The 55573-nt window shown below is 73.1% G+C and carries 55 protein-coding genes and 1 pseudogene (1 of these 56 cut by a window edge); 29 read left to right on the forward strand and 27 right to left on the reverse strand.

Annotated elements, in window-relative coordinates; all coding sequences use genetic code 11:
- Positions 1-275 precede the first annotated feature (275 nt).
- Entirely contained in the window at positions 276-641 is a 366-nt protein-coding gene (locus tag AB0K92_RS18020; protein ID WP_365923941.1) for a cupin domain-containing protein, read from the forward strand.
- A gap of 13 nt (positions 642-654) precedes the next feature.
- On the opposite strand, the gene AB0K92_RS18025 is transcribed toward AB0K92_RS18020, so the two are convergent.
- From AB0K92_RS18025 to AB0K92_RS18035, 3 genes are read right to left on the reverse strand one after another with little or no spacing between them, the layout of a single operon-like run.
- On the reverse strand, positions 655-2040 hold the full coding sequence (locus tag AB0K92_RS18025) for a VWA domain-containing protein (RefSeq protein WP_365923943.1): 1386 nt from the start codon (positions 2038-2040) through the stop codon (positions 655-657).
- Complete coding sequence (locus tag AB0K92_RS18030) at positions 2037-2894, reverse strand: MoxR family ATPase (protein ID WP_365923945.1); 858 nt, start codon at positions 2892-2894, stop codon at positions 2037-2039. The genes AB0K92_RS18025 and AB0K92_RS18030 overlap by 4 nt, the downstream gene beginning before the upstream one ends.
- A 29-nt stretch (positions 2895-2923) precedes the next feature.
- Entirely contained in the window at positions 2924-3823 is a 900-nt protein-coding gene (locus AB0K92_RS18035) for a DUF72 domain-containing protein (protein WP_365923947.1), read from the reverse strand.
- Between the two features lie 87 nt (positions 3824-3910).
- On the opposite strand from AB0K92_RS18035, the gene AB0K92_RS18040 reads away from it, so the two are divergent.
- The gene (locus tag AB0K92_RS18040; protein ID WP_365923949.1) at positions 3911-4480 is read left to right on the forward strand and encodes a hypothetical protein; all 570 of its coding nucleotides are present in this window, start codon (positions 3911-3913) and stop codon (positions 4478-4480) included.
- A 7-nt stretch (positions 4481-4487) separates the two neighbouring features.
- Here the strand turns inward: AB0K92_RS18040 and AB0K92_RS18045 are convergent, their stop codons facing one another.
- The 6 genes from AB0K92_RS18045 to rhaI all read right to left on the reverse strand — a co-directional run bounded on the left by AB0K92_RS18045 (position 4488) and on the right by rhaI (position 12289).
- Positions 4488-5204 carry an LUD domain-containing protein gene (locus AB0K92_RS18045; protein WP_365923951.1) on the reverse strand — a complete coding sequence of 239 codons (717 nt, stop codon included), beginning with the start codon at positions 5202-5204 and terminating at the stop codon, positions 4488-4490.
- A complete protein-coding gene (locus AB0K92_RS18050) occupies positions 5201-6679 on the reverse strand; it encodes a LutB/LldF family L-lactate oxidation iron-sulfur protein (RefSeq protein WP_365923953.1) in 1479 nt (492 codons plus the stop codon). The genes AB0K92_RS18045 and AB0K92_RS18050 overlap by 4 nt, the downstream gene beginning before the upstream one ends.
- Complete coding sequence (locus AB0K92_RS18055) at positions 6676-7431, reverse strand: (Fe-S)-binding protein (RefSeq protein ID WP_365923955.1); 756 nt, start codon at positions 7429-7431, stop codon at positions 6676-6678. The genes AB0K92_RS18050 and AB0K92_RS18055 overlap by 4 nt, the downstream gene beginning before the upstream one ends.
- A gap of 104 nt (positions 7432-7535) precedes the next feature.
- Positions 7536-8972 carry a rhamnulokinase family protein gene (locus AB0K92_RS18060; RefSeq protein WP_365924121.1) on the reverse strand — a complete coding sequence of 479 codons (1437 nt, stop codon included), beginning with the start codon at positions 8970-8972 and terminating at the stop codon, positions 7536-7538.
- A gap of 8 nt (positions 8973-8980) precedes the next feature.
- Positions 8981-11020, reverse strand: a complete 2040-nt coding sequence (locus tag AB0K92_RS18065) for a bifunctional aldolase/short-chain dehydrogenase (protein ID WP_365923957.1) — start codon at positions 11018-11020, stop codon at positions 8981-8983.
- Positions 11021-11128: 108 nt separating this feature from the next.
- Entirely contained in the window at positions 11129-12289 is a 1161-nt protein-coding gene (rhaI, locus tag AB0K92_RS18070; protein ID WP_365923959.1) for an L-rhamnose isomerase, read from the reverse strand.
- A 261-nt stretch (positions 12290-12550) separates the two neighbouring features.
- On the opposite strand from rhaI, the gene AB0K92_RS18075 reads away from it, so the two are divergent.
- The 12 genes and pseudogenes from AB0K92_RS18075 to AB0K92_RS18130 all read left to right on the forward strand — a co-directional run bounded on the left by AB0K92_RS18075 (position 12551) and on the right by AB0K92_RS18130 (position 24274).
- Complete coding sequence (locus AB0K92_RS18075) at positions 12551-14068, forward strand: sugar ABC transporter ATP-binding protein (protein WP_365923961.1); 1518 nt, start codon at positions 12551-12553, stop codon at positions 14066-14068.
- Entirely contained in the window at positions 14065-15105 is a 1041-nt protein-coding gene (locus AB0K92_RS18080; RefSeq protein ID WP_365923963.1) for an ABC transporter permease, read from the forward strand. Before AB0K92_RS18075 ends, AB0K92_RS18080 begins: the two co-directional genes overlap by 4 nt.
- Positions 15098-16069: an ABC transporter permease gene (locus AB0K92_RS18085; RefSeq protein WP_365923965.1), complete on the forward strand. Its 972-nt coding sequence runs from the start codon at positions 15098-15100 to the stop codon at positions 16067-16069. The genes AB0K92_RS18080 and AB0K92_RS18085 overlap by 8 nt, the downstream gene beginning before the upstream one ends.
- Positions 16070-16148: 79 nt before the next feature.
- Positions 16149-17231 carry a rhamnose ABC transporter substrate-binding protein gene (rhaS, locus tag AB0K92_RS18090; protein WP_365923967.1) on the forward strand — a complete coding sequence of 361 codons (1083 nt, stop codon included), beginning with the start codon at positions 16149-16151 and terminating at the stop codon, positions 17229-17231.
- 17 nt (positions 17232-17248) lie between these two features.
- Complete coding sequence (locus tag AB0K92_RS18095; RefSeq protein WP_365923969.1) at positions 17249-17569, forward strand: L-rhamnose mutarotase; 321 nt, start codon at positions 17249-17251, stop codon at positions 17567-17569.
- Between the two features lie 14 nt (positions 17570-17583).
- The gene (locus AB0K92_RS18100; RefSeq protein ID WP_365923971.1) at positions 17584-18999 is read left to right on the forward strand and encodes a BNR repeat-containing protein; all 1416 of its coding nucleotides are present in this window, start codon (positions 17584-17586) and stop codon (positions 18997-18999) included.
- Positions 19000-19078: 79 nt separating this feature from the next.
- A complete protein-coding gene (locus AB0K92_RS18105) occupies positions 19079-20104 on the forward strand; it encodes a LacI family DNA-binding transcriptional regulator (protein ID WP_166004068.1) in 1026 nt (341 codons plus the stop codon).
- 111 nt (positions 20105-20215) lie between these two features.
- The gene (locus AB0K92_RS18110) at positions 20216-21517 is read left to right on the forward strand and encodes an alpha/beta fold hydrolase (RefSeq protein ID WP_365923974.1); all 1302 of its coding nucleotides are present in this window, start codon (positions 20216-20218) and stop codon (positions 21515-21517) included.
- A 56-nt stretch (positions 21518-21573) separates the two neighbouring features.
- Positions 21574-22314, forward strand: coding sequence for a PIG-L deacetylase family protein (locus tag AB0K92_RS18115; RefSeq protein WP_365923976.1), 741 nt, complete (start codon positions 21574-21576; stop codon positions 22312-22314).
- 14 nt (positions 22315-22328) lie between these two features.
- Positions 22329-22477, forward strand: a pseudogene (locus AB0K92_RS18120) (VOC family protein); the annotation flags it as partial.
- A 116-nt stretch (positions 22478-22593) separates the two neighbouring features.
- On the forward strand, positions 22594-23424 hold the full coding sequence (locus AB0K92_RS18125) for a pentapeptide repeat-containing protein (protein ID WP_365923978.1): 831 nt from the start codon (positions 22594-22596) through the stop codon (positions 23422-23424).
- Between the two features lie 109 nt (positions 23425-23533).
- Positions 23534-24274: a DUF2470 domain-containing protein gene (locus tag AB0K92_RS18130; RefSeq protein WP_365923980.1), complete on the forward strand. Its 741-nt coding sequence runs from the start codon at positions 23534-23536 to the stop codon at positions 24272-24274.
- On the opposite strand, the gene AB0K92_RS18135 is transcribed toward AB0K92_RS18130, so the two are convergent.
- The 4 genes from AB0K92_RS18135 to AB0K92_RS18150 all read right to left on the reverse strand — a co-directional run bounded on the left by AB0K92_RS18135 (position 24242) and on the right by AB0K92_RS18150 (position 28147).
- Positions 24242-25462 (reverse strand): lactonase family protein, encoded by a 1221-nt coding sequence (locus AB0K92_RS18135; protein ID WP_365924123.1) that lies wholly within the window; start codon positions 25460-25462, stop codon positions 24242-24244. The genes AB0K92_RS18130 and AB0K92_RS18135 overlap by 33 nt on opposite strands.
- 62 nt (positions 25463-25524) lie before the next feature.
- Positions 25525-26781: an FUSC family protein gene (locus tag AB0K92_RS18140; RefSeq protein ID WP_365923982.1), complete on the reverse strand. Its 1257-nt coding sequence runs from the start codon at positions 26779-26781 to the stop codon at positions 25525-25527.
- Between the two features lie 53 nt (positions 26782-26834).
- Positions 26835-27329 carry an FBP domain-containing protein gene (locus AB0K92_RS18145; protein ID WP_166004084.1) on the reverse strand — a complete coding sequence of 165 codons (495 nt, stop codon included), beginning with the start codon at positions 27327-27329 and terminating at the stop codon, positions 26835-26837.
- Positions 27330-27499: 170 nt separating this feature from the next.
- Entirely contained in the window at positions 27500-28147 is a 648-nt protein-coding gene (locus AB0K92_RS18150) for a PAS domain S-box protein (protein WP_365923984.1), read from the reverse strand.
- Positions 28148-28361: 214 nt separating this feature from the next.
- Here AB0K92_RS18150 and AB0K92_RS18155 point away from each other — a divergent pair, with 214 nt between their 5' ends.
- Together AB0K92_RS18155 and AB0K92_RS18160 are read left to right on the forward strand one after the other, a co-directional pair.
- Entirely contained in the window at positions 28362-31592 is a 3231-nt protein-coding gene (locus tag AB0K92_RS18155; RefSeq protein ID WP_365923986.1) for a cytochrome P450, read from the forward strand.
- A gap of 89 nt (positions 31593-31681) precedes the next feature.
- Entirely contained in the window at positions 31682-32971 is a 1290-nt protein-coding gene (locus AB0K92_RS18160) for an ROK family transcriptional regulator (protein ID WP_365923988.1), read from the forward strand.
- A gap of 230 nt (positions 32972-33201) precedes the next feature.
- On the opposite strand, the gene AB0K92_RS18165 is transcribed toward AB0K92_RS18160, so the two are convergent.
- The 4 genes from AB0K92_RS18165 to AB0K92_RS18180 form a co-directional block, all read right to left on the reverse strand.
- Complete coding sequence (locus tag AB0K92_RS18165) at positions 33202-33489, reverse strand: hypothetical protein (RefSeq protein ID WP_365923990.1); 288 nt, start codon at positions 33487-33489, stop codon at positions 33202-33204.
- Positions 33490-33548: 59 nt separating this feature from the next.
- Positions 33549-34577 (reverse strand): SDR family oxidoreductase, encoded by a 1029-nt coding sequence (locus tag AB0K92_RS18170; RefSeq protein ID WP_365923992.1) that lies wholly within the window; start codon positions 34575-34577, stop codon positions 33549-33551.
- Positions 34578-34864: 287 nt separating this feature from the next.
- Positions 34865-35530: an HAD family hydrolase gene (locus AB0K92_RS18175; protein WP_365923994.1), complete on the reverse strand. Its 666-nt coding sequence runs from the start codon at positions 35528-35530 to the stop codon at positions 34865-34867.
- A gap of 68 nt (positions 35531-35598) precedes the next feature.
- The gene (locus AB0K92_RS18180) at positions 35599-36639 is read right to left on the reverse strand and encodes a PHP domain-containing protein (protein ID WP_365923996.1); all 1041 of its coding nucleotides are present in this window, start codon (positions 36637-36639) and stop codon (positions 35599-35601) included.
- Between the two features lie 134 nt (positions 36640-36773).
- On the opposite strand from AB0K92_RS18180, the gene AB0K92_RS18185 reads away from it, so the two are divergent.
- From AB0K92_RS18185 to AB0K92_RS18195, 3 genes are read left to right on the forward strand one after another with little or no spacing between them, the layout of a single operon-like run.
- Positions 36774-37583: an SDR family oxidoreductase gene (locus AB0K92_RS18185; RefSeq protein WP_365923998.1), complete on the forward strand. Its 810-nt coding sequence runs from the start codon at positions 36774-36776 to the stop codon at positions 37581-37583.
- Between the two features lie 4 nt (positions 37584-37587).
- Complete coding sequence (locus tag AB0K92_RS18190) at positions 37588-38607, forward strand: DNA topoisomerase IB (RefSeq protein WP_365924125.1); 1020 nt, start codon at positions 37588-37590, stop codon at positions 38605-38607.
- A gap of 43 nt (positions 38608-38650) precedes the next feature.
- Positions 38651-38887 (forward strand): hypothetical protein, encoded by a 237-nt coding sequence (locus AB0K92_RS18195; RefSeq protein ID WP_166004099.1) that lies wholly within the window; start codon positions 38651-38653, stop codon positions 38885-38887.
- Between the two features lie 9 nt (positions 38888-38896).
- On the opposite strand, the gene AB0K92_RS18200 is transcribed toward AB0K92_RS18195, so the two are convergent.
- The 5 genes from AB0K92_RS18200 to AB0K92_RS18220 all read right to left on the reverse strand — a co-directional run bounded on the left by AB0K92_RS18200 (position 38897) and on the right by AB0K92_RS18220 (position 43238).
- Positions 38897-40156, reverse strand: coding sequence for a lectin (locus AB0K92_RS18200; RefSeq protein ID WP_365924000.1), 1260 nt, complete (start codon positions 40154-40156; stop codon positions 38897-38899).
- 112 nt (positions 40157-40268) lie between these two features.
- The gene (locus tag AB0K92_RS18205; protein WP_365924127.1) at positions 40269-40817 is read right to left on the reverse strand and encodes a VanZ family protein; all 549 of its coding nucleotides are present in this window, start codon (positions 40815-40817) and stop codon (positions 40269-40271) included.
- A gap of 168 nt (positions 40818-40985) precedes the next feature.
- Positions 40986-41636, reverse strand: coding sequence for a DUF4230 domain-containing protein (locus AB0K92_RS18210; protein WP_166004104.1), 651 nt, complete (start codon positions 41634-41636; stop codon positions 40986-40988).
- A gap of 85 nt (positions 41637-41721) precedes the next feature.
- A complete protein-coding gene (locus tag AB0K92_RS18215) occupies positions 41722-42129 on the reverse strand; it encodes an anti-sigma factor antagonist (protein ID WP_365924002.1) in 408 nt (135 codons plus the stop codon).
- A gap of 158 nt (positions 42130-42287) precedes the next feature.
- Positions 42288-43238, reverse strand: a complete 951-nt coding sequence (locus tag AB0K92_RS18220) for an NADP-dependent oxidoreductase (protein ID WP_365924004.1) — start codon at positions 43236-43238, stop codon at positions 42288-42290.
- 84 nt (positions 43239-43322) lie between these two features.
- Here AB0K92_RS18220 and AB0K92_RS18225 point away from each other — a divergent pair, with 84 nt between their 5' ends.
- From AB0K92_RS18225 to AB0K92_RS18250, 6 genes are all read left to right on the forward strand, one after another.
- Positions 43323-44282 (forward strand): helix-turn-helix domain-containing protein, encoded by a 960-nt coding sequence (locus tag AB0K92_RS18225; RefSeq protein ID WP_365924006.1) that lies wholly within the window; start codon positions 43323-43325, stop codon positions 44280-44282.
- Between the two features lie 276 nt (positions 44283-44558).
- The gene (locus AB0K92_RS18230) at positions 44559-46364 is read left to right on the forward strand and encodes an ATP-binding protein (RefSeq protein ID WP_365924008.1); all 1806 of its coding nucleotides are present in this window, start codon (positions 44559-44561) and stop codon (positions 46362-46364) included.
- 5 nt (positions 46365-46369) lie between these two features.
- A complete protein-coding gene (locus tag AB0K92_RS18235; protein ID WP_166004112.1) occupies positions 46370-46780 on the forward strand; it encodes a roadblock/LC7 domain-containing protein in 411 nt (136 codons plus the stop codon).
- Complete coding sequence (locus AB0K92_RS18240; protein ID WP_365924011.1) at positions 46777-47187, forward strand: DUF742 domain-containing protein; 411 nt, start codon at positions 46777-46779, stop codon at positions 47185-47187. The genes AB0K92_RS18235 and AB0K92_RS18240 overlap by 4 nt, the downstream gene beginning before the upstream one ends.
- Positions 47168-47773 carry an ATP/GTP-binding protein gene (locus AB0K92_RS18245; protein WP_365924013.1) on the forward strand — a complete coding sequence of 202 codons (606 nt, stop codon included), beginning with the start codon at positions 47168-47170 and terminating at the stop codon, positions 47771-47773. The genes AB0K92_RS18240 and AB0K92_RS18245 overlap by 20 nt, the downstream gene beginning before the upstream one ends.
- Positions 47770-49020, forward strand: coding sequence for a cytochrome P450 (locus AB0K92_RS18250; RefSeq protein ID WP_365924015.1), 1251 nt, complete (start codon positions 47770-47772; stop codon positions 49018-49020). Before AB0K92_RS18245 ends, AB0K92_RS18250 begins: the two co-directional genes overlap by 4 nt.
- A gap of 212 nt (positions 49021-49232) precedes the next feature.
- Here AB0K92_RS18250 and AB0K92_RS18255 read toward each other — a convergent pair whose 3' ends face one another.
- The gene (locus AB0K92_RS18255) at positions 49233-50264 is read right to left on the reverse strand and encodes a 7-epi-alpha-eudesmol synthase (protein WP_365924017.1); all 1032 of its coding nucleotides are present in this window, start codon (positions 50262-50264) and stop codon (positions 49233-49235) included.
- 324 nt (positions 50265-50588) lie between these two features.
- On the opposite strand from AB0K92_RS18255, the gene AB0K92_RS18260 reads away from it, so the two are divergent.
- Positions 50589-50981 (forward strand): VOC family protein, encoded by a 393-nt coding sequence (locus tag AB0K92_RS18260; protein ID WP_365924019.1) that lies wholly within the window; start codon positions 50589-50591, stop codon positions 50979-50981.
- Between the two features lie 81 nt (positions 50982-51062).
- Here the strand turns inward: AB0K92_RS18260 and AB0K92_RS18265 are convergent, their stop codons facing one another.
- Together AB0K92_RS18265 and AB0K92_RS18270 are read right to left on the reverse strand one after the other, a co-directional pair.
- Entirely contained in the window at positions 51063-51365 is a 303-nt protein-coding gene (locus AB0K92_RS18265) for a DUF4235 domain-containing protein (RefSeq protein WP_365924021.1), read from the reverse strand.
- 23 nt (positions 51366-51388) lie between these two features.
- The gene (locus AB0K92_RS18270) at positions 51389-52408 is read right to left on the reverse strand and encodes a glutathione S-transferase C-terminal domain-containing protein (protein ID WP_365924023.1); all 1020 of its coding nucleotides are present in this window, start codon (positions 52406-52408) and stop codon (positions 51389-51391) included.
- A 325-nt stretch (positions 52409-52733) separates the two neighbouring features.
- Here AB0K92_RS18270 and AB0K92_RS18275 point away from each other — a divergent pair, with 325 nt between their 5' ends.
- A complete protein-coding gene (locus AB0K92_RS18275) occupies positions 52734-53678 on the forward strand; it encodes a cation diffusion facilitator family transporter (RefSeq protein ID WP_365924130.1) in 945 nt (314 codons plus the stop codon).
- Between the two features lie 78 nt (positions 53679-53756).
- Here the strand turns inward: AB0K92_RS18275 and AB0K92_RS18280 are convergent, their stop codons facing one another.
- Together AB0K92_RS18280 and AB0K92_RS18285 are read right to left on the reverse strand one after the other, a co-directional pair.
- Complete coding sequence (locus tag AB0K92_RS18280) at positions 53757-54200, reverse strand: nitroreductase family deazaflavin-dependent oxidoreductase (protein ID WP_365924025.1); 444 nt, start codon at positions 54198-54200, stop codon at positions 53757-53759.
- A gap of 134 nt (positions 54201-54334) precedes the next feature.
- Positions 54335-54904 carry a TetR/AcrR family transcriptional regulator gene (locus tag AB0K92_RS18285; RefSeq protein ID WP_365924027.1) on the reverse strand — a complete coding sequence of 190 codons (570 nt, stop codon included), beginning with the start codon at positions 54902-54904 and terminating at the stop codon, positions 54335-54337.
- Positions 54905-55024: 120 nt separating this feature from the next.
- Between AB0K92_RS18285 and AB0K92_RS18290 the strand changes: the two genes are divergently transcribed.
- Together AB0K92_RS18290 and AB0K92_RS18295 are read left to right on the forward strand one after the other, a co-directional pair.
- Positions 55025-55483: a nuclear transport factor 2 family protein gene (locus AB0K92_RS18290; RefSeq protein ID WP_365924029.1), complete on the forward strand. Its 459-nt coding sequence runs from the start codon at positions 55025-55027 to the stop codon at positions 55481-55483.
- Positions 55484-55519: 36 nt separating this feature from the next.
- Positions 55520-55573 carry the beginning of a flavoprotein gene (locus AB0K92_RS18295; protein WP_365924031.1) on the forward strand. It continues 477 nt past the right edge of the window, so 54 of the gene's 531 nt are visible here — the first part of the coding sequence; its start codon is at positions 55520-55522; its stop codon lies beyond the right edge, outside the window.

Genomic DNA, 55573 nt, shown 5'->3' on the forward strand with positions numbered 1-55573 from the left:
CCGCCTCCGCCGCCCGCCGTCCGCCTCCGCCGCCCGCGGCCCGCCGTCTGCTGCCCGCCGCCCGCCCCTCCGCCGTCTACCGTCCGCCATCGAACGTCGCACATCGAAGATCGCACATCGAAAGGTAGAAGGTCGAACATCGAATGGCGGCCCCCCACCCCCAGGCGGACGATGGACGTGAGGGGCCCGGCCGCCGCCGGTGCCGCCTGCGCCGCAGGGGAGACGGGGACCGGCCCCCGGCCGTGGCGGACGCGGCCGGAAGGGAGGAGAGCATCATGCTGGAGATGAAGATGCTCGACAAGCCGGACGAGCGGCGGGACTTCCCGCACGGGCACATGGAGGCCGTCCACCTGAGCGGGTGCGACTTCGCCGTGGCGACCTTCGAGCCGGGCTGGCGCTGGTCCCAGGACGTGGGGCCGATCGCGGGCACGGAGAGCTGTCAGATGAACCACAACGGCTATGTCGTCAAGGGCCATCTGCACATCCGCATGGACGACGGCGCCGAGGCCGAGGTCGGCCCGGGCGAGGTCTTCGTCTGCTCACCCGGACACGACGCGTGGGTCGTGGGCGACGAGCCGTGCGTGGCCTTCGACTTCGAGGGACAGACCGCCAAGGAGTACGCCAAGCCGAAGGAGGGCTGAACCGACGATCTGCTCAGACCGGTAGCAACCGGCTGACCAGGGCGCCGAGTTGGCGCGCGGTGCGGCACTCGTACATCGCGACCAGCTCGGCGTAGTCGGGGGCCGCGGAGTCCCCCGTGCCCCACTGGGCGCGGGGCTCCGGGTTGAGCCAGTACACGCGGCGCGCCTGCCCGGCGATCCGGCGCAGCGCCGGGAGGTTCGGGTCGGCCATGTTGGTCCGCGCGTCACCCAGCACGAACACGGTCGTCCGCGGCCCCACCGCGGCGCCGTACCGCTCGGCGAACTCGCCGAGCGCGGCGCCGTAGTCGCTGCTGTCGTGCCAGCCCGTCAGCCGGGAGTGCTCCCGGATGCGTCCGCTCAGGCCTTCGGCGTCGGCCGCGCCGTGCGTCAGCAGTCCCGTCACCTCGTCGATCCGGTTGACGAAGGCGAACACCCGTACCTTGCTGAACTGGTCGTGCAGGGCCTGCACCAGCAGCATCGTGAAGTCGGAGAAACCGGCGACCGACCCGGACACATCGCACAGCAGCACCAGTTCGGGCCGCGCGGGCCGTCGTCGGCGCAGTACCGGCCGCATCGGCACCCCGCCCGTCGACAGCGAGCCGCGCACGGTGCGCCGCAGGTCGATCGTGCCGCGCGCGGCGCGCCGGCGCCGCGCCGCCAGCCGGGTGGCCAGGGTGCGGGCCAGCGGTCGCACCGTCCGGCGCAGCTCGGCCAGCCGGTCCCTCCCGGCGTACAGGAAGTCCACCCGGTCCGCGGTCGGTGCCACCGCGCGCCGGGCGATCTCGTCCCGTCCGCGCCGTTCCGCCACCCGGCGCCGTGCCTCCGCGGCCACCTGTCCCCGGAACACCTCGATGCGCCGCCGGATCTCGTCCTCCAGCAGCCGGTCCGCGAACCCCGCGCCGCCGCCTCGCGCGCGGACGTCGTCGCGCACCCGGGCGAGCAGGGTCTGCGGGCGCAGCCGCTCCAGGGTCTGGTACGCCGACCAGCCGTCCGACCCGGGTGAACTCCCGTACGCGCCGAGACCGCCGACGGCCTCGATCGCCAGCCGGCCCATCAGGGCGACGTCGTTCGCGGCGAGCGCCGCGGCCAGCCGCTCGCGCAGGTCCTCCCGACCGGCCGGCTCCCCGCCCCGGCCGTCTCCCGGTTCACTGCCCGGCGCGCCGACACCGCGCGGGAAGTACAGGTCGAAGACCTGGTCGAACAGCCGCCGCTGCCCGGTGGTGTGCAGCAGCGTGGCGGCCAGGCCCTCGCGCAGCAGCTCACGGTCGGCCAGCCCCAGCGCCTGTGCCGCCCGCGCCGCGTCCACCGTCTCACCGGTGCCGACGCGCACGCCGTGCGAGCGCAGCGCGGCGACGAGGGCGGTCAGCCGTGCCGCGACGTCCGTTCCGGCGGCCATCATACGGCGTCCAGGTCCAGCTTGGCCGCGGCCTTCAGCACATCGTCCTGGTGTTTGAGCAGGACGCCCAGGGTGTCCCGCACGACACCCTCGTCGAGCGTGCCGGCACCCAGCGCGAGCAGGGTGCGCGCCCAGTCGATCGTCTCCGCCACCGACGGGGCCTTGCGCAGGTCCATCGCGCGCAGCGCCCCGGCCACCCGCACCACGGACGCGGCCAGCGCCTCGCCGAGCCCCGGCACCTTCAGCCGGACGATCCGCCGCTCCAGCTCCTCCTCGGGGAAGCCGATGTGCAGGAACAGACAGCGCCGGCGCAGCGCCTCGGACAGCTCGCGGGTGGCGTTCGAGGTGAGCACCACGAAGGGCCGCCGGGTGGCGGTGACCGTGCCCAGTTCCGGCACCGTCACCTGGAAGTCGCTGAGCACCTCCAGCAGCAGGCCCTCCACCTCGACGTCCGCCTTGTCGGTCTCGTCGATCAGCAGGACCTTCGGGTCGTCGCCGCGGATCGCGGTGAGCAGCGGGCGCGGCAGCAGGAACTCCTCGCTGAAGATGTCCGTGCGGGTCTCGTCCCAGGTCTCGTCGCGTCCGGCGCTGATCCGCAGCAGCTGCTTGGCGTGGTTCCACTCGTACAGCGCCCGTGACTCGTCGACGCCCTCGTAGCACTGCAGCCGCACCAGCCGCGCCCCCGCGACCTGGGCCACGGCCTTGGCCAGCTCCGTCTTGCCGACTCCGGCGAGGCCCTCCACCAGCAGCGGCTTGCCCAGCCGGTCGGCGAGGAAGACGGTGGTGGCGACCGCCGGGGAGGCCAGGTAGCCGGTCTCGGCGAGGCGGGCGGAGACGTCGTCGACGGAAGTGAACACGAGGGCCTCCAGGCGGCGTCGGGAACCGGTCACCTATCTAAGCGCTTGTTCACCGACGGTGTCACGTCTTCTGCGAGGGCGGGGGACTGCCCCAGCAGCCGCTGCATGGCCTCGGCGGCCCGGACGGCCGCGTCGCCGCAGCAGTTGTTGAACAGCACGTGCACCTCCTCGACCCGCTCGGCGAGGGACCACAGCCGCGGCACCCACTCGACGAGTTCCGCGTCGTCGTAGGCGTGGCGGAACCGGTCCTCCTTGCTGCCGGTGCCCCACGCGGTGCTGCGCCCGTGGAACCGGACGACGGACAGCCGCGGCGAGGTGACCGGGGTGACCGGCGGTATCGACGACGGCAGCGACCGGTTCATGTCGACGGCGACGGCCGCCATGCCGTATCCGGCGAGCAGCGCGCGCGTGTGCTCGGCCCGCTCGTCGAGCCACCACGCGGGGTGCCGGAACTCCACGGCGACGGGCCACCCCCGCGTCCGCTCGGCGCACTGCGCCAGGAACTCCTCCGCCCAAGCCCCCGGCCGCAGCCACGGCGGGAACTGGAACAGCACACTCCCCAGCCGCCCCGCCTCCCGCAGCGGCGCGATCCCCGCGCGGAACCGCGCCCACACCTCGTCCAGCACCGCCGGATCCCGGCTGTCGGCGGGCAGCCCGTCCGGCATCACCGCGCCGCGCGTCGGATGCCCCGTCAGCAACGAGAACGCCTTCACGTCGAACACGAACCCGTCCGGCGTCCGCTCGGCCCACAGCCGGCTGTTCCGCTCACCGGGCAGCGCGTAGTAGGACGCGTCCACCTCCACGACCGGGAACCGCTCGGCATAGTGCCGCAGCCGCCCCTCGGCGTCCCGCCGCCCGCGCGGATACCAGCCACTGCCGACCAGCTCCCGGTCGGTCCACGAACACGTGCCCACGAGAATGTCACCCATGGGGTGCGGTTACCCACCGGACCGGACTCTCCCCATGACGCGGCCCACGCGCGCTTGACGCTCCAAGTGCCTGGTTATGAACCACTCATGGCTCTGACTGGTCAACTGGCGGCGCTGCTCGGCGTGGTGCTGGGCGCGGTTGTGTCGATGGCGGCGACCATGGTCGTGGAAAGGGCCCGGTGGCGCCGGGAGCAGTCCGTCCGCTGGGACGAGCGCCGCCTGAACGCCTACGCCGACTACGCGCACGCGGTGAAGAGCCTCGCGCACCAGTACCGGCGCATAGCCGTCGCCCGGGGCATCACGGCGAGCGGGGCCGCGCCGCTGGAACCCACGGACGAGGTCCTCGCCGAGGTCGCGGAGGCCGAGGTGCGGCGTTCGGCGCTCGCCGAGACGGTGTGGCTCCTCGGAGACGTCGGGACGAACACCGCCGCCGTCCGGCTGAACCACTGCCTGTGGCATCTGGAGTGGCTGGCCCGCGAGCTCCCGACAGCCGGACAGGACGGCTGGGACCAGGCCTACGAGGAGTTCCGGCAAGCGCGCCTTCAGTTCCTCCGGCTGGCCCGCGCCGGCCTCGGCGTGCGGGGTGCCCGCATAGCCGAGCCCTTGCCCTGGCCGCCCCCCTGGCGGGGTGACCTCTCACGAGGCACCCCGCAGTGAAGGATCGCTACACGAGGGCGTCCGCCCCGCCGGCACCGCCCGCCCCGCCGGCACCGCCGGCACCGTCCCCACCGCCCGGCTCCCCGGTCACCAGTACCACCTCCAGCGTGCGCGGGCCGTGTACGCCCTCCACCCGGTCCAGTTCGATGTCGCTGGTCGCGGACGGGCCGGAGATCCAGGTCAACGGGCGGGTGGGGGTCAGGCGGTCGAGGGCCTGGGGGACGGAGGCGACGACCTGGCCGGGCACGCGGACGACGCAGATGTGATGGTCGGGGATGAGCGTGATGCGGCGGCGGCCCTGGTCGGGGGCGCCGTCCAGGACGATCGTGCCGGTCTCGGCGATCGCCACCGCGCAGGCCGTGACGACGCTGTCCACGCGGTCCAGCTCGTGCGGGGTCGACTCCGCCCGGTCCGCCACCAGTTCCGCCGAGGACCGGGCGAGCCAGCCCGGATCGAGGCCGGGCGGCACCAGGACGGTCCGCGAGCCGCGCGCGGACAGCAACCCGGCGATCACGGGCGGCAGTTCTGCGGCCGTGCAGCGGTGGACCAGCGCCCGGTAGTCCGCCAGGTTCTCGGCCAGGAGGTCCACCGTCTCGGTGACCGACCGGTCCCCGTGCTCCCGCAGATAGCCGCGGGCGACCACCTCGTCGTACGGCGCGTCCTCGCGCTCCACGCCGGCCAGTGCCCGCCGCACCCGGCCCAGGATCCGGTCCCTGCTGTTCACTTCGCGCCGTCCTTTCCGCCCCGCGTCCGCTGCCACCAGTCCCGGAACGGTTCCGCCGGCACCGGCGGAAGCTCCCGGCCGCCGCTCCACGCCCGGCCGGGCCCCGGCAGGGTGCGCGGGTGGAGCCGGCGGGTGCGGGAGGCGAGCCGCTGCCCGGCCCGCAGCGCGCCGGGGCGGCTCAGCGCCCAGCGGGCCGCCCGCATCGCCGCCCGCTCCGCCGCGTGCCCCTTGGCGGGCCGCAGCAGCACCTTGTTGCCCTCACGGACGGCCGGCCCGCCCTGGACCACCCGCTCCCGCAGATGCACCAGCACCTCGGGGATGTCGATGGCGACCGGGCACACCTCGTAGCAGGCGCCGCACAGCGACGACGCGTACGGCAGCGACGCGTCGATCTCACTGCCGGTGCCCCGCAGCTGAGGGCTGAGGATCGCGCCGATCGGACCCGGGTACACCGAGCCGTAGGCGTGGCCGCCCGCCCGCTCGTACACCGGGCACACGTTGAGGCAGGCCGAACAGCGGATGCAGCGCAGGGCCTGGCGGCCGACCTCGTCGGCGAGGGTGTCGGTGCGGCCGTTGTCGAGCAGGACCAGATGGAAGGTCCTCGGGCCGTCCTCGTCCGTGGTGCCCGTCCACATGCTGGTGTACGGGTTCATCCGCTCGGCCGTCGAGGAGCGGGGGAGGGTCTGGAGGAAGACCTCCAGGTCCCGCCAGGTCGGCACGATCTTCTCGATGCCGACGACCGAGATCAGCGTCTCGGGCAGGGTGAGGCACATCCGCCCGTTGCCCTCGGACTCCACGACCACCAGCGTGCCGGTCTCGGCGACCATGAAGTTGGCGCCGGAGACACCGACCTTGGCGCGCAGGAACTTCTCCCGCAGGTGCAGCCGGGCGGCCTCGGCGAGTTCGGCGGGCGTGTCGGTCAGGCCCTCGGGGGCCGGGCGGCCCCACGCGGCCATCTCCTCGCGGAAGATGTCGCGGATCTCGCCGCGGTTGCGGTGGATGGCGGGCACGAGGATGTGTGAGGGCCGGTCGTGGCCCAACTGCACGATCAGCTCGGCGAGATCGGTCTCGTAGGCGCGGATGCCCGCCGCCTCCAGGGCCTCGTTCAGGCCGATCTCCTGCGTGGCCATCGACTTGACCTTGACGACCTCCGACTCGCCGGTCGCCCGCACCAGTTCGGTGACGATCCGGTTGGCCTCCGCCGCGTCCGCGGCCCAGTGGACGACCCCGCCGGCCGCCGTCACCGACTCCTCCAACCGCACCAGATAGCGGTCCAGGTGACGCAGCGTATGGTCCTTGATCCGCTTGCCCGCCTCGCGCAGCGCCGCCCAGTCCTCCACCTCGGCGACCGCCTTGGCGCGCTTGGCGCGGATCGTGTGCGTGGCGTGCCGCAGGTTCCCGCGCAGCGTCGCATCGCGCACCGCCTCGTGCGCGGCGGCCGGGAACGCCGGCATCCCGAGATACGTACCGCTCATGCCAGGGGCTCCTCTTCCGTGCTCGCCAGGATCTCCGCGATGTGCACCGGGCGCATCCCCGACCGCAGCCGCGCCATGGTCCCGCCGATGTGCATCAGACAGGAGTTGTCGGCCGCGCACAGCACCCCGGCGCCGGTCGACTCGGCGTTGCGCACCTTGTCCGCGCCCATCGCCGCGGAGACGTCGGCGTTCTTCAGCGCGAACGTGCCGCCGAAACCGCAGCACTCCTCCGCGCCCGGCAGCTCCACCAGTTCCAGCCCCTTCACCGCCTCCAGCAGCCGCCGCGGCCGGTCGCCCAGACCCAGGCCGCGCAGCCCGTGACAGGTCGGGTGGTACGTGACCGTGTGCGGGTAGTACGCGCCGACATCGGTCACTCCCAGCACGTCCACCAGGAACTCCGTCAGCTCGTACGTCTTCGGCACCACCGGCGCCAGCGCCGCGGCCAGCGACTCGCCGCGGCCCTCCGCCCGCGCCCGCTCACCCATCCGCGGATACAGCTCCCGCACCATCGCCCCGCACGACCCGGACGGCGTCACGATCGCGTCGTACGCGCCGAAGACCTCGGCGAAGTGCCGCGCCAGCGGCTCCGCCTCGTGCCGGTAGCCGGTGTTGTAGTGCGCCTGCCCGCAGCAGGTCTGCGCCATCGGGAAGTCGACCTCCACGCCCAGCCTGGTCAGCAGCCGCACCACGGCACGCCCGGTGCCCGGATAGAGCGTGTCGTTGACACAGGTCAGGAACAGGGCGACACGCATCGCGGCTCCTCGGGGTCGGTCATCGGATGGGGGCAGGGTAGTGCGGGGACGACGGGGAGGGCGTGAAGTCCGGCCCGCTCCACGGACGGGCCGGATCCCGGCGGTCAGCGCGCGCCGAGGCGGTCCTGCGCGGCCCGCCAGCGCGCCGTGTCCCCCCGCGGTTCGTAGCGGGTCAGCGGCTGGGTGCGGGTGAGCAGCCGGCGCATGTCGGCGCGGTCGCCCACCAGAGCGTGGGCGCGCGCCTGCACCAGGACGTTGCCGAGGGCCGCCGCCTCGGTCGGCCCGGCCACCACCGGCAGCCCGCACGCGTCGGCGGTCAGCTGGCACAGCAGCGCGTTGCGCACCCCGCCGCCGACCACGTGCACCACGTCCACGGACGTCCCGGCGAGCCGCTGGGCGTCCTCGACGGCCCGCCGGTGGGCGAGTGCGAGCGAGTCGAGGATGCACCGGGTGACCTCGGCCGGCGTCTCGGGCACCGGCTGCCCCGACGTCCGGCACGCCCCGGCGATCCGCTCCGGCATCCGGCCCGGCGCGAGGAACGCCGCGTCGCCCGCGTCCACCACGGACCGCAGCGCCGGCACCACGGCCGCCGCCCGCAGCAGCTCGCCCAGCTCCGGCTCGCCCCAGGCCCGCACGCACTCCTGGAGCAGCCACAGCCCCATGATGTTGCGCAGATAGCGGACCGTGCCGTCCAGCCCCAGCTCGTTGGTGAAGTTGGCGGCCCGGCTCTCCTCGGTCAGCACCGGGGCGGGCAGCTCCAGCCCGGCCAGCGACCAGGTGCCGGTGCAGATGTACGCGAACCGCTCGCCGGTCGCCGGTACGGCCGCCACCGCGGACGCGGTGTCGTGCGAGCCGACCGCCGTCACCGGAACCGGGCCGGTCAGCCCGGTCTCCTCCAGCACCTCGGCGCGCAGCACGCCCGCCGGATCGCCGGGCCGGCGCAGCGGCGCGAACAGGCTCAGGTCGATGCCCAGCCGCGCCGCCACGTCGTACGACCAGTCCCCGGTGCGCGGGTCGACGAGCTGGGTCGTGGACGCGTTGGTCAGTTCGGTGCCCTGCTCGCCGGTCAGCCAGTAAGTGATCAGATCCGGGATCAGCAGCAGCCGCTCGGCCCGGGCGAACTGGGCGGAGGAGCGGGCGGCGGTCAGCTGGTACAGCGTGTTGAACGGCGCGTACTGGATGCCTGTGGCCGCGTACAGCTCCGCGGCGGGGACCGTCGCCCACACCGACTCCGCGATGCCCTCGGTGCGCGCGTCCCGGTAGTGCGCCGGGTTGCCGAGCAGCGCCCCGTCCGCGTCCAGCAGGCCGTAGTCCACCGCCCAGCTGTCGATGCCGACGGAGTCCACCTGACCGGCCGCCCGCAGCCCCTCCAGCACCCCCGCGTACAGCCCGAGGATGTTCCAGCGCAGTCCCTCGGGCAGCCGCACGGGCCGGTTCGGGAAGCGGTGCGCCTCGGTGAGCTCCAGTTCGTGCCGGCCCACGCGGCCGACCATGACGCGCCCGCTGGACGCGCCGAGGTCGACCGCGGCGTACGACTTCACGAGCGCGCTCACCGCAGGAAGGCGGCGGCGACGCCCGCGTCGACGGGGACGTGCAGACCGGTGGTGTGCGTGAGGTCCCCGCCGGTCAGCGCGAACACCGCGTTCGCCACGTGCTCCGGCAGCACCTCCCGCTTCAGCAGCGTCCGCTGGGCGTAGAACTCGCCCAGCTTCTCCTCCGGCACCCCGTACACGGCCGCGCGCTGCGCGCCCCAGCCACCCGCGAAGATACCCGAGCCGCGCACCACCCCGTCCGGGTTGACCCCGTTGACCCGGATGCCGTGCTCGCCCAGCTCGGCCGCCAGCAGCCGCACCTGGTGCGCCTGGTCGGCCTTGGTCGCGGAGTAAGCGATGTTGTTCGGGCCGGCGAACACGGCGTTCTTGCTGGCGATGTAGACGATGTCCCCGCCGAGCCCCTGCGCGATCATCACCCGCGCCGCCTCCCGCGACACCAGGAACGAGCCGCGGGCCATGATGTCGTGCTGCAGGTCCCAGTCCCTCGCGGACGTCTCCAGCAGCGGCTTGGAGATGGAGATGCCCGCGTTGTTGACCACCAGGTCCACCCCGCCGAAGGCCAGCACCGCCGCCTTGAACGCCTCCGTGATCTGCTCCTCGGAGGTCACGTCCACCGTCACGGCGACCGCCTTGTCCGGCCCGCCCAGCTCCTCGGCCACGGCGGCCGCGTTCTCCCCGTTCAGATCGGCGACGACGACACACGCGCCCTCGGCCACCAGCCGGTGCGCGATGGCCCGGCCGATCCCGCTGCCGGCGCCGGTCACCAGCGCCACCCGCGTGGCGAGCGGCTTCGGCTTCGGCATCCGCCGGAGCTTGGCCTCCTCCAGCGCCCAGTACTCGATGCGGAACTTCTCCGACTCCTCGATCGGCGCGTACGCCGACACCGCCTCGGCGCCCCGCATCACGTTGATCGCGTTGACGTAGAACTCGCCCGCCACCCGCGCGGTCTGCTTGTCCTTGCCGAAGCTGAACATGCCGACGCCGGGCACCAGCACGATCGCCGGGTCGGCGCCGCGCATCGCGGGGGAGTCCGGCTCGGCGTGCCGCTCGTAGTAGGCGGCGTACTCCTCGCGGTACGCGGCGTGCAGCTCACGCAGCCGCGCGACCGCCTCCTCCAGCGGGGCCGCCGGCGGCAGGTCGAGGACCAGCGGGCGGACCTTCGTGCGCAGGAAGTGGTCGGGGCAGGAGGTGCCGAGCGCGGCGAGCCGCGGGTGCTCGGCGCGGGCCAGGAAGTCCAGCACCACGTCCGTGTCGGTGAAGTGCCCGACCTGCGGCCGGTCCTGCGAGGCGATGGCCCGCACATACGGCGCCAGCGCCGCCGCCCGCTCCCGCCGCTCGCCCTCGGGCAGCGCGCCGTAGCCCTCGACGACGGGCCCGAACGGCTCCGCCTTGCCCCGCTCCGCCAGGAACTTTTCCGCGGTGCGGATGATGTGCAGCGAGTTGCGCTCGCACTCCTCAGCCGTGTCCCCCCACGCGGTGATCCCGTGCCCGCCGAGGATGCACCCGATGGCCCGCGGGTTCGCCTCCTTCACCGCGGCGATGTCCAGCCCGAGCTGGAACCCGGGCCGCCGCCACGGCACCCACACCACGCTGTCGCCGAAACACTCCGCGGTCAGCTTCTCCCCGTCCGCCGCGCACGCCAGCGCGATACCGGAGTCCGGATGCAGATGATCGACGTGCCGGGCGTCGACGAGCCCGTGCATGGCGGTGTCGATCGACGGCGCCGCCCCGCCCTTGCCGTGCAGGCAGTAGTCGAACGCGGCGACCATCTCGTCCTCGCGCTCGACCCCCGGGTACACGTCGACGAGGGCCCGCAGCCGGTCCAGCCGCAGCACGGCCAGCCCCGCCTCGGTCAGCGTCCCGAGATCGCCCCCGGACCCCTTCACCCACATCAGCTCCACCTCACCCCCCGTGACGGGATCGGTGTCGGTGCCCTTGGCGGACGCGTTCCCGCCGGCGTAGTTGGTGTTGCGGGGATCGGATCCCAGCCGATGCGAACGGGCGAGCAGAGCGGCGGCTTCGGGATGAGTAGCCATGACCATCGGTTCCTTAGAAGAGAGGGTGCCTGGAGAAAGGGGCGCGGGGAACTGCGCGATCAACCACCGACGGCCCGCAGCCCGCATACGACAGAACCCGGCAGACGCTCACGCCCCCCACCCGGCCTGCCGCCCACCGACCCGCTCGGCCACGATCTTCTCGGCCCACCCGGACCGGGCGTACGCGGCAAGGGGCTCGGGGTCCAGCCCCATCTCCTCGCGCACCTCACGCAGCAACGGCCGCACATCGGTGTTGAACGCGTCCATCAGCACGGCGTTCGCACCGAGCACATCACCGTCCCGCTGCGCGGCGGCAAGAGCGTCCCGGTCCACCAGGAGCGCCTTCGCCGTCGCCTCCTGGACGTTCATCACCGACCGGATGATCGCGGGGATCTTCGCCTCGATGTTGTGGCACTGGTCGAGCATGAACGCCACGTCCGGGGTGAATCCGCCCCCGCGGACCACCTCGTACATGATCCGGAACAGCTGGAACGGATCGGCCGCGCCCACCATCAGGTCGTCGTCCGCGTAGAAGCGCGAGTTGAAGTCGAACCCGCCGAGCTTCCCCTCGCGCAGCAGCGTCGCCACGATGAACTCGATGTTGGTGCCCGGCGCGTGGTGCCCGGTGTCCACCACGACCTGCGCCTTCGGACCGAGCTTCAGACAGTGCGCGTACGCCGTCCCCCAGTCCGGCACGTCCGTCGTGTAGAACGCCGGCTCGAAGAACTTGTACTCCAGCAGCATCCGCTGCCCCTCACCGAGCCGCGCGTAGACCTCCGCGAGTGCTTCGGCGAGCCGGTCCTGCCGGGCCCGGATGTCGTCCTGGCCGGGATAGTTCGTCCCGTCGGCGAACCACAGCTTCAGATCGGTGGAGCCGGTCGCGTCCATGATGTCGACGCACTCCAGCAGATGGCCGACGGCCTTGCGGCGCACCGCCGCGTCCGGGTGGCAGATGCTGCCCAGCTTGTAGTCGTCGTCCTGGAAGGTGTTGGAGTTGATGGCGCCGAGCCGCACCCCGTGCTCCTCGGCGAACTTCGCCAGCGCCGCGTAGTCGTCGACCCTGTCCCACGGGATGTGCAGCGCGACGGTCGGCGCGACGCCGGTGAACTCGTGCACCTTGGCGGCGTCCTGCAGTTTCTCCCGCGGGGTGCGCGGCACACCCAGCTGCGCGAACACCTTGAAGCGGGTCCCGGAGTTCCCGTACGCCCACGACGGCGTCTCGACGGCCTGGGTCTTCAGCGCGGCCTTCACCGCGGCGACATCGGTCACTGCTGGGCTCCTACCGATTTAATGAAACGATTCAGAACGGCAAGCTATGAGTCGCCCGAAGGGGTGTCAAGCACTCTGACCAACCCCGCTCTCCGTGACTCCTCCGTGACCTTTATCTATCGAAAACTTTTCGACACGGACCCATTGACGTGACATGGCTGGCCCGCCTAACGTCCCGGCAACCCAGTTGAAACCTTTCACGACGCCGTGCGGGCCGCCTCCGGTCACCGAGGCCTCCCGCCGCGTCGTCGAGGAGCCCCCATGACCCACCCGTCCGACACGGGGCCGACCCCGGTGCTGGCGCTCCAGGGCATCTCCCGGTCCTTCGGTGCCGTCCGCGCCCTGCGGGACGTGTCCCTGGAGCTGTTCCCCGGCGAGGTCCACGCCCTCGCCGGGGAGAACGGCGCGGGCAAGTCGACCCTCATCAAGACGCTCGCCGGAGTGCACCGGCCGGACACCGGCCAGGTACTGCTCGACGGCGGGCCCGTCGTCTTCCACGGCCCCGGCGACGCCCGCGACGCCGGCATCGCCGTGATCTACCAGGAGCCCACGCTCTTCCCCGACCTGTCGATCGCCGAGAACATCTTCATGGGCAGGCAGCCCCGACGTGTCCTCGGCCGCATCGACCACAAGGCCACCCGCGCCGCGACCGCCGCCCTGATGCGGCGCCTCGGCGTCGACCTCGACCCCGACCGCCCCGCGCGCGGACTGTCCATCGCGGACCAGCAGATCGTGGAGATCGCCAAGGCGCTCTCCTTCGACGCCCGCGTCCTGATCATGGACGAGCCGACCGCCGCGCTCACCGGCAGCGAGGTCGCCCGCCTCTTCGGCGTGGTCCGCACCCTCAGGGAACAGGGCGCCGCCGTCCTGTTCATCTCCCACCGGCTGGAGGAGATCTTCGAGATCTGCCAGAAGGTGACCACCCTGCGCGACGGCGCCCGGATCGCGAGCGAGCCCCTCGCCGGGATGACCGAGGACGACCTGGTCCGCCGCATGGTGGGCCGCGACCTCGACGAGCTGTACCCCAAGCAGGACGTGCGGCCGGGCGAGGTCGCGCTGAGCGTGCGCCGCCTGACCCGCGAGGGCGTCTTCACCGACGTCTCCTTCGAGGTGCGGCGCGGCGAGATCGTCGGCCTCGCCGGACTGGTCGGCGCCGGCCGCACCGAGGTCGCCCGGGCCGTCTTCGGCGTCGACCGCTGGGACGCCGGCGAGGTCACCGTGGACGGCAAGCCGCTCGTCAGCGGCGCCCCCTCGACCGCCATGGCCGCCGGGCTCGCCCTCGTCCCCGAGGACCGCCGCGCCCAGGGCCTGGTGATGGACATGTCCATCGAGCGCAACATCGGCCTCACGGGCCTGCGTACGACGGTGAAGGCGGGCCTGATGGACCGCGGCGCCGAACGCAGCCGCTCCCTCGACTGGGCGGTGCGGCTCCAGGTGAAGTACGCCCGGATCGCCGACGCCGTCTCCACGCTGTCCGGCGGCAACCAGCAGAAGGTCGTCCTCGCCAAGTGGCTCGCCACCCGCCCCAAGGTGCTGATCGTCGACGAGCCGACGCGCGGCATCGACGTCGGCACCAAGGCCGAGGTGCACCGCCTGCTCTCCCGGCTCGCCGCGGACGGCGTGGCCGTCCTGATGATCTCCTCCGACCTGCCCGAGATCCTCGGCATGGCCGACCGCGTGCTCGTCATGCACGAGGGCCGGCTGACCGCCGAGATCCCGCGCTCCGACGCCACCGAGGAAACCGTGATGGCCGCAGCCACCGGGAGGGCGGCAGCGTGACCGTGACCGCCCCCGAGCAAACCCCCGTAGCGGACGTGCCCGAGTCGAGCGGCACCCGCCTCGTCGACCGCGTCTTCCGGATGCGCGAACTCGCCATCCTCGCCGTCTTCCTGGTGATGATCGCCGTCACCCAGGCCGGCAACAGCGAGTTCCTCTCCGCGCAGGGCATCAAGGACCTGCTGCTGAACGCCACCATTCTGGTCCTCGTCGCCACCGGCCAGTCCCTGGTGGTGATCACCCGGAACGTCGACCTGTCCGTCGGCTCCACCCTCGGCATCAGCGCCTTCGCCGCCGGGACGTACCTCCAGGACGGCGGCCACCCGGTGCCGGCCGTACTGCTGGCGGTGCTGATGGGCGTCGGCTTCGGCCTGCTCAACGGCCTGCTCGTCAGCCTCGGCCAGGTGCCCGCGCTCGTCGTCACCCTCGGCACCCTCTACATCATCCGCGGCATCGACTCCATCTGGGTCGGCTCCCGGCAGATCACCGCCGCCGACCTGCCCGGCTCCTTCGTCGACTTCGGCTCCGGCGGCATCTCCGCGGTGCCCTACCTCGCCCTGATCGCCCTCGCCGTCCTCGTCACCACCGCCTACTTCCTCAAGCACTACGGCAGCGGCCGCGAACTGTACGCGCTCGGCTCCAACCCGGAGGCCGCGCGGCTCGCCGGCATCCCCGTCCGCAAACGCATCCTGGCCGCCTACACCGTGTGCGGGGCGCTCGCCGGACTCGCCGGAGCGATGTACCTGGCCCGGTTCGGCAACGTCGACTCCGGCACCGGCAACGGCTACGAACTCACCGTCGTCAGCGCGGTCGTCGTCGGCGGCGTCGTCTTCACCGGCGGCTCCGGCAGCGTCTACGGCGCGGCCCTCGGCGCGCTGCTGCTGACCTCCGTCAACAGCGTGCTGCCCGCGCTCGGCGTCAGCTCGGTCTGGGTGCTCGCGATCAACGGCATCCTGCTCATCCTCGCCATCGCGGTCGACCGGGTCGTCGCGCTGCGCGTGGCCAACGCCCTGAAGAAGAGGAACGCCCGCCATGCCTGAGTCCCTGACGCGCGCGGTCCGCTGGGACACGGTCGTCGGCGCGCTGCTGGTCGTCCTGCTGCTGTTCTCCTTCACGTTCGTGGACGGCTTCGGCAACGCGCTGAACCTGTCCTTCCTGATCGGCAACGCGCTGCCGATCGCGCTGATCGCGCTGCCGATGACCCTGCTCGTCGTCTCCGGCGAGATCGATCTGTCCGTCGCCTCCACCGCCGGGCTGTCCGGCGCGGTGATGGGCGCCCTGTGGAACCAGGGCATGGCCATCGAGGCGATCATTCCGCTGTGCCTGCTGCTCGGTGTGGTGTGCGGGCTGGTCAACGGGCTGCTCGTGACCAGGCTGGGACTGCCGTCCCTCGCCGTCACCATCGGCACCCTCGCCGCCTACCGCGGCATCGCGCAGATCGTGCTCGGCTCCGACGCGGTGACCGATTTTCCGGCGCCGTACCTGGACTTCGCGGCGGGACGCATCGGTGACACGTTCCTTCCGTACGCCCTCCTGCCGTTCCTGGTGCTGCTCGCCATCGCCGTCGTCGCGCTGCACGCCACGCCGTTCGGGCGGTCGCTGTTCGCGATCGGGGCGAGTGAGGAGGCGGCGCGGTTCGCGGGGATCCGGGTCAGGCGGCAGAAGCTGATCCTGTTCACGCTGACCGGGCTGATGGCCTCGCTCACCGGTGTGTTCTGGGCCCTGCACTACGCGAGCGCGCGGTACGACAACGCGACGGGGCTCGAACTCTCCGTCGTGGCCGCGGTGCTGCTCGGCGGCATCGACTTCGACGGGGGCAAGGGGACGCTCGGCGGGGCGATCGCCGGTGTCTTCCTGCTCGGTGCGCTGCAGAACGTGATGAGTCTGCAGGACGTCTCGGCGCAGTCGCAGATCGTCGTCACCGGTGTGCTGCTCGTCCTGTCCGTCCTCGGGCCGCGGGTGGCGCGGCAGATCGCCGTCGTCCGTGCGCGGTCGTCCGGCTAGCCGGTTGTTCGTGGCTGGTCGCACAGTGCCCCGCGCCCCTTCAGGGCGCCTCCGCTCCCCCCTGTCGAAAGGACCCCTCATGCGTAAGTCATCCCTCCGCCGCACCTGTACCGCCCTCGCCGCCGTCACCTCCCTCGCCCTCGCCCTCACCGCCTGCGGTGGCACCACCAAGAAGGACGTGGCCGCCGAGCAAGGCCCGGCCGCCGCCGGCGGCAAGGCGAACCCCGACGCCGAGCTGAAGAAGGGCCTCACCGTCGGCTTCCTGCCCAAGCAGGTCAACAACCCGTACTTCACCACCGCCGACAAGGGCGGCGAGAAGGCCCTGAAGGAACTGGGCTCCCGCTACAAGGAGGTCGGACCGTCCAGCGCCACCGACACCTCCGGACAGGTGTCGTACGTCAACACCCTCACCCAGCAGCAGGTCGACGCGATGGCCGTGTCCGCGCAGGACCCGGGCGCCCTGTGCACCGCGCTGAAGCAGGCGATGAGCAACGACATCAAGGTCGTGACGTACGACTCCGACACCAAGCCCGACTGCCGCAACGCCTTCGTCTCGCAGGCCTCCGCCGAGGACCTGGGCCGCACCGAGGTGCAGCTGCTCGCCGAACAGATCGGCTACAAGGGCGAGTTCGCGATCCTGTCCGCCGCGCAGACCGCGACCAACCAGAACACCTGGATCGAGTTCATGAAGGACGAGCTCGAGGATCCCAAGTACAAGGACATGAAGCTCGTCGAAATCGCCTACGGCAACGACGACGCCCAGCAGTCCTTCCAGCAGACCCAGGGCCTGCTCCAGGAATACCCGAACCTGAAGGGGATCATCTCCCCGACCACCGTCGGCATCAAGGCCGCCGCCCAGTACCTGTCCGGCTCCAAGTACAAGGGCAAGGTCAAGCTGACCGGCCTCGGCACCCCGAACGACATGCGCAAGTACGTCAAGAACGGCACCGTCGAGGCGTTCGAGCTGTGGGACCCGGCCAAGCTCGGCGAACTCGCCGCGCGCACCGCCGTCGCGCTGGCCTCCGGGCAGATCACCGGCAAGGAGGGCGAGACCTTCACCGCCGGCGACATGGGCGAGTACACCATCGGCAAGGACGGCGTGATCAGCCTCGGCAAGCCCACCGTGTTCGACGCGAAGAACATCGACGACTACAACTTCTGACACAGGAGCGGTACTTCATGCAGCGCGTCTGTTTCCTGCTCAAGGTCCGCCAGGACAAGATCGCCGAGTACCGCGAACGCCACGCCGCCGTGTGGCCGGAGATGCTCGACGCGCTCTCGGCCACCGGCTGGCACAACTACTCGCTCTTCCTGCGCGACGACGGCCTGCTCGTCGGCTACCTGGAGACCGACGACTTCGAGGCCGCCCTCGCCGGCATGGAGGCCACGGACGTCAACGCCCGCTGGCAGGCCGAGATGGCCCCGTTCTTCGAGTCACTGGACGGCGCCCGGCCCGACGAAGCCATGAAACCCCTCACCGAGGTCTTCCACCTCGCCTGACCCGGAGCGTGCCGATGAGACGACGTACCGTCCTCACCACCGCCCTGGCGGCCGCCGCGGCCGCCGCCCCCGGCGTCGCGCGGGCCGCCACCCCCGGCCCCTCGGTCACCCCCGCGGGCACCACCACCCTCGACCACCAGGCGATCTACTTCGTCTCCTACGACGGCCTGGTCAACAACAACTCCTTCCAGAAGAACGGCCTGCTGACGTACAAGGGGCACCAGTACGCCGCCTGGTACACCGCCGACCGCAACGCCGTCGTCGGCCGCCGCGCCCTGGGCGCGAGCACCTGGCAGACCGTGCGGGTCGGCCACACGCTGCGGTACGACGACTCCCACAACGTCATCTCCATGGGCGTCTCGAAGGCGGACGGCCGGCTCCACCTGAACATGGACTCGCACAGCGACGGCTTCACCTACGTCAAGTCAGTCGCCGGACTCATGGACGATCCCGCGGGACTCGGCTGGAGCGCCGGCCGGTTCGGGCCGCCGCAGTCCACGCTCGACGGGCTCGCCCTCACCTCCCGGTTCACCTACCCCCAGTTCATCACCACCCCGGAGGGCAGGCTCCAGCTCAGCTACCGCGCCGGAGTCTCCGGCAACGGGCGCAACGCCCTCGCCGAGTACGACGGCACCACGTGGACGGCGCTGGGGGAGTGGACCGGCTCCACCGGCACGTACACCAGCGCGCACGGCTCGTCCACCGCCCGCAACATGTACCTCCACGGCATCGACTACGACCGTCGTGGCCGACTGCACGCCTTCTTCACCTGGCGGGAACAGAACGCCGCGGTGATGTGCGCGAGCGGCGGCCTCACCAACCACGACACCGGCTACGTGTACTCCGACGACCGCGGCCGTACCTGGCGCAACGACGTCGGCACGGTCGTCGGCGTCACCGGCGGCTCCGACCGGGTCTCCGTGACCGACACCGGTCTGGTCGTGGACCCGCTCAGCCCCGACCATTCCCTGATGAACCAGGAGAGCCAGTTCACCGACTCCGCGGGCCGGCCGCACGCGATCATCTCCTACGTCCCCGGCCGCTTCGGCCAGTGCACCACGGACTACGTCGCCGACCGCACCGCCCACGGCCGCGCCTTCCACCTGCGCCGCACCCCCGCCGGTACCTGGCGCAAGACCGAGATCCCGGTCCCGCTCCACTCGAGCCAGCGCACCAGACTCGTCCTGGACCGGTACGACAACGCGTACGCGGTCTTCCCCTACGTCCGGATCGCCGCCGCCTCCGCGGCCTCCGGGCACACGGACTGGAAGCCGCTGTACGACGGCGCGGGGCTGAACGCCTTCGGCGAGGTCGTCGTCGACGAGACACGGATCGCCCAGGACGGCGTCCTGTCGGTGATGTACCAGGAGAAGTCCACCGGTACGACCCCGTCGGCGCTGCGCGTCGCCGACTTCCGCCTGCCCTCGTGAGTACGGTCGCGGCCGGGCGGCGTGACGGTAGTGTGAAGGCCTTCCCGCCGCCCCTCGTCTTTCTGGAGGTCCCTGCCTGATGGCCCAGTCGGTGGGTATCAAGGACGTCGCCCGCGCCGCCGGAGTCTCCGTGGGCACGGTCTCGAACGTCATCAACCGTCCGGACACGGTCGCCACCGAGACCCGGGCGCGCGTGCTGTCCGCGATCGACCGGCTCGGCTACGTCCGCAGCGAGTCCGCGCGCCAGCTGCGCGCGGGCCGCAGCCGGATCATGGGGCTGCTCGTGCTGGACATGGGCAACCCGTTCTTCGTCGACGTGGCGCGCGGCGCCGAGCGCGCCGCGCGGGACGCCGGGCTCGGCGTGATGGTCTGCAACAGCGCCCAGAACCCCGGCGAGGAGGCCGAGTACCTGTCGCTCTTCGCCGAGCAGCGGGTGCGCGGCGTGCTGCTCACCCCGGCCGACGCCACCGGCCGCAACATCGAGGCGTTCCGCCGCCACGGCATCCCGTTCGTGCTCGTCGACCGGGTCGCCGAGGGCGCCACCGAGTGCTCGGTCTCCGTCGACGACGTGGCGGGCGGCGCGCTGGCCGTACGCCATCTCGTCGACGCCGGGCACCGGACCATCGCGTACGTCAGCGGCCCGCCCGGCCTGAACCAGGTGCGCGACCGCCGCACCGGCGCGCTCAACGCGCTCGCCGAGGCCGGACTCGGCCCCGAGGCGCTGCGCGAGCTGCCCACCGAACGGCTCGACGTCGCCGCGGGCCGGGACGCCGGGGCGCGGCTGCTGGGCCTCGCCGACCGGCCGACCGCCGTCTTCTGCGCCAACGACCTGCTCGCCCTCGGCGTGCTCCAGGCCATGTACGCGGCCGGGGTCAGCGTCCCCGACGACCTCGCCATCGTCGGCTACGACGACATCGAGTTCGCCGCCGCCGCGGCCGTCCCGCTCACCTCGGTCCGCCAGCCCGCCGTCACCATGGGCGCGCTCGCCGCCGAACTGCTGCTGGAGGAGACCGAGACGGACACGAGCCGCCGGGCCCACGAACACCGCCGGGTCGTCCTCCAGCCGGAGCTGGTGGTACGACGCTCCAGCCTCGCGGGACGCTGAACGGCCGCGCCGCTGCTGAACGGCCGTTCAGCATCCCCGCCCCCGCCGGGCCGGCGCGCATGTGCTGAACTGGGACGCGATCACACCCGACCGTACGCACCGGGAGCCCTGTTGAGCGTCAGCTACCGCCAGCCCGGCGTCGTCCTCACCGACCGCCACTTCACCGTGCCCCTCGACCACGCCGACCCGGCGGGCGAGACGATCGAGCTGTACGCGCGCGAGGTCGTCGCCGCGGACAAGGCGCACCAGGAGCTGCCCTGGCTGCTCTACCTCCAGGGCGGCCCCGGTTTCGGCGCCAACCGGTTCGTCGGCAGGCAGGCCTGGCTGGGCCGCGCCCTGCAGGAGTTCCGCGTCCTGCTGCTCGACCAGCGCGGCACCGGCCACTCCACGCCCGCCAACCGCCAGACCCTCCCGCTGCGCGGCGGCCCCGCCGAGCAGGCCGGCTACCTGGCCCACTTCCGCGCCGACGCGATCGTCAGGGACTGCGAGCTGATCCGCGGCCAGGTCACCGGCGGTGCCCCCTGGACCGTCCTCGGCCAGAGCTTCGGCGGCTTCTGCACGGTCACCTATCTCTCCACCGCCCCCGAGGGCCTCGCCGCCGCCCTCGTCACCGGCGGACTGCCCTCCCTCGACGCCCACGCCGACGACGTCTACCGGGCCGCCTACCCGCGCGTCGAACGCAAGGTCGCCGCCCACTACGCCCGCTACCCGCAGGACGTCGAGCGGGCCCGCCGGATCGCCGACCACCTGCTCGGCCACGACGTGGTCCTGCCCAACGGCTACCGGCTCACCGTCGAGGCCTTCCAGTCCCTCGGCATCCTCCTCGGCGGCAGCGAGGGCAGCCACCGCCTGCACTACCTGCTGGAGCACGCCTTCGTCCGCACCCCGCAGGGCCCGCAGCTCTCCGACGCCTTCCAGGAGGAGGTGCAGGGCCTGCTGTCGTACGCCGGACACCCCCTGTACGCGCTGGTCCACGAGGCGATCTACGGCCAGGGCGGGCGCCCCACCGCCTGGGCCGCCGAGCGGGTGCGCGCCGAGTTCCCGCAGTTCGACGCCGCCAAGGCGCTCGCGGGCGACGGGCCGCTGCTGTTCACCGGCGAGTGCGTCTACCCGTGGATGTTCGACACCGACCCGGCGCTGCGCCCGCTGCGCGAGACCGCCCGACTCCTCGCCGCCCGCACCGACTGGCCGCGCCTGTACGACCCCGCCCGCCTCGCCGCCAACGAGGTCCCGGCCGCCGCTGCGATCTACCACGACGACATGTACGTCGACACCGCGCACTCCCTGGAGACGGCCCGCGCGATCAAGGGCCTGCGCACCTGGGTGACCGACGAGTTCGAGCACGACGGGATCCGCGCGGGCGGCCCGCGCGTCCTGGACCGCCTGCTCGCGCTGGCCCGGGACGAGGTGTAGGCCCCCAAGCGGCAGCCTCCGGGCGGCAGTTGCCGCACGGCGCTACGCTGCGACCCATGACAGAGATCACCCGGCTCCAGCCGATGCCCGACGACTGGACCCGCGCCCTCGCGGTCGTCGCCCACCCCGACGACCTGGAGTACGGCTGCTCCGCGGCCATCGCCCAGTGGACGGAGACGGGCCGCGAGGTCGCCTACGTCCTCGCCACCCGCGGCGAGGCCGGCATCGACACGCTGCACCCCGCGGACGCGGCCCCGCTGCGCGAGCGGGAGCAGCGGGCGAGCGCCGCGGTCGTCGGGGTGTCGGTGGTGGAGTTCCTGGACCACCGTGACGGCGTCATCGAGTACGGCACCGCGCTGCGCCGTGACATCGCCGCGGCGATCCGCCGCCACCGCCCCGAGCTGGTGATCACCCTCAACCACCGGGACACCTGGGGCGGCGTCGCCTGGAACACCCCGGACCACGTCGCCGTCGGCCGCGCCACCCTCGACGCCGCCGCCGACGCCGGCAACCGCTGGATCTTCCCCGAGCTGGTCGAACAGGGCCTGGAGCCCTGGAACGGGGTGCGCTGGGTCGCCGTCGCCGGTTCCGCCACCCCCACCCACGCCGTGACGGCCACGGAGGCGGGCCTGGAAGCGGGGGTGCGCTCCCTCCTGGAGCACCGCGCGTACATCGAGGCCCTCACCGACCAGGACCCGGAGACCTACGTCCGGGAGTTCCTGACCACGACCACCCGGGAGGCGGGGGAGCGGTTCGGCGGAGCGCCGGCGGTCGCCTTCGAACTCTTCCCCCGCTGACCGGACGTCAGACCGAGCGGCAGCGGGTCGAGAAGCTCGGCGGGCTGGAGGAGTACGCCGGTGGCGGATTCCTGGTGATGGCGGACCCCGAGGGCAATGAGTTCTGCATCATCCCGGAGGGCCCTTCGAGCTCGACGACGAGGGGCGTGCGCACTACCTCGACCGACCGGCACTCCGGCCGCCTCGGCAGGGTGCTTCCCGCCGGTTGGGACGACCCCCACAACCGGCGGGAACGCTTCGGTGGGCATTCGCTGCGGCGGCCCGTCTAGGGTGGAGCGCATGCGTGATCACCAAGGTGACCTGGCCGAGCTGCGCGGTGACTGTGGCAGCTGTTTCGGGTTGTGCTGTGTCGCCCTGCCCTTCGCCGCCTCGGCGGACTTCGCCCTGGACAAGCCGGCCGGCAAGCCCTGCCCGCACCTCGGCGGCGACCACCGGTGCGGCATTCACGACCGGCTGCGCGGCAAGAGGTTCACCGGGTGCACGGTCTACGACTGCTTCGGCGCCGGACAGCGGGTCTCCCAGGTCGTTTTCGGCGGCACGGACTGGCGGGGCGCGCCGCCGGAGCACGCGCGCCGGATGTTCGATGTCTTCCCCGTCGTGCGGCAGCTGCACGAACTGCTCTGGTACCTCACCGAGGCCCTGACCCTGCCCGCCGCCCGCCCGCTCCACGCCGACCTGCGCCGCGCGCGGGAGCGCACCGAGGCGCTGACCCGGCAGACCGCCGAGGAGCTCGCGGCGCTGGACGTCGCCGCGCACCGGCAGGAGGTCAACGTGCTGCTGCTCAAGACCAGCGAGCTGGCGCGGGCGGGCATCCGCGGGCGCGGGAAGGACCGCCGGGGCGCCGACCTGATGGGCGCCCGGCTCAAGGGCGCCGATCTGCGCGGCGCCGACCTGCGCGGGGCCTGGCTCATCGCCGCCGATCTGACCGGTGCCGATCTGCGCGGCGCGGACCTGATCGGCGCCGACCTGCGGGACGCCGATCTCACCGACGCCGATCTGACCGGCGCCTTCTTCCTCACCCAGCCGCAGGTGAACGCCGCCCGCGGGGGACCGGGCACCCGGCTGCCGGATTCGGTGAGCCGCCCGGCGCACTGGACGGGAGCGAGCTGAGCCGCGACGCGCCGTCAGCGCGCCGGTGATCCCTGAGTAAGCCGGACGTGGTTGGCGTACACCCCGATCTTCGGTAAGTTAGGTGAGGCTAACCTAAGGGAGGATTCGGATGGGTGACGGGAAGCATGACGGCCGGACCTGGGCGGCCACGCCCGCGACGGCGGAACGGGCCCGGTCGGTGCTGGCCGCCGCCTGGTCGTGCTCGGTGACCGCGGAGGGCATCCGCGAGGAGCTCGTCGGGGCGCACACCGTGACCGAGGACGGCCGGGTGATCCTGCACGTCCCCGACGACAGCGCCCTGCTCGCCGCCGCCATCTGCGCGCCGCGCGGGGAGCCCTCCGCCGTCCTGGAGTTCGCCGACGTCGCGCCCGTGCCGCTGCGCAACCGGATCCGCGCCCGGCTGTGGCTCGCCGGCCGGCTCACCGTCCAGGAGGGCGGGGGCCTGGCCTTCCAGGCCACCCGCGTGGTGCTGCACCGACCGGCCGGTGCCGAGGTGATCGACCTCGCCGAGTTCGCCGCCGCCCGGCCCGACCCGCTGGCCACCGCCGAGGCCCGGCTGCTCACCCACCTCGCCGACGCCCACCCGGACGCCGTCGAGCGGCTCAGCCGCCTGGTCGAGCCCGGCAGCCTGCACGGCGCCGTGCGCGTCCAGCCGCTCGCCGTCGACCGGCACGGTCTGACACTGCGCATCGAACGCCGCCGCGCCCACGGCGACGTACGCCTGGCCTTCCACCGGCCGGCAGACGACGTCGCGCAGCTCACCGAGCGGATGCACGTGCTGCTCTCGCAGGCGAGCGCCGGCCACTGCCCGCGCGCCCTACAGCGGCAGCGCACAGACGGCGACGGGTGACGCGAACGGCTCGCCCGCGCGCCGCAGCCCGCCGGTCTCCCGGTCCACACGGAAGACGCTCACGGTGCCGGACCGCTGGTTCGCCGCGAACAGCAGCCGCCCGTCGGGCGAGAAGGCGATCTGCCGCGGGAAGTCCCCCGCCACCGGCACCGTGCCGAGCAGCCGCAGCCGGGCCCCGTCGTCCTCCACCGCGTACCGGGCGAGACTGTCGTGCCCCCGGTTGGCGAGGAAGGCGTACGCCCCGTCCGCGGTCACGAGGATCTGCGCCGGATAGTTGGTGACGTCGCCCCGCGCGCCCGTCGAGGGGCCCGTCCCGATGTCGAGGCGTCCGGTGTCCGGGTCGTAGGCGCACACCGCGACCGTGTCGTCGAGTTCGTTCGCCAGATAGGCGTACCGGCCGCCGGGGTGGAAGGTCAGGTGCCGCGGCCCCGCGCCCGGCCGGGTCCGCGCCCGGGCGACCTCCGTCAGCGTGCCCTCCCGCTCGTCGAGGCGGTAGGTGTGCACGGTGTCCGTGCCGAGGTCCACGGCGAGGACGTGCCGGCCGTCCGGGGCGGTGACGATCTGGTGCGCGTGCGGTTCCCGGCCCGGGTGCTCGACCAGCCCGGTGCGCTCGCCCAGCGCCCCCGACGCGTCGATCGGGTGCACGGCCACACTGCCGGAGGCGTAGTTCGCGCTGAGCAGCCAGCGTCCGCCCGGATGCACGGACAGATGACAGGGCGCCGCCCCTCCGGTGCTCCGGCTGCCCAGCACCGTCCGGTCGGCGAGCCGTACGGCGCTCACCGCGCCGTCGTCCCGCTCGCTCACCGCGTACACCGTCCGCCCGTCCGGGTGGACCGCGAGGTACGACGGGTCCGGCACGCCCGTGAGCGTGCCGGTGCCGGTGATCCGTCCCGTCACCGGGTCGTACGAGGCGAGACCGATGCCGGTGCCGCCGCCCTCGGCGGAGGTGTAGGTGCCGAGGAGGAGCGGGCGGGGGCCGGACGGCTCGGGTGAGGGTGTCCCCGAGGTGCCGCGTCGGTCGGGCGGCACGGTCCCGGTCCCGCTGCCGCTCCCGGTTCCGGTGCCGGCGGTCCCGCCTCCGGCCCCGGGGGAGCCGCCGCACGCGGCGGCCGCCGGCAGCGCGGCCAGCGTGCCCAGGAAACGGCGCCTGCTCCAGCCCATCGATCCCCACTCCGGCTCGTCGTTCATCCCTCGCCCGGCCGTCTCGTCGTCCCGGTCGTCCGGTCGTCCGTTCATGCGTTCCGAGGCTCTCATGCCGTACGGCGTATGGCGGACAGCCGGTCCCGCAGCCGGCGGCGGGTGATCCGCGTCCGCTCCAGCATGCGGGTCAGCCACGGCCGCCGCTCGCGCTGCTCACGGGTGCTGCGGTCCAGCTCCTCCAGCAGCCGGCGCGAGCGGTGCTCGATGGCCAGCTCGTCGAGGATACGGTTCACCTCGGTCAGCACCGCGCCGTGCAGCTGCCACTGGCGGGGGTCGCGGCGCACCTCCTCCAGCATCGTCTCGGCCAGCTTGTCGCGGGTGGCCGCGGCCGCCTGCAGCTCGGCCGCCAGCCGCTCCTCGGCCGACTCGGCGTTGCTGCTGACATGCGTGGTGACCAGCACGGCGAAGCTGACGATCGCGTCCGCGAGCTCGGACAGCAACCGCTCCACCAGTGCACCTGTCCGCGGCTCGAACAGCGGCTCCGGTTCGCGCTCCTTCGCCAGGTCGGTCAGGGAGCGCGCGATCACCCGCAGGACGACCGTGCAGATCTCCAGGGTGTCCAGGCCGGTGCGCAGCACGATCCGGTGCAGCAGGCCCTCCCGCACGCGCGGATTGAGCCGGAGACTGTCCTCGGCCTGCCGCAGCGCCGCGTCCACCTGCACGATGTCGTGGTCCAGGCGGCGGGCCTCGTGCAGCCGCTCGGCGGCGCGCTCCGCCGGGGTGCGCCCCGCCGCCTCCTCGCCGACCCGCAGCATCAGCTGCCGCATCCGGCGGGCCAGCCCCTCGATGGACTCGCCCGCCTCGCCCACCCACACGGGCGGCGGCAGCAGCAGATTGCAGCCGAGCCCGACGACCGCGCCGATCAGCGTCTCCAGGACCCGCGCCCAGGCGTACTCCCCGACGGCCGTGACACCGAGGACCAGCATGGCGCTGATCGCCACCTCGGCCACGTACTCGTCGACCCGGACCAGATGGCCCACCGCCAGTGACACCATGATCACCAGCGCGAGGCTCCACCAGGTCAGACCCACCAGCAGGCTGAAGGCGATGGCCACCAGCACCCCGGCCACCACCGCGTTCACCCGGCGGATGCCGTTGGTGAGGGTGGCGTACAGGGTGACCTGGACGACCAGCAGGGCGGTCAGCGGCGCGGTGAGCGGGGCCGCCTCGGGGCTCAGACGCAGGGCGATGACGTACGCGACGGTCGCGGCGAACGTCGACCGCAGGGCCTGGACGACCACCGGTTCGCGATGCCGCTTGACCCATCGGGCGACAGGTTCCGGCCATTTCACACGTGCAACTCGCATCCCTTGCGCTGTTCCCCGTCACTGTGGACGTCGAACGTGTTAAGGATGTCCGTTCAGGCGTACAGCTTGTCCAGGAAGGCGAAGAGGTTGCCCGTCGTGCGGGCGATCTGCTCCTCCAGGGTCAGGCTCTCCTCGAAGCGGGCGCCGGACTCGGGCACCTTCTTGCCGCGCAGATACAGGGAACAGGCCAGGTCGGTGCACATGTACAGGCCGACCGAATTGCCCTCGCGGCCCGCCGCGCCGGCCTTGCGTGCGGTCATCAGGGAGACGCCGCCGCGCGGGTGACCGGTCAGGCAGAGCGCGCACATGCTGCGCTGGAGGAAGCCGCGCTGCGGCGGCGGGAAGCGCAGGCTGACGCCGACCGGGCGGCCGTCGCGCTCGACGACCAGATAGCTGCGGTCCGGTGCGCCCGGATCGCGCCAACCCAGGAAGTCGAGGTCGTCCCAGGGCCGTTCGGCGAGATCCCGGGGGAGCGGGAGGCGGCTCGCCTCGCCCTTGGAACAGTTGACGAAGGAGCCGCGGATGTCCTTGTCGGTCAGCGGGCGCACGGGGGTGCCTCCTGAAGAGATGTGTCGAGGGGGTCGGTGGCAAGAAACCTAGGAGGCCTAGGTTTCCGTCCGGCTCAGGGTAGACAGCCGATGGATGGAGGTGCCATCGATTTATCGCCTGGCCGCCTGGCCGCCTGGCCGCCTGGCCGCCTGGCCGCGCCGCCCCCCGGTCACACCGGGGTGGGCGGCCACACCCCCGCCGCGAGCACCCCGAGGGCGTACGCCCGCGCCACCAGCTCCGTACGGTTCGCCGCGCCCCAGCGGGCCGACAGGCGCCGCAGGTGATAGGTGACGCCGTCGGTGCTGAGGCCGGTCTCGCGGGCGGCGCGGGCCGTGGTGGCGCCGCCCGCGAGCAGGGCCAGGATCCGGGCCTCGACCGGGGTGACCCGCGCCTCCCGCGCATCCCTCGCCCCCGCCGCCGCCCGCGCGGTCTTGCGTTCGCCCAGTACCCGCAGCATCACCAGCAGCGTCGGCGTGTCCTCGATGGTGTCGCTGACCGGGTCGGCGGTCAGCTCCCCGTACCGCTGCGCACCGCCGGGCGCCCGCCAGCGCACGGACACCTGGTAGCGCGACCGGTGCCGCAGCCGCAGCGCCTGGGCGATCCGCTCCACCTGGGTCGCCTGCTGCGGCCGGAACAGCTCCAGCACGTCCCGGCCGCGCAGCCCGCCCGGTGTGGTCCCGCACTCCGTGGCCATCGCCGGATTCGCCAGCAGCACCGCGCCGTACACATCGCACACCGCCACCGGCAGCGACACCCGGTCGAAGAGCGTCAGCGCGCGATTGCGCCACAGCACGGCCTCCCGCCGCTCCGGATCCACCGGCACCTCCCGCCACTGCTCAACCGCCTCTCACGATAAAGAGGCAGCCCGACGGCCGTGCCCGCGGGGCAGAGGGCGGGGGAGCGGCGGTGCGCAAGGAGGGACGCGCCCTTTCCACTGCACGATCGTGTAGTCCCACCGGCCGGACGCGGCAGGGCGGGCGCACAGGCTGGAAGGGCAGGACTTCCGTACCGTGAAAGGCAATTGTCGCGTCATGCCCCCCACCGCGCCGCACCCTCACACCGCGCCGCACCCCCACACCGCGCCGTCCGCCCGGATCGCGCCGCCCGCCCGCACCCCGGCCGGACTTCCCGGCGTCCCCCTCGTCGACATCTCCGCGACCGGCCCCGGCCGCACCCCCCTTCAGCAGGTCATGGGCCTGATGCGGGAGCACGGGCCGGTCCTGGTGCGGCGCTTGCACGGGCGGGACACGCTCTTCGTGAGCGACCTCGACCTCGTCACCGACCTCGCCGACGAGCGGCGGTTCGCCAAGCACATCGGGCCCGCCCTGGAGAACGTCCGCGAGTTCACCGCCGACGGCCTGTTCACCGCGTACGACGACGAACCCAACTGGGCCAAGGCGCACGACATCCTCATGCCCGCCTTCGCGCTCGGCTCGATGCGCACCTACCACCCCGTGATGCTGGAGGTGGCCCGCAGGCTCATCGAGTCCTGGGACCGCGCCGCCGCCGACGGCCGTCCGGTGAACGTTCCCGACGACATGACCCGGATGACCCTGGACACCATCGGCCTCGCCGGATTCGGCTACGACTTCGGCTCCTTCGCACGCGCCGAACCCCACCCCTTCGTCGAGGCGATGGTCCGCTGCCTGGAGTGGAGCATGACCCGCCTCGGCCGCGTCCCGGGCGAGGACCACGCGGCGGCCGACGCGGCGTTCCGCGCCGACGCCGACTACCTCGCCGCCGTCGTCGACGAGGTCATCGCCGCCCGCACCGGCACCGCCCGCACCGGCACCGACGACCTCCTCGGCCTGATGCTCACCGCCGCACACCCCGCCGACGGCACCACCCTCGACCCGGCCAACATCCGCAACCAGGTCATCACCTTCCTGATCGCGGGCCACGAGACCACCTCCGGCGCCATGTCGTTCGCGCTGTACTACCTGGCCAAGCACCCCACCGCGCTCCAGCTGGTGCGCCGCGAGGCCGACGCGCTGTGGGGCGACCGGGGCGACCCCGAGCCGGCGTACGATGACATCGGCCGCCTCGCATGCACCCGCCAGGTCCTCAACGAGGCGCTGCGGCTGTGGCCCACCGCCGCCGCCTTCAGCCGGCACGCGCGGGAGGACACCTTGCTCGGCGGGCGCGTCCCGCTGCGCGCCGGGCAGGCCGTCACCGTCGTCACGCCGATGCTGCACCGGCAGCCCGTCTGGGGCGACAACCCCGAGCTGTTCGACCCGTCCCGGTTCACCCCCGAGGCCGAGGCGGCCCGTCCCGTGCACGCCTTCAAGCCGTTCGGCACCGGGGAACGCGCCTGCATCGGCCGCCAGTTCGCGCTGCACGAGGCGACCATGCTGCTGGCGATGCTCGTCCACCGCTACCGGCTGCACGACCACGCGGACTACCGCCTCACCGTCAAGGAGACCCTCACCCTCAAGCCCGACGGGTTCACGCTCACCCTCACCCCGCGCACCCCCGCCGACCGGGTCCACCACCCGCTGCCGGGAGCGCCCGCCGCGCCCGCGCCGCACCGGACGGCCGAGACGGCCGCCCTTCCGGCCCGCGTCCGCCCCGGCACCCGCGCCCTCTTCCTGCACGGGAGCAACTACGGCACCTGCCGCGACGTCACCGCTCAGCTCGCCGACGAGGCCGCCACGCTGGGCTGCGTCACCGAGGTCGCCGCCCTCGACGCGTACGCCGGCGCGCTGCCCGCCGACCGGCCGGTGATCATCACGGCCGCCTCGTACAACGGCCGCCCCACCGACGACGCCACCGCCTTCGCCGCCTGGCTGGAGGGCACCCCCGATCTGGCCGGCGTCCAGTACGCCGTCCTCGGCGTCGGCGACCGCAACTGGGCCGCCACCTACCAGCACGTCCCCACCCGGATCGACGCCCGCCTGGCCGGACTCGGCGCCACCCGGCTCACCGACCGTGCCGCCGCCGACGCCTCCGGCGATCTCGGCGGCGCCGTCCGCGCGTTCACCGCCCGGATGCGCAATGCGCTGCTGGAACGGTACGGCGATCCCGAGGCCGGTGCCGACGGGGCCGAGCCGGACACCGGCTACCAGGTCCGCACCCTGACCGGCGGCCCGCTCGACGCCCTCGCCGAACGGCACGGACTCGTCGCGGCCACCGTCACCGAGGCCCGCGACCTCACCGCCCCCGGCCACCCGCGCCGCAAGCGGTTCGTCCGCGTCGCCCTGCCCGACGGCGTCACCTACCGCACCGCCGACCACCTCACGGTGCTGCCCGCCAACCCGCCGGGCCTCGTCTCCCGCGCCGCAACCGCGTTCGGCGTCGACCTCGACACCGTCCTCGACATCCGCACCGCCCGGCCCCGCCGCGACGGCCTCGCCGTCGACCGTCCGCTGACGGTACGTCACCTGCTGACGCACCACGTGGAACTCCAGGACCGTCCCGGCGCCGACCGGCTCGCCGCGCTCGCCGCCGCCGACCCCTGCCCACCGGAGCGCGCCGCCCTGGCCGCCCTCACCGACGACCCGCGCACCCTGGTCGAGCTGTTCGAGGACTTCCCCGCCCTGCGCGGCGCCCTCGACTGGCCGCGCCTGCTCGGCCTGCTCACCCCCATGCGCCCCCGCCCTTACTCCATCTCCTCCTCGCCCGCAGCCGACCCCGGCCACGCCGACCTGATGGTCTCCCTGCTGGAGGCGCCCGCCCGGTCCGGCAAGGGCGTGTACCGCGGCACCGGCTCCGGTCATCTCGCCTCCGTCCGGCCCGGCGACACCCTGTACGTCCGTGTCCAGCCGTGCCGGGAGGCGTTCCGGATCGACGGCTCCGCACCCGTGGTGATGATCGCCGCGGGCACCGGCCTCGCCCCCTTCCGCGGAGCCGTCGCCGACCGCGTGGCCGCCCTCGCCGAGGGCGCCGAACTCCCGCCCGCGCTGCTGTACTTCGGCTGCGACGACCCCGGCGCCGACTTCCTGCACGCCGAGGAGCTGCGTGCCGCCGAGGCCGCCGGAGCGGTCCGGCTGCGCCCCGTCTTCAGCGCGGCGCCCGAGCGCGGGATGGCCTTCGTCCAGCACCGCGTCGCCGCCGAGGCCGACGAGGTGGGCGCCCTGCTCGACGCCGGGGCCACGGTGTACGTCTGCGGGGACGGCTCCCGGATGGCGCCGGGCGTGCGGGCGGCGTTCCGTACCCTGTACCGCGAGCGCACCCCGGACGCCGACGAGGCGGCCGCCGCCGCATGGCTCGACGCGCTGATCGCCGAGGGCCGTTACGTGGAGGACGTGTACGCGGCGAATTGAGCCGTCCCGGAGGTTCGCCCCGCTTAGCTCATCCCATTAATTAAGTGGTTGAGTAATATCGGGGACAGGGACGGGCGGGGAGGAGTCACATGGCGGAGCGGAACGGGCGCACGGTACGCGACCTGAGACGGGCCAACCGGACGGCGGTGCTGCAACGGCTGTACTTCGACGGGCCGCTCAGCCGGTTCGAGCTGGGCCCCGCCACCGGGCTCAGCTCCGGCTCCGTCAGCAACGTGGTCGCCGACCTGGTCGCCGACGGCCTGGTCGAGGAGGCCGGCAGCGTCGACTCGGACGGCGGCCGCCCCCGCACCCTGCTGCGGGTGGCGCCCGGCAGCGGCCACATGATCGGCGTCGACGTCGGCGAGACCCGGGTGCGGATCGAGCTGTTCGACCTCACCCTCACCGAACTCGCCCGCGCCGAACGCCCGCTCGGCCAGCGGCGCTACGACGTCGACGTCATCGCCGGCCACATCCGCGACGGCGTCGCCGAGGTCACCGAGAGCGCCGGCATCGACCCCGCGCGGCTGCTCGGCGTGGGGATCGGAGTCCCCGGCATCGTCGAGCACACCCCGCAGCGCGGGGCCGTGGTGCACGGCCAGACCATCGGCTGGGACGCCGTCCCGCTGGAGGAACTGCTCCGGGCCGGCTCCCCGCTCCCCGACACCGTGCGGTACTTCATCGACAACGGCGCCCGCACCCTCGGCCAGGCCGAGATGTGGTTCGGCGGCGGCCGGGGCGCCCGCAACGCGGTCGTCGTCCTCTTCGGCTCCGGCGTCGGCGCCTGCCTGGTCACCCCCGAGGTGGAACACGGGCGGGCCGTCGAGTGGGGGCATCTGACGGTACGGGTCCGGGGGCGCCGGTGCCGCTGCGGCGCGCTCGGCTGCCTGGAGGCGTACGCGGGTGCCGAGTCGCTGCTGGAGCGCTGGCGCGAGGAGGGCGGCCGGCCGCCCGAGGACGCCGACGAGGAGACCGCGCTGACCGCGATGCTCGCCGCCGCCTACCCGGCCGGCGGCGGGACCGCCGATCCCGCCGCGCTCGCCGTGCTGGAGGAGACGGCCGAGTATCTGGGCGCGGGCCTGTCCGACCTGATCAACCTCTTCCAGCCGGAGCGGATCCTGATCGGCGGCTGGGCGGGGCTCCAGCTCGGGTCCGGGTTCCTGCCCGCCGTACGCGAGCACGCGGCGGCGTACGCCCTGCGGCACCCGGCCGAGCAGGTCACCATCGACCTCGGACGCCTCGGGCCCGACGCGGTGACCGTCGGCGCGGCGATCCTGCCCCTGGCCGACTTCTTCGCCCGCGGCGGCCGCCGCCCCGAGACCACCCCCGAGGGCCCCGCACCGGCCTGGCGCACGGTCCTGGAGGAGCGAGCGGGCCGCTGAGCGGCGCCGCCGCCGGGGATGGCTGGATGAGGGCGTCGAGGCGTGTGGTGAGCCACGGTCCCCGGCCGGGCGTGCGGTGCGCAGGCAGCCTCGATTCGTACCCTCCGGTTCGGACCGAGGCACCCGCGCACGGTCCCCGGCCGGGCGTGCGCCCGCCGCGGCGCGGTCCGGCGGCCGGGGGGCGGGACTCGGCCCGCTCGCCAGCCGGGGGCCGTGGGCTCGTCCGCCGGTCAGCCTGTCGACTCCTCGGGTGCCGGACCCTCCTCCACGCCGGGCCCCTCGCCCGTACCACCGGAGCGTGGCGCGTCCCGGCGAGCGGTGCCCGCCTCGTCGGTGTCCGGGACGTCGGTGCTCTCGTCCGCGTCCTCGTCCGGCGAGGCGTGCTGCGGCTCGCCGGGGCCCGAGGGTCCGGCGGGCACGTCCCAGGGGTCCTCGCCCTCGCGGACCTGCTGGTCCGGCAGGTCGCGCGGTACGGGGTCGGCGTTACGGCCGGGTTCGGCGTCCCGGTGTTCGTCCACGATGTGCTCCTTCTCGGTTTCGTTGTCGTGCTGCCGGCGGGGGTGTCACACGCCGGCGGTCAGCCGACCTTGCGTCCCCGCATCGGCGCGGTGTCCGCCCCGGCCCCCTGCTGCAGGCCCTCCAGAAACTCCTCCAGGACCTCGGTCGCCGTCCGGGTGGGCTGCCAGCGCAGTTCCTCGTGGGCGCGGGAGCAGTCCAGCAGCGGCAGCCGCAGGACCGCGTCGAACAGGTGCGGGGAGGCCGGCAGCAGCCGCAGCCCCCACGCCGCCGCGATCGCCGACCGGGCCGCGGTGCGCGGCATCCGCACCGGCCGGGTGTTCAGCATCCCGCCCAGCAGCTGCGCGTCCACCGGCGGATCGGCGGCCAGGTTGAAGGGCCCCCGGACGTCCGTGCGCAGCGCCAGCCGGTAGGCCTCGGCCGCGTCGTCGGTGTGCAGTGCCTGCACGCGCAGGCCCGGGATGTCCGGCAGGAACGGCAGCAGCTCGGGGCGTGCCAGTGGGCCGGGCAGGAACCGGCCGCCGAAGATCCGCCGCTGCTCGCTCGCCGACTCCCGCTTGAACAGGAACGCCGGCCGCATCCGCACCACGCGGATCTCGGGGTGCTCGCGCTCGAAGGTGTCCAGGGTGCGCTCCAGGTAGGCCTTCTCGCGGCAGTAGGCGGCGTCCGGCCAGCCGTGCGTCGGCCAGGACTCGTCCACCATGCGGTCCTTCGGCCCCGGCGAGTACGCCCCCACCGAGGAGGCGTGCACCAGCGTCCCCACCCCGGCCGCGGCCGCCGCGTCGAACACCCGGATGCTGCCGAGCACGTTCGTCCGCCAGGTGCGCGCGGGATCGTGTGTCGGCTGGAACGCCCACGCCAGATGGATCACCGCGTCCGCGCCCCGGAACGCGCTCGTCAGGTCGGTCCGGTCCGACGCCAGGTCGACCGCGGACCACTCCGTCTTCGGCGGTGCCCAGTCGGGGATGCGACGGGCCAGCCCCAGCACGGAGCCGGTCTGCTGATCCTCCGACAACAGACGCACCACGCTGGTGCCGACGTTGCCGGTGGCGCCCGTCACCACGACCCTGCTGCCCGCTGTGCTGCTCACTGTCGGCTCCTCTCCGCCGTACGCTCCGCGGGCGGGCCGAGTACCCCCGCCCAGGCAGGAGAAAGCCCCGACCGGACGGGGGAATCACGGTCGGGGCTTGCTTGTGGTGGGCGCGGATGGCGGTCGGCTCTCGGCGAAAGGCTCCACAGGGCTTCAGCCGAACGATCGTCCCCGTGGGCGAAAGGTGAGGCCCGGGGAACACTGTCCCCTCCGCACCCACAGACGGTTCAACGGTCAACCACGTGGGGATGTTCCACGCCATCGGGCCGCCCGCGCGGTGATCCGCGTCACGTCCGGGGCGCCAGCGGACTGTCCGTCAGCGAGGCCAGCAACTCGGCGGGATCGTCGTACACGGCCTGCGCCCCGGCCTCCTCCAGGTCCGCGCGCGGGATGCCGCCGCACAGCAGGCCCACACAGCGCACCCCGGCCCTGCTGCCCGCCCGCATGTCCCACACGGTGTCCCCGACGAACACGGCCCGCTCGGCCGGCACCCCGGCGAGTTCCAGCGCGTGCCGGACCGGTTCGGGGGAGGGCTTGCCCGACTCGACGTCCTCCGCGCTCGCGGTGGCGGTGATCGCCTCGTCGGCGTCGAGGGCGCGCCGCAGCGCGGACAGCTCCGTGCCGCTCGCCGAGGTGGCCAGGACGACCTTCCAGCCGTCCTCGTGCAGCCGCCGCAGCAGCCGCCCGGCGTCCGGCAGCGCGGGCAGCCGGTCGAAGAACTGCCCGTACAGCGCCTTGTGCGCGGCGCTCAGCTCGCCGTCCCGCTCCTTGTCGCGCCCCTCGCCGAGCAGCCGGGCGATCAGATCACCGGAGGGCAGCCCCACCGACCGGTGCACGGCGTGCATCGGCACCCGGTGCCCGGCCTGCCGGAACGCCTCCCACCAGGCCGTCACATGCAGGTGGTTGGTGTCGACGAGAGTGCCGTCGACATCGAACACCGCCGCACGTTCCATGATTCACATCCCTTCCGCGTCCGGTGCGCGAGCGCCTCGTCAGGACGTCCGTCGGTACGCCCGCCCCCTCACGACGCCGTCCCGCCCGCCGGTACCCGCCCCTCGCGCGTCCACGCCAGCAGCTCCTTCGCCGACCACGTGGTCACCACCCGCTCGGGCGGCACCCCGCACTCCTGGGCGCGGGCGCACCCGTTGATCTGCCAGTCCAGCTGGCCCGGCGCGTGTGCGTCGGTGTCGACCGCGAACAGCACGCCCGCCTCGACGGCCCGGCGCAGCAGCCGGCGGGGCGGGTCCAGGCGCTCCGGACGGCTGTTGATCTCCACCGCCGTGCCCGCCTCGGCGCACGCCGCGAACACCGCGTCCGCGTCGAACTCCGACTCCGGCCGCCCCCGCCCGGTCACCAGCCGCCCGGTGCAGTGCCCGAGGATGTCCGCGTGCGGATCGCGCACCGCGGCCACCATCCGGCGGGTCATCGACCGGGCGTCCATGCGCAGCTTGGAGTGCACCGACACCACCACCACGTCCAGCCGCTCCAGCAGCTCCGGCTCCTGGTCCAGCGAACCGTCCTCGAGGATGTCGCACTCGATGCCGGTGAGCAGCCGGAACGGCGCCCAGGTCGCATTGAGCGCGGCCACCACGTCCAGCTGCTCGCGCAGCCGCTCGGCGGACAGGCCGCGGGCCACCGTCAGCCGCGGCGAGTGGTCGGTGAGGGCCACCCACTCGTGGCCCAGCCGGATCGCGGCCCGCCCCATCTCCTCGATCGGGCTGCCGCCGTCCGACCAGTCCGAGTGCACATGGCAATCCCCGCGCAGCAGGGCGCGCAGCGCCTCGCCGCCGCGCTGCGGCGCCGGGGCCATGGCCTCGCTCTCCAGCTGCTCCAGGTATCCCGGCACCCGCCCGGCCAGCGCCTCCCGCACCACCTGGGCGGTCTTCGGCCCGATGCCCTTCAGCGACTCCAGCGACCCGCCGTCGGCGCGCCCCCGCACCTCGTCCCCGGGCAGCTCCCGCAGCACCCGGGCCGCCGTGCGGAAGGCACGCACACGGTACGTCGGCGCCAGGGACCGCTCCAGCAGGAACGCGATCCGCTCCAGGGCCTCGACGGGATCCATCGCCACCTCCTCGGCCTCCAGGGTTCCCCAGCACCGGGGACCCCGCACGACGGGCCGCGCGGTTTGTCCGCCCCCGCGCCGGGTACTGGCGAGATCCGCAGGGCGCCGACGTCCCCGCACCCGAGGAGGCCGCGATGTCCGTCCCCACCGCCCAGCACCCCAGGGCCGCCGTGATCACCGGCGCCGACTCCGGCATCGGCCGGGCCACCGCCGTACGGCTGGCCCGGGCGGGCATGGACATCGGCATCACCTGGCACGGCGACCTGGAGGGCGCCGAGGAGACCGCCGAGGAGGTCCGCTCCCACGGGCGGCGGGCCGAGGTGGCGCACATGGACCTCACCCGGCTGCCCGAGGCCGCCGACATCATCGACGAGCTGGCCGACCGGCTGGGCCGCCTCGACGTGCTGGTGAACAACGCCGGCACGGGCACCGCCACCCCGTTCCTCGACCTGACCCTCTCCGACGTCCGCCAGGTCCTCGACATCGACCTGGTGGGGCCCTTCCTGTGCGGGCAGCGGGCGGCCCGGCACATGATCCGGCAGGGGGACGGCGGCCGTATCGTCAACGTGACCTCGGTGCACGAGCACCAGCCGCGGGTGGGCGCAGCCCCGTACTGCGCGGCCAAGGGCGGACTCGGACTGCTCACGCAGGTCATGGCGCTGGAACTGGCCGAGCACGGCATCACCGTCAACGCCGTCGCGCCCGGCGAGATCGCCACGCCGATGACCGGCCAGGAGGACACCGACGTCACCACCGAGCGCCGCCCCGGCGTCCCGCTCGGCCGGCCCGGCGACGCCCGCGAGGTCGCCGCCGTCATCGCCTTCCTCGCCGGACCCGACGCCTCGTACGTCACCGGCGCCTCGTGGGCCGTCGACGGCGGCATGCTCCGCATGGGCCCGCAGGCCGGATCGCATCTGACCGGTGACGACTGGCGGCGGCCCTGAGACCGTGCGGCTGCGTACCAGTTCCTGCGAACGGCCCGGGTTCACCCGGGTCCGGCACGGCCGCGGCTTCCGCCATCTCGACAGCCGCGGCAAGCCGCTCACGGACCCCCGGCACCTGGCCCGGATCCGCGCCCTGACCATCCCGCCGGCCTGGCGGGACGTGTGGATCTGCCCCTGGCCCAACGGCCACCTCCAGGCCGTCGGCACCGACGACGCGGGCCGCCGCCAGTACCTGTACCACGAGGAGTTCCGCGCCCAGCAGGAGCAGGCCAAACACGAGCACGTACGGCAGGTCGCCGCCGCGCTGCCCGAGCTGCGCGCGCAGGTCACCGCGGACCTGTCCGGCCGGGGCCTGAGCCGGGCCCGCGTCACCGCCTGCGCGGTGCGCCTGCTCGACCTCGGGTTCTTCCGCATCGGCAGCGACCGGCACACCCGGCAGAGCGAGACCTACGGCCTGACCACGATGCTCCGCGAGCATGTGCGCTGCGGGAGCGGCGAGATCGCCTTCTGCTTCCCCGCCAAGGGCGGCGTCGAGATGGTGCGGGCCCTGGTGGACGATCAGGCGCACACCGTGGTCCGGGCCCTGCTGCGCCGCCCCCGGCGCGGCGGTGAACGGCTGCTCGCCTACTGGGAGGGGCGGGCCTGGCACGATCTGCGCGGCAGCGACCTGAACGAGGCGCTGCGGCGGCTGTCCGGCACGGAGATCACCGCCAAGGACTTCCGCACCTGGCACGCCACCGTGCTGGCCGCCGTCGCGGTCGCCGTCACCGCCCGCGACGGCCGCGCCACCGCGGCCTCCCGGCGCCGGCAGATCGCGCGGGCCGTCCGCGAGGTCAGCCACTACCTGGGCAACACCCCGGCCGTGTGCCGGGCCTCGTACATCGACCCCAAGATCTTCGAACGGTTCGAGGAGGGCCACACCATCGCCCCCACGCTCAGCCGGCTCGGCGAGCACGGCGACTTCGGCCGGCCCGCCACCCAGGGAGCGGTCGAGGCGGCGGTCCTCGACCTGCTCACCGGGTGACGTGTCCGGATGCCGATGGCGTGAACCGTCCTACCCTTTAGGCATGACCGAGATCGCGAGTCCCCATATATCCCATCCGCGGATCATGGTGCTCGGGGTGCAGCCGGGCAGGCCGCCGTTCCGCATCGTGGAGATCGACGGGCAGGTCGTCGGTGAGGCCCGGACCGTCACCGACGTCCTGGAGACCGCCGCCGCCTTCGGCATCACGGTGCACGACCTGGACGACCCGGACGTGGTGCGCTGGGTGGGCGGCGACAAGTTCACCTGGACCACCAGGTAGCGCCGCCGGTCAGCCGACCGTCCACTTCTGGTTGGCGCCCCCGGTGCACGTCCAGATCTGCAGCCGGGTGCCGTTGGCCGAGTTGTTGCCGGTGACGTCCAGGCACTTGTCCGCCTGCGGGTTCACGATGTCCCGGGCGGCGGTGACGACCCACCGCTGGGCCGCGGTGCCGTTGCAGTCCCACAGCTGGACCGGCGTGCCGTCGGCGGTGCCGCCCGAGGCGACGTCGAGGCACTTGCCGAGGGCCCGGAGGGTGCCGTCCGCGCCGACCGTCCACCGCTGGGCGGCGGTGCCGTTGCAGTCGTAGAGCTGGACGGGGGTGCCGTTGGCGGTGTTCGCGCCGGCGACGTCCACGCACTTGCCGGCCAGTCCCCGTATGGCCGCCCCGGTCGGCGAGTCGCTCGTCGTCACCGACACGTGGTCCACGACCAGGCTCTGCGGGAAGACGGTGGAGCCGTCCGGGTCGCCGGGCCAGTAGCCGCCCACGGCCAGGTTCAGGATCAGGAAGAACGGCTTGTTGAACACCCACTGGCGGCCGCCGAGGTCGGCCGGGGTGCGCCGCTGGTAGACCTGCCCGTCGACGGACCAGGTGATCGAGTCGGGCGCCCAGTCCACGGCGAAGGTGTGGAATCCGTCCGCGAAGGCCTGGCCGTTCGGCAGGGTGTAGGCGGCGCCGATGCCGCCGGAGCCGGAGTAGCCGGGGCCGTGGATCGTGCCGTGGACCGTGGACGGCTCGAAGCCGACGTTCTCCATGACGTCGATCTCGCCCGAGTTCGGCCAGCCGACCTGCCCGAGGTCGGTGCCGAGCATCCAGAACGCCGGCCACATGCCCTGGCCGCGCGGGATCTTCATCCGCGCCTCGACGTGCCCGTACTGGGCGGCGAACTTGCCCGAGGTGTTCAGCCGGGCCGAGGTGTACTGACAGGTGCCGTACCAGCACTGGTAGCCCGCCGGGTTCTCGCGGCGAGCGGTGATCACCAGGTGACCCTGACCGTCCAGGGCGGCGTTGCGGGTGCCGGCCGTGTAGTACTGCCGCTCGTGGTTGTTGACGTTGTCACCGGTCTCGGTCTGCCACTTGGAGCCGTCGACCGCCGCGCCCGCGGGCCCGTCGAACGTGTCCAGGAACGTCACCGCCTGGGCTCCGGTCCCGGCGGCGGGCTCCGCCCGGCCGGCGGGCTCCGCCTGGGCGGGGGTGACCGCGGCGGACGCGACCAGCAGCGCGGAGAGCGCGCCCAGCAGACATCTGCGGAGCAGACGTGGGGTGGCCATGGGGGTCCCTTCGATGTGGGGGAAAGGGCATCCCCTTGATTTAAGAGCTGAGCTAAGTCCCCGTCAATGCATTGGTACAGACCGGAAGTCGGACCCGCGAGCCGGGCGGTCCTCAGTGGCGGGCGTGCACCGCGCGGCCCAGCCGCCGCCCCAGCAGCAGATACCCCACCAGCGCGCCCGTCGTGTTGAGGATGACGTCGTCGATGTCGAACGCGCGGCCCGTGACCACCGCGCCCTGCGCCAGCTCCACCATCAGCATGACCAGCGCGGTCAGCAGCAGCACCCGCACGATGCCGCGCGCCCGCGGCGCCAGCACCGGCACCAGAACTCCGAACGGCACGCCGAGCAGCAGGTTCCCACCGACCTGCCGGACGGCGTCGCGCGGCGTGGACTCGTTGAAATACGCGCGCAGCGAGTCGCCCGGACGCAGATTGCTGTGGGTCAGCGCCTCGGAGGCGGGGGAGGGTTCCAGCGTGAGCCGGGCCAGCACCACCGAGAACGCCACCATCAGCACGAACGCGCACGCCATGGCCAACGCCCGGCCCAGGGCGGGAAGAAACCGCCGCCGGGGCCGCTCCGAACGGGCCTCCGGCCCCGTCTCCGGCCCGGTCTCCGGCCGGGCCGTCTCCGGCCCCGTGTCGGGCCGGGTCTCCGTCCGGATCCGCGCCGCGGTCTTCTCGCGGGAGCGCGCTCGCCACGGGCGCGGGGAGTCCGACGGAAGAAACGACCTCAGGGAACGCAAATCTGCCCAAGCCATCCGGCCCTCCGGTCCTCGACGTCTGTCGACAGCTGTTGTCCTGGAGATGGGGAAGGGACGCGTACCCGCGGGTCAGTCGCCGTAGACGACACGGACCCGCTCGAATCCCAGGGATCCGAGGAGCCCTTGGAGCATGTCGGTGGTGTTCTTCTCGGCCCGCGCGGTCAGCCCGCTCTCCTCGGCCGCCTCACCGATGTGCCGCACCGCCAGCCGCTGCACGGCCTGTTCACCGTTGGGGTTGTCCGAGAACAGGTCGCCGAGCCGGTCCAGCAGTCCGCGCTGCTTGGAGACCGCGTAGGAGCGTTCCGGGTCGAGGGCCGGCTTGCCGAGTGCCGCGTGCGGCAGCCTCAGCGTGGCAGCCGTACGGTCCTCGTTCACCGTCACGTCGTCCTCGCCCGCCTTGCCGAGGTCCACGTAGGCGTCGACGGTGCCCGCGCCCACGTAGAGCGTACGGGTGCCGCGCACCGCGTCCGGCAGGTACTTGGCGTCCTTCTCCAGGTCCACCACGACCTGGAAGTTGCCCGAGGCCGCCTCGTACCGGCTGATGTCCCGGATCGACTCCAGCAGCGCCGGGCCCGAGCGGTCCCGCGTCTCCGTGCCGAACAGGTCCTTCAGGCCCGGCAGCACGCTCAGCCGCAGCCCGGCCAGCAGCAGCACGAGCACCAGCGCGACGGCCGCCAGGGCCTTCGCCCAGCCCGGCACCCGCCCGAGGGAAACCACCACGACGACGGCCCTCCTTCTTCGGCCCTGCCCTTCCTCCCCTTCCGACTGCCCGTCACGTCGTCTCTCAGACCGCCGAGTTGAAGGTCTACGTCCCGTGCAGGGGCGGCGGCGACTGCGGCTGGGCGGGATGGAACGGGAAGACGTCGAGCGCCGCCTGGAGGGTCGGCAGCGGAGGCAGCAGCCGGGTCAGGCCCGTGACGCGCAGCACCCGTAACGTCGGCGGGTGCGCACAGACCAGCGACAGCCGGCCGTCGCGGGCGAGCACCCGGCTGCGCGCCCGGTACAGCAGCCTCAGCCCGGAGGCGTCGAAGAACTCCACCGGGCTGAGGTCGATCACGATCCGCGGGGCGGGCGGGGCCGTGGCCTCGTCCAGACGCGGGGCGATCTCCTCGGCCGCGACGATGTCGATCTCCCCGCGGAACTCCAGGACCGTGTGGCCACGGTCCTGGCGCACCCGCAGGTACCGGGAGAGCGGTGCAGGCTCCTGCTGCACGACGACATCGCCTCCAACCAGCCCCGAGTCAGCGCACAACTGCGCGCTCTGCCTTGCAAGTTACCCTCGCGGACTGAATTTCAGCATGTTCGATTGACATATGTCTGTGAATTGCGACCGAGTTTTTTCGTGTCTTGAACAAAGGGGGTCGCGCGGCCTCAGTCGACGACCAGCACCAGCTTCCCGGCGGTCCGCCCGGTCTCGCCCCGCCGGTGCGCCTCGGCGGCCTCGGCCAGCGGGAACGTGTCCGCGATCGCCGGCCGCAGCGCCCCCTCCTCGACCAGGCGCGCGATCTCCAGCATGCCGGCGCGGTCGGCGTCGACCAGCATCCGCACCGCCCGCACCCCGAGCCGGTCGGCCTCCTCGTACAGCTCGTCCGAGCCCACCGGCAGGATCGACACCACCAGCCCGCCCTTGCGCAGCACGCGCAGCGAGCGCACGGAGTGGTCGCCGCCGATCGTGTCCAGCACCACGTCGACGTCCTCGACCGCCTCGGCGAAGTCCCTCTCCCGGTAGTCGATCACCTCGTCCACGCCCAGCTCCCGCAGGAAAGCGTGCTTGCCCGCGCTCGCCGTGCCGATCACATACGCCCCGCGCGCCTTGGCGATCTGCACCGCCACATGGCCGACCCCGCCGGCCGCCGCGTGGATCAGCACCCGCTGCCCGGCCCGCAGCCCCGCCGTCTCCACCAGCGCCTGCCACGCGGTCAGCGACACCAGCGGCAGCGCGCCCGCCCGCACGTGGTCGATCCCCGCCGGCTTCGGCGCCAGGGCCCGCGCCGGGACGGTGACGTACTCGGCGTGCGAGCCGTGGCCGAAGGGATACGGCAGCATGCCGAAGACCTCGTCGCCGGGCCGGAAGGCGGCGACCCCGATCCCGGTCGCCTCGACCACGCCGGAGACGTCCCAGCCGAGGACGAACGGCGGCTTGCCGAGGAAGCCCCCGTTGGCCCGGTGCTTCCAGTCCGTCGGGTTGACCCCCGCGGCGCGCACCCGCACCAGCACCTCGTTCGGCCGCGGGGACGGCCGCCTTGTCTCGACGACCTTCAGGACCTCGGGACCGCCGAGGTCGTCCTGGCTCACGGCACGCATCGTGTTCACATCGCTCATGGTCAACCAGCCTGCCGGGCCCCTCGCCACCCGGCAATGGCAAGATTGCCACCCTTCGATAGGATCGTGCCATAGGGTCGTGTCATGCGTGATGAACGGCGGCGGCCCGAACGCGTCGTGGTCCTGGCCCTCGACGGCGTCTACCCCTTCGAACTGGGCATCCCGAGCCGCATCCTCGGCGCGGCCGACGGCCGGTACGAGGTGCTGACCTGCTCCGCCGACGGCGGTCCGGTGCGCACGAACGCCGACTACACCATCGGTGTCCAGCACGGCCCCGACGCCCTGGACGCAGCGGACACGGTCGTCATCGCCCCCGTCTCACCGTCCGAACTGACCTCCGACCTCCCCGACGCGGTACGGGCGGCCCTCGCCCGCATCCGCCCCGGCACCCGCACCGTCTCCATCTGCACCGGCGCCTTCGTGCTCGCCGCCGCCGGACTCCTCGACGGCCACCGGGCCACCACCCACTGGCAGCTCGCGGACCACTTCCGCCGCCGGTACCCGCACATCGAACTCGACCCCGACGTGCTCTTCGTCGACGACCACCCGGTGCTCACCTCGGCCGGCGCCGCCTCCGGCGTCGACGTCTGTCTGCACCTGATCCGCAAGGACCACGGCAGCCACCTCGCCAACACCGTCGCCCGGCGCTGCGTGGTGCCGCCGTTCCGCGACGGCGGCCAGGCCCAGTACATCGAGCAGCCGGTCCCCGAGGCCGGCGCCGCGAGCACCGCCGCCACCCGCGCCTGGGCCCTGGAACGCCTCGGCGACCCGCTGACCCTCTCAGACCTCGCCGCGCACGCCCGGATGAGCCTGCGCACCTTCGCCCGCCGCTTCCACGACGAGGTGGGCGTCAGCCCCGGCCGCTGGATCGTCCAGCAGCGCGTCGCCCGCGCCCGGCAGCTGCTGGAGGCCAGCGACCTCACCGTCGACCAGATCGCCGGACGCGTCGGATTCGCCACCGGCGCGTCCCTGCGCCAGCACCTCCACGCGGCCATCGGCGTCTCGCCCCAGGCCTACCGGAGGACCTTCCAGCGGACCCGCTGACCCCGGCCGCGCCGGCGCCCGCACCGGCGCCCGCGGCGGCAACCCCGCAGGTGGGCAAGGGCACTTGTCGACTCGAACAGACATGGCGGAGCGTGACGGAACCCTCACCTCCGCAGCGCCCGTGAGGTTGATCCTTTCGCGTTGAAACCAGATAAGCTCCCGTCCGGCGCTGCGAGTTGACGCGAATGCGACGGGTCGGCTTCGCGGTGCGTACTCATGAGTGCGGTCCCCCATGCACACCCCCCCTGTTCGATTGTGTTGCTTCGAAGGATGCAGATGGAACTCGCCACTCCGCCGCCGGCGGCGCGGCCCCCTGTCGCCTGGTACAGCTGGTGGCTGATGCCACTGGCCTTAGGCGGCGGGACGGTTGCCGCCACGTTCATGAGCTCCGAGCGCATAACCGCGGCCGTCGCCGGTGCCGCGGCGACGGCCGCGAGCTCGGTCTGCGTACGCCTGCTGCTGCGCACCCAGACCCGGCTGCGCGGCGCCGAGAGCGCGTTCCGCGCCGCCCAGGCCGAGCACTCCCAGCAGTGGCAGCAGCACGTGGCCGGCCTGGAGCGCAAGCACGCCGCCGAACGCTCCGCCCACGAGGCCCGGCTCGCCGAGCAGGCCGAGACCTACGAGACCCGCCTCGCCGATCAGGCCGAGGGCTACGAGGCCCGCCTCGCCCAGCAGTCGGAGGGCTACGAAGCCCGGCTCGCCGAGCAGGCCGAGACCTACGAGACCCGGCTCGCCGAACAGGCCGAGAGCCACGAGGCCCGGCTCGCCGAGCAGAACGGCCTCTGGCAGGAGCGACTCGCCCACCAGCGGCAAGCCGTGGCCCGACTCGCCGACGAGCAGCTGCCCGACGCGCTGAAGCGGCTGCGCGCCGGCGACGCCATCGACGACCTGCTGCCCTCGGTGAACCAGTGCGCCGAAGTCGCTCCCGAACTCCAGGCCGACCTCCGCAAGGTCCTGCGCACCGCGCTGATCGGTGTCGAGGAGGAGTTCAACCGCTCCACCGCCGCCGAACAGGCCGTCGTCGGCATCGGCAACCGCATCCACGTCCTCACCAGCAAGCTGCGCGGCCGGCTGCACGAGATGCAGGGGGAGCACGGCCGTCTCCCTGCCGTCGCACGCGGCCTGATGGAGCTGGACCAGGCGATCGGCCCCGCTGACTGTCTCGCCGCCAGCATCGGCGTGCTCGGCGGCTCCGACCGCCCGGGACGCCAGTGGCAGGAGCCGCAGCGCCTGCTCAGCGTGGTCCGCGGCGGCATCGGCCGGATCAAGGAGTTCCACCGCGTCGACGTACGCCATCTGCCGGAACTCGGCGTCGACGGCGGGCTGGTGGACCACCTCACGCTGATCTTCGCCCACCTCCTGGACAACGCCACCCGCTACTCGCCGCCCAGCGAGCCGGTCATCGTCTCCGGCAAGGAGGTCCCGAACGGTGTCGGCATCGAGATCCAGGACTCCGGCAAGGGCCTGAGCGAGGAGAAGAAGCGGGAGGCCGCGGACGCCCTCGCCGGCACCGCCGCCGGACCCGGCCTCGGCGGCATCACCGAGGACGCCAACATCGGCCTGCGGGTCGTCGGCATCCTCGCCCGCCGCTACGGCATCCGGGTCACCTTCGCCGACTCGCCCTGGCTGGGCACCTCGGTGGTCGTCGTGGTCCCGCACAAGTACTTCAGCCCGCTGCCGGCGGCCACCCCCGCCGCCCCGGCGGCCGCCACGGCCACGGTCACGGGCACGGCCACGGGCGCCGTCACGGCCCCGGCCGCGGCCCCGGTCATCGCGCCCTTCGCGGCCCCCGCCGCCGACGCCGTCGACACCACCCCCGGCGGACTGCCCCGCCGCCGCAGCAAGCGCGGCGAGAGCGCCCGCCACCAGCCGGCCGAACGCCTCCAGCCGGCCCAGGACACGACCGTCCCCGCCGTCCCGCCGGACGCGTCCTTCGCCGGCCTCGCCGCCTTCGCCACGGCCGGCCGCACGCCCGGCACGGAGGAAGGCCGCACACCCGGCACCGGGGAAGGCCCGGCCGCCGACGGCGTCCCCACCGCCGGACGCGACTTCGCAGAGCACCGCACTGAAGAGAGCGACTAGTCCACATGACGCAACAGGGAACCGACGTGAGCTGGGCGCTCCGCGATCTGGTGGAGAGCATCCAGGAGATCCGTTTCGCCCTCGTGGCCTCCAGCGACGGCAAGGCCATCACCTCCTACGGCGCCGAAGACCCCGACGACGTGGACCGCTTCGCGGCCGTGGTGGCCGGCCTCCAGGCCCTCGCCCAGCCGGTCGCCGAGCAGTTCCCCACGTACGCGGGGAATCTGCGCCTGGCGATGATCGAGGTCGACGGCGGCCACCTCTTCGTGGTCCGCGCGGGCGTGGAGACGTACCTCGGCGTGCTCGCCCGCGAAGGCCTCGACCAGGGGCTGCTCGGGCACCAGATGAGGGACCTGGCCCGCAGAATGGGTGAACTCCTCGGCACCACTCCGCGCCTGGAGGAGCACTCTGGATGAGTGGACCCCGCCGGCCGACCGATCCTCCCCCAAGCTCTCCGCTTCGCTCGAACAGGAAGGACCCCCAAGGTCTCGAGCGCTATTACGTCCTCACCAAGGGACGCAGCGGACCGGGCGGTTCGGCGTCGAGCCTCGACGTGGCGACCCTCATCGTCTCCCGCGCCGCCCCCGCCCCGGGCATGCAGCACGAGTACGCCGACATCCTGCGGCGCTGCCGCGAACCGCTGTCGGTGGCCGAGCTCGGGGCCCATCTGGGGCTGCCCTTCAACATTCTCGCGGTGCTGCTGGCGGACCTGCTGCAGGCAGGCCATGTCGAAGCCCGTGACCCCATCCCGGCGCACGACGCCGGTCGCGGGCCCGACCTCGCGCTCCTGGAGGAGGTACTCAGTGGACTTGAAAGGCTTTGACCGGCCCGGCGCCCCGGCGACCGGGGGCACCCGCTCGGTGAAGGTGATGATCGCCGGCGGGTTCGGCACCGGGAAGACCACCCTGGTCCGCTCGGTCAGCGACATCAAGCCGCTCACCACCGAGGAGACGCTGACCCAGGCCAGCGCCGGCGACGACCATCTCATCGGCGTCACCGAGAAGACGGAGACCACCGTCAGCCTGGACTTCGGGAAGATCAGCCTCAACGACAGCCTGATGCTGTACCTGTTCGGCACGCCCGGACAGGAACGGTTCTGGTTCCTGTGGAACGGGCTGTTCAAGGGCGCGCTCGGCGCGGTCGTCCTGGTGGACACCCGCCGGCTCGCCTCCAGCTTCCGGGCGATCGAGGAGATGGAGCGGCAGAACGTGCCCTTCGTCGTCGCCCTGAACATCTTCCCCGACTCCCGGGAGTACCCCGTGGAGGAGATCAGGGACGCCCTCGACATCCCTCCGCACATCCCGATCGTGGCCTGCGACGCCCGCGACCGGGCCTCCAGCCGTGACGTGCTGGTCACCCTCATACGTCACCTGAAGGAACGCTCCGCCGTCGCACTGGAGTCCCGATGAACGACCAGACGTTAACCGATCCCGAGAGCCCGCGCGGCTGCCCCTTCGGCCACGGCGGGGGCGACCTCACCCGGCTGTACGGGCCGGAGGCCGCGACGGACCCGGTCGGGATCTACGAGCGCCTGCGCAAGGAGCACGGCCCGGTCGCGCCGGTCCTGCTGGAGGGGGACGTCCCCGCCTGGCTGGTGCTGGGCTACCGCGACAACCGGCGGGTGCTGGACACCCCTTGGCAGTTCAGCCGGGACGCGCGGATCTGGCGGGACTGGCGGGAGGGCCGGGTCGAGGAGACCTCCCCGCTGGTGCCGATGCTCGCCTGGCGGCCCGACTGTGTCTCCCAGGACGGCGAGCCGCACCGCCGGCTGCGCGGCGCCGTGACGGACGGCCTCCAGGCCGCCGCCGCGCGCGGCATCCGCCGCCACGCCACGCACTTCGCCAACAAGCTGATCGACGCGTTCGCCGACGCCGGGCGCGCCGACCTGGTGGCGGACTACGCCGAATACCTGCCGATGCTCGTGCTGACCCGGATCCTCGGGCTGGCCGAGGCGGAGGGGCGGCGGCTGGTGGAGTCCTGCGCGCAGGTGCTCAAGGGCGGCGAGGAAGCCGTCGCGCACAACGACCGGATCATGGAGATCCTCGGCGAACTCGCCGAGCGCAAGCGGGCCGAGCCCGGCTCCGACTTCACCACCGCGCTCCTGGAGCACCCGGCCGGCCTGGACACCGACGAGGTGATCAGCCATCTGCGTCTGGTCCTGATCGCCGCGCACACGACCACCAGCAACCTGCTGGCCCGGGTGCTGCAGCTGATCCTCACCGACGTCTCCCGGCTCTCCGGCCTGATCAGCGGCCAGCTGAACATCTCGGCGGTGGTCGAGGAGGTCATGTGGAACTCGCCGCCGCTCGCCGTCATGCCGGGGCGTTTCGCCGCCGCCGACCTGGAGCTGGGCGGCCACCACATCCAGGAGGGCGACCTGCTGGTCCTCGGCCTCGCGGCCGGCAACCAGGACCCGGAGATCCGCCCGGACGCCGGCGTCTCCGTCCAGGGCAACCAGTCCCATCTGGCGTTCAGCTCCGGCCCCCACGAATGCCCCGGCCAGAACATCGGCCAGGCCATCATCGAGACCGCCGTCGACACCCTGCTCCACCGCCTGCCCGGCGTGCGCCTGTCGGTCCCGCCGGAGGAACTGACCTCCACGGCGTCGACCTGGGAGTCCCGCCTGGACAGCCTGCCGGTGGAGTTCGCCGCATAGCCGATCGTGGCCCGGCGGTCCGCCGGGGCCGGTGGTCGACCAGTTGGCTGTTGGGCCGGCGGCCGACCGGACGGCCGCCGGTCTGGTGATTGGCCGGACGGCCGCCGGGCCGGTGACCGGCCGGACGGCCGCCGGGCCGGCGACGGCAGTACGGGCCGTCCGCCCGGTACGGCCGGCCGAGGGGTGTGCCCCGCCGGGCACACCCCGGGCGGTCAGACGGTCAGCAGGTCGTCCACCGAGCCCCGGCCGGACAGTTCCGCCGCGGCGACGGGACCCTCCTTGGCCGCCGCGTAGCGGCCGGTGGTCAGGGCCCACTCGTAGTTGCCGTTGATCCAGTGCTGGATGGCCTCGACGCCCATCCGCACCCGCGTGCGCTCGTCGGCGTCCAGGCCGAGTTCGTCGCACATCGCGGGGACGCGGGCCTCCAGCTCCAGGTACTCGGCCAGGCAGGCGCTGGTCATGCGGTACGCCTCGGCGGCTGCCGCCTCCCAGGAGCAGGCCCGCTCACGGTGCAGGACGGCTATCAGGTTGTGGCCGTCGCCGCGGCGGCGCTCGCGCTCGAAGGAGTGGATGTCGTTCATGAAGCCGATGGTGTCGGCGGCGAGGTCCCGCATCCGTTCCATCAGCGGATGGGCCATCACCTGCGGGGGCACCTCGAAGCGCCGACTTCGCTCACCGGCGTCGATGCTGTGGTGGATGCCGACGGTACGGCGCCGGAACGCGGCGTACTCCGGCAGGCACAGGCTGCCCGCGAGGCCCTGCGCGGCCAGGTCGACCTCCTCGCAGTGGGCGACCAGGAACCGCCCCCAGGAGGCGGCGAACCGCGACTGCCATGTCAGGGACATGCCATCCGAGAGGTGTTCCCACACCTCCGCCCACGCCACGGTGATCGGGCACACCACCCGCGGCCGGGTGCCCGCCGGACGCAGCGGCGTCACGATCAGCTCCCGCGCCACCTCGGCGACCCGGTCGGCCCGGTCCGGCTGCGCCGCGTCGAACTGGTCGTCGAAGAGGAAGGCCAGCGAGAACCAGTTCATCAGCATGACGAGGTCGTCCGCCGAGGCGTACGGATAGGTGCGGGCCGCTGCCTGCGCCAGGTCCCACGACTCGTACTCCTCGAACCCCGCCTGGCTGCGCACCAGCCCCGTCTCGCGCACCCAGCGCAGATGGCGCTCGCGGGCGTACTCCAGATGCGGGCTGACCGGGGTGGTGAAGGGCAGATCGAACCGGACGTCCTGAGGCATGTGCTTCCTTTCGGGAGACGGAGTACGGAGCCCCCCCACCCCACGCGAACGGGCGGCCGCGCCGCCCGTGCACTCGAACAGAGCTTCCCGGTCCGAAAGTTGAACCGAGAAGCGGTCTGAGGCTGCCCCGACCGTAAATGATCTACACCGGGCGCGTCCGTGATCTCCGTTACTGATCAAGCCCGTTGAGCTGCGTATACTCGCGCGCTCATCCCGGCCCTCCGCCCGCCCGGCCGTGGGCCGACTGAATCCCCGCCGGCGGGATAACCGCAAGGAAAAGGGGCGCGGGGCGGACCGCTCCGCCCCGGACCCTGCGGAGGAGACATGCCACTGGTGAAGGCGGGCGTCGTGGTGCTCGACTGTGCCGAGCCCGACAAACTCGCCGCGTTCTACAAGGAGTTACTGGAAGCGGAGGAGACCGAGGCCACCGCCAACCGGGTCGAGATCCGCAGCCCCGACGGCACCCGGCTGGCGTTCCGCCGCGACATGAACGCCACCCCGCCGAGCTGGCCGCGCCCGGAGAACTCCCTCCAGGCCCATCTGGAGTTCGTGGTCGAGGACCTGGACGCGGCCGAACGCCGCGTCGTCTCCCTCGGCGGCCGGCCGACCGACGCCAAGGACCCGTCCGGTTCCTTCGAGTCCCGTGGCTGCGCCGATCCCGCGGGACACTCGTTCACCCTGCGCGGCGCCACCCCCTCGGCGCCCAAGCAGGGCTGAGGCGCACCGGACGGCCACAGGACAAACGAGGGAACCCGGGCCGGCAGCCGGCCCGGGTTCCCTCGTGTGCGCGCCGCCGGCTCAGTCCCGGCCGCCCGAGCCCGCCGCCGGCCACACTCCCGTCTTGCGCTCGATGGCCTTCGCCCCGGCGCGGTCGACCGCGCTGCGCACGACCGCGAAGATGGCGCCCTGCACCGCGGCGGCGAGCAGGATCTCGCCCCAGCCGCGGTCCGGGTCCAGCGCGTCCGGCGCGTCCTCCTCGTCCCGGATCGCCATCCACACCTTGCGGAAGGCCAGACCCGCCAACGCGCCGCCCGACCAGCCCAGCAGCCAGCCCACCGGCTGGTAGGCGGCGGGCAGTTTCCGCTTCTTGCTCTTGGCCACGTACGTCTCCTCGCTCTCGTGAATCAGGGCCGGCCGGCGGCCGGCACCTCCTCGCCGGCCCGCACCGGGCCGGGCGGCACCCCGTCCCCGAACGGCCGCCCGCCCAGCTCCGCGCGGTGATGAGCCGTCAGCCAGCCGGACAGGTCGGGCCCCAGGGGCACGATCCGGGTCGGGTTGATCCCGGTGTGCACCTGGTAGTAGTGCCGCTTGATGTGGTCGAAGTCGACCGTGTCCCCGAATCCGGGCGTCTGGAACAGATCGCGGGCATAACCCCACAGCACCGGGTTCTCCGACAGCTTCCAGCGGTTGCACTTGAAGTGACCGTGGTAGACCGCGTCGAACCGCACCAGGGTGGTGAACAGCCGGATGTCCGCCTCGGTGATCGTGTCGCCGACGAGATACCGCTGCCGCGCCAGCCGCTCGGTCAGCGACTCCAGCCGCCGGAACACGGCGGAGCAGGCGGTCTCGTACTCCGCCTGCCCGGTCGCGAAACCCGCCCGGTACACACCGTTGTTGACGTCCTCGTAGATGTCTGTCATCACCTCGTCGATCTCGTCCCGCAGGCGCTCCGGATACAGGTCCGGTGCGCCTTCCCGGTGCAGGGCCGTCCATTCGGTGGCGAAGTCGAGGGTGATCCGCTCGTAGTCGTTGGTGACGAGCTTCCCGGTCGGGGTGTCGACGATCGCCGGGACGCTGACACCGCCCGGGTATCCGGTCTCCCGCCGGTCGTAGGCCTCGCTGAGGTAGCGGATGCCGAGCACCGGATCGCGGCCGTCCGGGTCCAGCGAGAACCGCCAGCTGCGGTCGTCCTGGACCGGGTCCGTGATCGCCAGCGACACCGACGCCTCGAGGCCCAGCAGCCGGCGCGCGATCACCGCCCGGCTCGCCCACGGACAGGCGCGGCTGACCACCAGCCGGTAACGGCCGGCCGCCACCGGCCAGCCGTCGCGGCCGTCCGCGGTGATCCGGTCGGTGAAATGGGCCTTCGACCGCTCGAACGACCGCCGGCCGTAGGCGCTGTTGCCGTCATCCGCGCCGCTCATCCGCCTGCGCTCCCTTCCACGCGCGGTTCACTCCCGACGCGTCCCCGAGTTCCCCCGATCCGGCCGTCCGCACGGTGTGATCCGCGCCGCCCCGGGCATCCGCCGAAAGGTGAGCGGGACATCCTCGAACGCGGACGTGAAGCGAAGGACGACAGGACACAGCGACCAGGGCTCGCTGGGGGAGGGGAGGCGGCCGGCCGTGCAGGAGACACCGGAGCCGGCGCGCGACGAGCGGGAGCCGACGCACGACGAGCGGGAGGCGGCACGCCGGCGGGGGCGGAGGCAGAAGGAGCAGAAGGAGGAGGACCGCAAGACCCGCGTCACCGTGCTGGTGGCGCTCGCGGCCAACCTGGTGATCGCGCTCGCCAAGACCGTCGGCGGTCTGATCGCGAACTCGCCGGCCCTGCTCTCCGAGGCCGCGCACTCGGTCGCCGACAGCCTGAACGAGGTCTTCCTCCTGGCCGCGCTGCGCCGCAGCCGCCGCCCCGCCGACCGGCGCCACCCCTTCGGCTACGGCAAGGAACGGTTCTTCTGGTCGCTGCTCGCCGCCGTCGGGATCTTCGTCATGGGCGGCTGCTTCTCCTTCTACCAGGGCGTCGAAGCGCTGACCCGGGACACCCAGGAGAGCTTCGGCGGCTACATCGCCGGCCTGGTCGTCCTCGGGGTGTCCCTGCTCGCCGAGGGCGGCTCCCTGCTGCGGGCGCTGCACCAGCTGCGCCGGCAGGGCGTCTCCGAGGGACTGCGCGACCCGGCGCTGCGCACGGTCGTCGCCGAGGACGGCACCGCGGTCGTCGGTGTCTGTCTCGCCCTCGCCGGGATGGCGCTGCACATGGCCACCGGCCAGGTGGTGTGGGAGGCGTCCGCCTCGCTCGCCATCGGCGCCCTGCTGGTCTACGTCGCCTACCGGCTGGGCCGCGAGGCCCGCGACCAGCTGATCGGGGAGGCCGCCGACCCGGAGGCCGGCGGCCGCATCCGCGCCCTGCTGCGGGCCCAGCCGGAGATAGACAGCGTGGAGGCGCTGTTCACCATGAAGACGGGCATCGACTCGCTGCTGGTCGCCGCGCGCGTCGACCTGGTGCCCGGACTGGACAGCGAACGGGTGGAGGAGGTCGCGGTGCGCATCAAGAGGTCGATCGCCCGTACCGTCCCCGAGGCGGAGCAGATCTTCCTCGACGTGACCGACCGGCTCGCCCAAGAGAACGTGATCGACCGGCCGGCGCACGAGGCACGGGAAAGCCCCGCCGCGACGGGGGAACGCGGCGGGGCCTGAGACGCGGATGCCCGGTCCGTGCCGCTTCATGCGTGCCGGGCACCCGGCAGTTTCCGAAACGCTGCCGGAGCGGTCCGCTCAGCCGGACGGCTCCAGGACGAACACCGGGATCTCGCGGTCGGTCTTGCGCTGGTAGTCGGCGTACGGCGGGTACGCCGCGACCGCCCGCTCCCACCACTCGGCCTTCTCGGCCCCGGTGACCTCGCGGGCCGTCATGTCCTGCGTGACCGGCCCGTCCCGCAGCTCCACGTGCGGGTCGGCCTTGAGGTTGTGGTACCAGTACGGGTGCTTGGGCGCGCCGCCCTGGGAGGCGACGACGGCGTAGCGTCCCTCGTGCTCGACACGCATCAGCGGAACCTTGCGGATCTTGCCGCTCTTGGCGCCCCGCGTGATCAACAGCACGACGGGCATCCCGGTGTCCTGGAGGGTCGTGCCGCGGGTGCCGCCGGAGCTCTCGTACAGCTCCACCTGCTCGCGTACCCACTGCGTGGGGCTGGGTTCGTACTCACCCTCGAGAGGCATGTCATCCGTCCCATCGTCGAGTTGCCCGGCCGCGCGATCGGCGGCCGGTTCGGTCTACATCGCCTGCAACACCGCCACCGCCCCGGATCATCCGGCCCATCACCCGAATGGCCGATCACCGGCCGGCCGCGGGGTCACGGCCCTTCAGGCCCCGGGGCGGCGTCGAGGAGCAGCCGTGCCGCCTCCCGCGCCTCGGCGGCCGGGGCGGTGCCCCCGGTGATGCCCGCCGTGACCATGGCGCCCTCGGCGAGCAGGAACAACGGCGCGGTGAGCGCGGCGGGCAGTCCCGCGTCCGCGACCAGCCGGGCGAGGTCCTCCCGGAACGCCTCCTTGTGCGCCCGCACCCGCTCCGCCACCCCCTGCGAGGTCGCCCCCAGCTCGCCGTGGGCGTTGATCCACGCGCAGCCGCGGAAGCCCGGCTCGGCGAACCACTCCTCCAGCCAGTCGAACACCGCGAGGATCCGCCGCCGCGGGTCCTCGTGGTCCGCCACCCGCGCGGCCAGCCGCCCGCGCCAGTGGGCGTCACGCCGCTCCAGATACGCCTCGACCAGCTGTTCCTTGGCCGGGAACAGCTGGTACAGCCGCTTGAGCGAGAGCCCCGAGGCGCTGCGGATCTCGTCCATGCCGACCGACCGCACGCCCCGCCCGTAGAAGAGGCGCTCCGCCGCGTCCAAGGCCCGCTCCCGGGCGACCGCGCTGTCCATCAACTGCCTTCCGTCTTCCTGTCCTTGACGTGAGAACGAGCGTTCTCCTACGGTAGCAGCCCGGCGGAGAACGATCGTTCTCCGCCGCTTCCGCCCCTCTGCCGCTCCCCAGGAGGAAGCATGACCGCGCGCCCGCCCCTGCCGCCCTTCACCCGCGAGACCGCGGCCCGGAAGGTGCAGGCCGCCGAGGACGCCTGGAACACCCGGGATCCGCACCGGGTGGCACTCGCCTACTCCGAGGACTCGGTGTGGCGCAACCGCGACACCTTCCTCACCGGCCGCGCCGAGATCGTCGCGTTCCTGACCGCCAAGTGGGCACGGGAGCGGGACTACGCGCTGCGCAAGGACCTGTGGGCGTACGACGGCAACCGCATCGCGGTCCGCTTCCAGTACGAGTGCCGGGACGCCGACGGCCGGTGGTGGCGGTCGTACGGCAACGAACTGTGGGAGTTCGACGAGCGCGGACTGATGACCCGGCGCGAGGCGAGCATCGACGACGTGCCCATCGAGGAGGGGCAGCGGCGCATCATCGGACCCCGCCCGGAGACCGAACGCGGACTGGCCTTCCCCCTGCGGTGAGGTGCCCGGACGGGCCTTCAGTAAGGTGCCCGGGTGATGCCACAGGCCGGGAAACCCTTCCTCTACGTCGTCGTCTGCGCGGCCGGTGTC

Origin of the sequence: Streptomyces sp. NPDC052687 (assembly GCF_040678395.1) — a bacterium.
GTDB lineage: Bacteria > Actinomycetota > Actinomycetes > Streptomycetales > Streptomycetaceae > Streptomyces.

Bases quoted from the DNA above. Each gene is read 5' to 3' on its own strand.
- AB0K92_RS18255 (WP_365924017.1), bottom strand. From the start codon at position 50,264: ATGCCTCAGGACGTCCGGTTCGATCTGCCCTTCACCACCCCGGTCAGC.
- AB0K92_RS18260 (WP_365924019.1), top strand. From the start codon at position 50,589: ATGCCACTGGTGAAGGCGGGCGTCGTGGTGCTCGACTGTGCCGAGCCC.
- AB0K92_RS18105 (WP_166004068.1), top strand. From the start codon at position 19,079: ATGGCCCAGTCGGTGGGTATCAAGGACGTCGCCCGCGCCGCCGGAGTC.
- AB0K92_RS18100 (WP_365923971.1), top strand. From the start codon at position 17,584: ATGAGACGACGTACCGTCCTCACCACCGCCCTGGCGGCCGCCGCGGCC.
- rhaS (WP_365923967.1), top strand. From the start codon at position 16,149: ATGCGTAAGTCATCCCTCCGCCGCACCTGTACCGCCCTCGCCGCCGTC.
- AB0K92_RS18280 (WP_365924025.1), bottom strand. From the start codon at position 54,200: ATGCCTCTCGAGGGTGAGTACGAACCCAGCCCCACGCAGTGGGTACGC.
- AB0K92_RS18055 (WP_365923955.1), bottom strand. From the start codon at position 7,431: ATGCGTGTCGCCCTGTTCCTGACCTGTGTCAACGACACGCTCTATCCG.
- AB0K92_RS18095 (WP_365923969.1), top strand. From the start codon at position 17,249: ATGCAGCGCGTCTGTTTCCTGCTCAAGGTCCGCCAGGACAAGATCGCC.
- AB0K92_RS18185 (WP_365923998.1), top strand. From the start codon at position 36,774: ATGTCCGTCCCCACCGCCCAGCACCCCAGGGCCGCCGTGATCACCGGC.
- AB0K92_RS18235 (WP_166004112.1), top strand. From the start codon at position 46,370: ATGACGCAACAGGGAACCGACGTGAGCTGGGCGCTCCGCGATCTGGTG.
- AB0K92_RS18290 (WP_365924029.1), top strand. From the start codon at position 55,025: ATGACCGCGCGCCCGCCCCTGCCGCCCTTCACCCGCGAGACCGCGGCC.
- AB0K92_RS18225 (WP_365924006.1), top strand. From the start codon at position 43,323: ATGCGTGATGAACGGCGGCGGCCCGAACGCGTCGTGGTCCTGGCCCTC.
- AB0K92_RS18135 (WP_365924123.1), bottom strand. From the start codon at position 25,462: ATGAACGACGAGCCGGAGTGGGGATCGATGGGCTGGAGCAGGCGCCGT.
- AB0K92_RS18220 (WP_365924004.1), bottom strand. From the start codon at position 43,238: ATGAGCGATGTGAACACGATGCGTGCCGTGAGCCAGGACGACCTCGGC.
- AB0K92_RS18175 (WP_365923994.1), bottom strand. From the start codon at position 35,530: ATGGAACGTGCGGCGGTGTTCGATGTCGACGGCACTCTCGTCGACACC.
- AB0K92_RS18250 (WP_365924015.1), top strand. From the start codon at position 47,770: ATGAACGACCAGACGTTAACCGATCCCGAGAGCCCGCGCGGCTGCCCC.
- AB0K92_RS18270 (WP_365924023.1), bottom strand. From the start codon at position 52,408: ATGAGCGGCGCGGATGACGGCAACAGCGCCTACGGCCGGCGGTCGTTC.
- AB0K92_RS18200 (WP_365924000.1), bottom strand. From the start codon at position 40,156: ATGGCCACCCCACGTCTGCTCCGCAGATGTCTGCTGGGCGCGCTCTCC.
- AB0K92_RS18040 (WP_365923949.1), top strand. From the start codon at position 3,911: ATGGCTCTGACTGGTCAACTGGCGGCGCTGCTCGGCGTGGTGCTGGGC.
- AB0K92_RS18075 (WP_365923961.1), top strand. From the start codon at position 12,551: ATGACCCACCCGTCCGACACGGGGCCGACCCCGGTGCTGGCGCTCCAG.
- AB0K92_RS18115 (WP_365923976.1), top strand. From the start codon at position 21,574: ATGACAGAGATCACCCGGCTCCAGCCGATGCCCGACGACTGGACCCGC.
- AB0K92_RS18180 (WP_365923996.1), bottom strand. From the start codon at position 36,639: ATGGATCCCGTCGAGGCCCTGGAGCGGATCGCGTTCCTGCTGGAGCGG.
- AB0K92_RS18160 (WP_365923988.1), top strand. From the start codon at position 31,682: ATGGCGGAGCGGAACGGGCGCACGGTACGCGACCTGAGACGGGCCAAC.
- AB0K92_RS18035 (WP_365923947.1), bottom strand. From the start codon at position 3,823: ATGGGTGACATTCTCGTGGGCACGTGTTCGTGGACCGACCGGGAGCTG.
- AB0K92_RS18125 (WP_365923978.1), top strand. From the start codon at position 22,594: ATGCGTGATCACCAAGGTGACCTGGCCGAGCTGCGCGGTGACTGTGGC.
- AB0K92_RS18240 (WP_365924011.1), top strand. From the start codon at position 46,777: ATGAGTGGACCCCGCCGGCCGACCGATCCTCCCCCAAGCTCTCCGCTT.
- AB0K92_RS18195 (WP_166004099.1), top strand. From the start codon at position 38,651: ATGACCGAGATCGCGAGTCCCCATATATCCCATCCGCGGATCATGGTG.
- AB0K92_RS18140 (WP_365923982.1), bottom strand. From the start codon at position 26,781: ATGCGAGTTGCACGTGTGAAATGGCCGGAACCTGTCGCCCGATGGGTC.
- AB0K92_RS18025 (WP_365923943.1), bottom strand. From the start codon at position 2,040: ATGATGGCCGCCGGAACGGACGTCGCGGCACGGCTGACCGCCCTCGTC.
- AB0K92_RS18085 (WP_365923965.1), top strand. From the start codon at position 15,098: ATGCCTGAGTCCCTGACGCGCGCGGTCCGCTGGGACACGGTCGTCGGC.
- AB0K92_RS18020 (WP_365923941.1), top strand. From the start codon at position 276: ATGCTGGAGATGAAGATGCTCGACAAGCCGGACGAGCGGCGGGACTTC.
- AB0K92_RS18230 (WP_365924008.1), top strand. From the start codon at position 44,559: ATGGAACTCGCCACTCCGCCGCCGGCGGCGCGGCCCCCTGTCGCCTGG.
- AB0K92_RS18155 (WP_365923986.1), top strand. From the start codon at position 28,362: ATGCCCCCCACCGCGCCGCACCCTCACACCGCGCCGCACCCCCACACC.
- AB0K92_RS18285 (WP_365924027.1), bottom strand. From the start codon at position 54,904: ATGGACAGCGCGGTCGCCCGGGAGCGGGCCTTGGACGCGGCGGAGCGC.
- AB0K92_RS18130 (WP_365923980.1), top strand. From the start codon at position 23,534: ATGGGTGACGGGAAGCATGACGGCCGGACCTGGGCGGCCACGCCCGCG.
- AB0K92_RS18050 (WP_365923953.1), bottom strand. From the start codon at position 6,679: ATGAGCGGTACGTATCTCGGGATGCCGGCGTTCCCGGCCGCCGCGCAC.
- AB0K92_RS18065 (WP_365923957.1), bottom strand. From the start codon at position 11,020: ATGGCTACTCATCCCGAAGCCGCCGCTCTGCTCGCCCGTTCGCATCGG.